We start from the raw sequence: 48,678 nt of genomic DNA on the forward strand, positions 1-48,678 counted from the left end.
TCCGCTGCCTAATCAGACGGGCTTGGACCCTCTACCGCTGGGATACCCGGCCTCGAAGCCCCCGCATCCGATGACCTACTGGCGGACGCCCTAAGCTGACTCACTCGCGCCCACCAGCACTCATGCCATTCTCGTCAGCCCACTGATCCCCGGATCCTGCTCGGCGATGATGATCCGCCTTCAGAAGGTGGGCCAATCTTGGGGACACCTCAGGTGGCGCTGTGGAAGAATCCTGCCATGTCGATCCAGGTACTGCCGGTCACCGCCAGCGACGTCGCTAAGATCCTTCGCCTCGAAGAGAGCCATTTCGCAGACCTGAAGGCCATCGAGATCTCCCCATCCAAGCTCACTAAGGCAATTTCAGCCTTTGCAAACGCCGATGGCGGAGAGCTCTACATTGGAATCGACGAGCTCGACAAGGCCAACAATATTCGAGCATGGCGCGGGTTTTCCGATACCGAGTCGGCGAATCCGCACATTCTAGTCTTCGACGGCCTTTTTCCGCTAGGCCAAGAATTCTCTTACGAATTCCTCCAAGCCCCGCAGGGGAACGCCGGCCTAGTGCTTCACGTATCCATCCAGAAGACCCGCCAGGTAATGAAGGCATCCGACGGGAAGGCGTACGTGCGGCGAGGGGCGCAGAGCATCCCATATACATCCGCAGAGCAACTCATTCGCCTGAGTCGCAACAAAGGAATCACCTCCTTTGAGACCGAGACGGTTGCGGCCCCACTCGATCTGATCACAAATTCTGAAGTAATAATCAGATTCATGCTCGATGTCGTCCCGAGCGCCGAACCGTCCGCCTGGCTCAGAAAGCAGCTTCTCACGCATGAGAATAAGCCGACTGTTGCCGCCTTGCTCCTCTTTGCCGACGAGCCTCAGGTCGCACTCCCCAAGCGCTCGGCAATCAAGCTGTACCGGCACAAGACAACTGACGAGCAGGGCGCCCGCGAGAATCTGGCCTTCGATCCAATTACGATCGAAGGCTGCCTGTATGATCAAATCCATGAGGCGGTAGAGCGAACCGTGGAGATCATCGAACAGGTTCGCATCCTGGGTCCGGACGGCTTGGAGTCAATCTCCTATCCGTTCGAAACCCTGCATGAGATTATCACGAACGCGGTTATTCACAGAGACTACGGAATCGCCGACGATGTCCACGTAAGGGTCTTCGACAATCGTGTGGAAGTCGAAAGTCCCGGGTCGCTTCCGGCCCACATCACCGTTCAAAACATTCTCTCCGAGCGCTTCTCGCGCAACGGAACCATCGTGCGCCTCATTAACAAATTCCCCAACCCGCCGAACAAGGATGTCGGGGAGGGGCTAAACACTGCCTTTGCGGCAATGAAGAAGCTGCAGCTGAAGGACCCGGTCATCAAGCAGACCGACAACTCGGTGCTAGTTGAGATCCGACACCAGAAGCTCGGGACGCCGGAAGAGCTCATCATGGAATTGCTTGATGCTCACGAAGAGATTACGAACAAGCAAGTCCGCGAGATCACTGGAATCGGATCCGAGAACAAGGTAAAGAGCATCTTTTTGAGGCTCGCAGGCGCCCATCAGATCGAGCGCGTCCCGGGCAAGGGCGGCGGGTCAGCCGCATGGCGGAAGTACACAGGAACTGGCGCAGCGGTTCAAGTATCGGATGAGAAGCCCGAGAATCCGGGCCCTCAAGCTCTGTTCTGAGCAATTGTGCTGAGGCGGAGCACCAGCTGGAGCCGCCCGTCACCAGCCACGGCCGGTAGTGGCCTGCACCCACACCTCTGCCGTCGGCCGCCGTGCGTGGCCGGCCGCCGCCGAAGCGGGGCGAAGACAGGAGTGCCAGCGAGCGGCAAGGCCGCGCGCTGGCGCGCTGTGCGCGCCCTTGGACCACCCGTAGAGAAGGCTTTTACGCATGGCTGTCTGCGGCGGCGGTGCCTGCCATTAGGAGTGGTTGCCGTTCGAGCCGCCCCGCGGGGGCGGCAACAACAGGTCACGCTCCGGGTGGCTTTCGCCGGTGACGTTGCCCTGGACACCGAGATCCTGGCGGGCGGCGTCGTGGAACTCGTTGATGGCGCCAAAGACGGCGCGGTTGCGGGTGCGCCACTCGTCAAGAGTGCCGTGGACCTTGCCGCCGGCCTGCCAGTCGACTTCGAGGGCTGCCGCGTTGAGCCGGTGCGCAGCCTCTACGACCTCGTCGCCGCCGAGGAGCATGATGCGCTCGAAGGCTCGGCCGCGCTGCCAGTTGGCCTCCGCCAGCTCCGTGGTGAGCTCGTGCTCGCCCTTGTTGCTCGCGTGGATGCCTTCCTTGTGCTCGTAGAGGTGGACGGCGAGGAAGACGCACGACCTGATCCTGTCGATGTAGCCCTCGTACGCGTGGAGCTTCTTCTCGTCCCACCGGGTCAGCAGCTCGTGTTGTTTCCGCCTCCGTTCCATCGCGTGGTTGGTGAGGTGCGTCGTCAGCGCGCCCACGAGGACGGCTGCGATCGTCACAATCTGCTCGGCCGCGGCCAAGTCGCCCCCCAAGACATGAAGTTCTCTTGATGTCTTGAGGATTCTAGGAGTTGGACGGGACGCATGGCCCTGTCAACGGCTGACTTGCTGCATGTCCGTTGGTGCGCGCTGTAGGTATGCAGGCTGAAACATTGGGGCGCTGTGTCAGCTGGCCTGGGAGTATCCGGGGCGGGTGCGTGACGCTGTGACAGCTGTGACGACCGCGCCTGATGTTTCAGCCGGACCTGAGGCAGAGGCGATCCCGCTGCGTGCGGAAGTCCGCGGCCGCTCAGGGGGTGATGGGTACCTCGTAGACCAGTTCGCAGAGGGTGGCGGGGAGAACGATGTCGGCCGTCTCGACCGCGCGGCCGTCGTCGGCGACGTACGTGCGCCGGATGTGGGTGACGAGGGAGCCGCGCTGTACACCGAGGAGGGAGGCTTCCTCGTCGCTCACCTGCCGGGGCTCGGGCTGTTCGGTGAAGTGGCTGACCGTGATGCCGATTTCTGCCATGCGGCCGACCACGCCGGCGCCGGCGAGCGGGCCGCCCTCGGGCAGGACGATGATCGTGCCCGCGGTGAGGTTGTAGGGCTCCCAACTGGTAGACAGCTGGATCGGCTTGCCGTCGGCGAAGTACTCGTAGGACGTGCGCACGCAGAGGTCGCCTTCTGCGATGCCGAGGCGGGCTGCAATGTCCGCCGGCGCCGGGACCTTGGCGTCGGTGCGGCTCTCCCAGGTTCCCCGCCGGCCGAGGCTGGTCATGTCGGCCTGGAAGGGTGAACCTCCGCGGTCTTCGCGTGCTCGGGAGCGGACCAGCCGAAGTCGCTGGCGCGGCTCGGCGACGAACGTGCCTGAGCCCGCGCGGCCTTCCAAAGCGCCCTGGAGGATGAGGAGTTCCTGCGCGCGGCGCACGACGTTGTCGCCTACGCCGAGCTCGCGCGCGAGCTGAGCGCGCGAGGGCAGGCGGTCGCCCGGTGCCCATTCCCCGCTGGCGACGCGCTCTTGCAGGGCGTCTGCGATGCGCAGGTACGGAGGTTGCTCACGCATATGGAAAATCTAGTCCACTAGGTCTAATCTAGTTAACTAGCTTCGCTGTGAGTGGCCAAGGGGCTACGGAGGGGTGTCCTGTGTCCTCGTGCGATCAGGCACGTGCTGACGGCATCACTGCTGGTCTCCTGGCCCTCGGGCTCGATCCGCAGATGAAGGATCACGGCAATCACGCCTGCATAGAGACGGAGGTGCCGGACTCGACAACGGCCGAGTCGTGGGGAGTTCTCCTGGCGTTGCTGGAGACGGCCGACCAGTTCGGACTTGTCAGCAGCGCCAGCCGCGGCCTGATCGCATGGGCCGCCGTCCGCATGGATGCGCCCGCGACGGACGATGCAGTCGCCGTCGCGGGGCAGTGCCGTCAGCTGTATGGGAGCTGATCAGCGTGTTCGACCTTATCCGCCCCGCCCCGACGTGGGCCAGACGTCAGCTCGTTGCGTATTCGAGCTGTCGTGCCCCGGCCCCGCCCCCGTACCGCAGCTCCACCGATGACAACCGGAGGTGGTGAGCGCGCCATGGCTGTCCGATACACACGCGTGGCCGAGGACCTCCGGCGCCGAATCGGCTCCGGGGCGCTCGCGGCCGGCAGCAAGCTGCCCCCGGAAAGTGAGCTTGCCGCGACCTACGAAGTCGGCTTGCCGACTCTGCGTCGGGCTCTGGACGAGCTCCAGTCCGAGGGGCTGATCGAGAAGTTCCATGGCAATGGGAACTTCGTTCGCCGTCCGGTCCAGCCGATCACTTACGCCGGTGGGTGCCACTCACAGGACGCACCAGCGGCTTACCCGCCTTCGCTGCGGATCGAGGTCACCGTGACCGAGGTCAGGGCAGCGGGCGAGCTCCAGTCGTTGCTCCGGGTCCGCGCCAAGACTCCGGTGGTCGAGCGTGTCTACCTCAGCGCGCAGGCCGGTCGCCCGTGCGGTCTGGCGCGCGTTTACGTGCCGCGTGCGCTGGACGCTCCTCTCCCGGAAGCTCCGTGGTCGCCCTGGGGTGACGACGTCCGCGCGCATCTGATCGCGCGCGGCATCCAGTGTGCGGCGACTGCCGAGCGCGTCACTGCGCGCTTTCCGAGCTCCGAAGAGGCCGATGCGCTTCGCATCGTTGCCCGAAATCCCGTCCTGGCGATCGAGCGTACGTCGGTCGATAGCGCCGGTCGCGTGGTGATGGGCGTGTTGCTGGTGCTCCCCAGTGACCGAGCCGAGGCGGTCTTCTCGACCGGCGGGCCAGAACTGACGGGGGTCGGGAAGTGACGAGGCTCATCGGAACGTCTCAGGCTTGGTTGTCTCGTCATCGGAAGTCCGCTGGTGCCGCTCGGATTCTGCTCCGGGAGTTTCTGGCCGGCGTCGATGGCAGCCAACCGTTCCTGGAAAGCGGCGAGTTGGTCCTATCCGAGCTGGTCAGCAATGCCGTGCAACACGCGCGGGTGCCGGGTCGTCTGATCTTCGTCCGATTCGAGATGGAGCCCGGACTGCTGCGCATCGAGGTTCACGACGCCAGCCAGCGGATTCCGACGATGCGCACGACGGGCGATGAGGACGAGTCCGGCCGCGGGCTGCGGCTGGTTGACCAGCTCGCGAAGGAGTGGGGCGTGCGCCCCCGTGAGGGTGGTGTGGGCAAGTCGGTCTGGGCGTTGGTTGCCCCGGCGGACGGGGGCGCGCTGTGAGCACGGACCAGACCGCGCAGCATCAGCGAGAGGCCGAGGAGGACACGCCAGTGTTCAGCATGAACGACGGAGAGATCAAGGCACTTGGCCCGGTCGTGGCCTCGATCGACGGCATCATGCCCGAGGCGGAGTTCTTCAGGCTCCCCGACGCGCTTGCGGCGCTGCACAGGGAGATCGAGCAGCTGACGGTGTGGGCATGGCACCGGGACTTCATTGAGTGCGGCCTCGGGCGGCCAGGTGCGGCGGAGTTCATCGCGGGTCAGGTGCGGTGCACGGGCAGCTGGACGCTGGCGCTCTACGTCGGCGACCTGTTGGAGCCGGCCGAGCCCCACATGATCAGGATCCGCCCGGCCTGTACGGCGCCGAAGTGAACGCGCAGGCCTCTGCCCAGCCCAGCGCACGCGTCTGACGGATTTCGAGCAGGCAGGGGAAGTGCAGCCGCTCCGGGCCGATCGTGCGCGGAGGCCGGCCAGGCCACCCCATCCCTGAGGTACTGACTACGGATGAGCCCGGACACCTCTCCGTCCTGGAGAGGTGTCCGGGCTCTTGCCGTTCCGGCCGCGAGACGAAATGCTCAGGCCCCGGCGGGGTACTGCCACGCCAGGCCCGCAAGCAGCTCCGCCCTGGCTTCGATGACCGTCATCCGGGCCTCGCGCTCGGCGCTGTCGACGTGGGCGGCCTGGCTGGTCACCTGGCCGGGCCACTTTCGGTAGTGCAGGCCAACCTCCGGGGAGAACCAGCCACGGCTCACCGCGCTGAGTGCGAGGAGAAGACCGGTGTCCTCGGAGGCGGGGAGGGCCATCCAGGCGCCAAGGGCGAGCAGCAGGTCGCGCCGGATGCAGAGCGTCGCTGGGTGGACCTGGGCGCGGTAGTCGTGAGCCTTCCAGTGGTCCAGGACGGCATCGCGCTCGATGGGGCCAGCGGGCGGGTCCTGGTCGAAGCCGACGAACGAGCCGTCTGGGAGCAGGTCAAGGACTCGGGAGGTCGTCCAGCCGATCTCGGGGTTCGAGGTGAGCGCGGCGATATCGCGGGCGAGGGCGCCGGGGGCCAGCATGTCGTCGGCGTCCAGCACCTTGACGTACTCGCCCTCGGCCCGCGCCAGCGCCATGGTCCGGGCCATGCCCGCACCGCCAGGTCGGCCTTGGCGGAAGCTGATCCGGATGTCGTCGGGGACGTAGGGGGTGACCTGGTCGCTCCTGCCGTCTTCCTGGATCAGCCAGAGCCAGTCCCAGCCTTCTGGCAGTTCCTGCTCGCAGAGTGACTTGTAGGCGTCCGGCAGGAAGTGCGCGGCCGGCGGGTGGACGGCGGTGACGATGATGATGCGCCGCTGCACGGCCCTCACCACCTTTCCAGTCGAGTGGTGAAGGTCAGCTCGGTGCGGTCGCCTGGGAGGGTGACGTCAGCGATGTCCACGACGCGCCCCTTGACGTCGAAGGACGTCTTTCGCAGGACCAGGACGGCGGTGCCGGGCGGCAACTCCAGTTCCTCGGTCTCCTCGGCCGTCGGTGGCCGCGCGGTGACGCGCTCGACGATCCGGTCGACCTCGATGCCGACCGTGTGGAGCTGGTTCTGCGTCCCGCCGGGCCAGGGCTCCTTTGTGGCGTCCAGAAGGTCGGGGTTGCCCGCGATCATGTCGTGGACCAGGTACGAACGGGTGAGATTGAAGGGAGCTGTCTCCGTGCGATAGCGCGTATGGAAGACGCGTTCCAGCAGAGTCGTTCCTTCTGTCACTCCGAAGGCGGCCGCCCACGTGGCGTCCGCGGGGATCTGCCGGTACTCGGCAGTGAAGACCAGGTCGTCCAGCTCCAGGCCGGTGTCGCGCTCGGTCGCGCCGGTCTGCTGACGCTCCGCCAGCGAGCTGCGCGCGCGGTCCTTCTCCCACTGGTGTCGGTCGTTGCTGCGCTGTACGAGCTTGCGTGCCTTGCGGACGAAGGTGCCGCGACCGTGCTGCTTCTCGATCAGTCCTTCGGCCTGGAGGAGGGCCAGGGCCTGGCGGACGGTCGGGAGGCTCTTGCCGTACTGCCCGACGAGGCTCGTCTCCGCCGGCAGCCGGTCGCCGGGCTTCAGTTCGCCTGCCCGGATGAGCTGGCGGAGGTCGTCCGCGATGCGCTCATACGCCTTCGCCATGTGATCACCGTCCTGGTCGTCTAGCGGAAACCAGCATACAAGTCCTCAAGAGGACTTGACGAGTTGGGGTGACGTGGCTCATAGTCATTTGCAACTCCTTAAGAGGACCTGAGGACAGGATCTCTTAAGGAGTTGCGGGCGGCCGGGCATGACCGGACCCGCTTCCGAGCCCGAGAGGGGGGCCAATGCAACTCGCAATCGGTGACGTCGTCCGCGACCGGAGCGACATGACGCTGGGCACGGTGGCCGGTGCCGCCGACCAGGCTGACGGCAGCGTCGTGGTGATCCAGCTCTCCGGCGGGGAGCTGCGCCAGGTCCAGCGGTACGACCTGGAGCTGGTGGGCCGCCGGCCCGAGTCGAAGACGGCCGGCGGGAGTGTGGCGTCGTGGGGCGTCCACGGTCTCGCCTTCACTGCGGCGACGCTCGGCGGTGGCGCCGAGCTGGCCTCCGGCGGCGGCTGGCTGCTGGCCTTCCTGGTCGGCCTCGGCTCCTCCTCTGCCGTCATGACGGCCGTTCAGGCTGTGCAGCGGATGGCTGCCCCGCGGCGTATCCACGTCTGAGTAATCCGTCGCCAGCGGTGGCGGTCGACGGGTCAAGGAAGCCCGCCGCCCTGGCTCTCTCCATCCCTTCCAGGAGCAGGAGAAGCATGCGCACTTCGTTACACGGTCGACAGGCCGACAAGGCCGAGGAGTTCGAAGAGCAGGCCGGTCGGGTGTCGGAAGGCGAGCAACTGCCGGAGTTTCTCCGTGATTTGTTCGTCGGCCGGGCGGGCGAATCCGACGTTGAGCGCGTTGTTCGCGTGGACGCTGCCCGGGGCATTCTGGCGGACCTCCGCGAGGACGCGCCTGAGCTGGTCGCGTACGCCGCGGAGCTGCTGCTGGATGTCGCCACGCTCGTGACACGCTCCGCCGACTACCGGTCGTTCCGGCCGGGGACGGCCGCATGAGCCGGCCGACCGTCTACAGTCCGCGGGCCGCACGGCAGTTGGATGCGGTCGCTGTGGAGCTCGCGCGGGCGCAGGCCGGGCGGGAGCGGGCCGAGGCCGATGCCGTGGCGCAGAGCGCGCGCATGGCCGCCGAGCGGGAGCGCCAGGCGGCGTTGGCCGAGTTGCGGGCGGTCGCGGAGGCCGAGCGCGAGCGGCGCAGGGCGCGGCGGCGCTCCGGGCGGGCACGAAGGTGGGCCGACCGCCGGGAAACCCTGGCCGGCCGTGCGGCGCTGCTGGCCACTCTGGCGGTGATCGTGCTGTTCGTGGTGGTGGCGCTGCCGGCACAGATCAGCTTTCTCGCTCAGCGCTGGTCGCTGCCGATGGCGCTGGCTGGCGGAAGCGCGCTGGAGTCCCTGACGTGGGTCTTCGCACTGCAAGGCCGGGTGCGGGACGAGCGCGGCCTGTCCGCGGCGGTGCACCATGCGGGCATCTGGGCCGCGGCCCTGGTCGCCGCGGGCGTCAATCTCACCCACGGCGCGCAGATGTGGGGGATCGGCTTCGCGGTCGTGGCCGCGTGCGGCTCGCTCGCCGCGCCGATCACCTGGCACATGTACTTGCACTCGCAGCGGGAGGGCGTCAGCGACCCGTGCCAGGCACGGCGCGACCGCCGGCGGAGGCGCCATCACCGCAAGGTGGCGCAGACCGCGAGGTGGCTGGCCAGCGCGCTGCCTTCGGAGCTGGCGTCGGACGAGTTGTGGGCGCTGGCCTGGCGCGCGGTGCACGGTGCCGAGCCCGGGGTTACTGCGGACCTGCTCGGCGCGCACGCCAAGGCGTCAGCGGCGGTGGCGAAGTACCTGTGCCCGGGGGACCGGGCCGACGTGGACCTGCTCGCCCAGCCTGCCGCCGGTCGGCCTGCGCTGTGGATGACCGATGCGCGGGCCGCCGTGGAAGCCGGCTTCGCCGCTGCCCGCCCGGTCGCCGAACTCCTGCGGGCCGACGCCAACGGCTCTGCACCGGCAGTGCCGCCAGCGGGGCGTACAACCCCGTACAGCCAGCTCAGGGGCCGTACAAGCGCAAAGCGCACACCCCGTACAACCTCCGTACCGGCCGCGCCGGACGACGCCGCGATGGAAGCGAAGCGCCGTGCGGCACGGGCAGCGATCCGGCGCACGCTCGCCGACGGCCGCGTTCCCTCGCCGACCGAGATCGGGCGGACATACGGCATGTCCCCCGAGTGGGGTGCCAAGCAGATCCGGACCGTCCGGACGGAACGGCAGCCCGCCCCCGTCGGCGCGACCGACAAGTGACCGAGTCATCCCCAACCTGAATGGACTGTGCGATGAACCTCATCGTGACGTACGTGCACGCCTCTCCCGAGATCACGGTCACCGGGAAGCGACAGGCCGACGGTTGCCCCGTTCTGAGGCTGGCGACCGCGACGGGCGAGATCGACATCTTCGGCCCGAGCCCGAAGTTTGACGGTCCCGCCGCGCACCTCGCGTTCGCGGAGGCGCTGGTCAGCGCGGCGCACACGTTCCTGGAGCTGGCCCGGGACTACGCCGCCGGGGCACAGCCGTGGCAGCTGGACAGGCCGGGCGGAGCCGAGCCGGAGAACGTTCCGGACGTCGCCGCAGAAGCCGACACGGCGCGCTCGCTCTGAGACGCCGACGAACTCCCGGGACACGCCCCGCCTGGCAGCACAGCGCGTCCCGGGTCCCCTTCACCACCGACGTGAGGAAGGATCCACAGTGAACCACGACGACGAAAGCGACGACGCGCGCGAGCTGTTCGCGCGCCTCGAAGCCGAGTTGAACGCCGACCGCGACGGCAGCCCGGCCGGCCTCGGCCAGGGCGGGCCCCAGCGTGAGCGGCACAGCACCGAACCTGCCCCGGCCGCCAACCAGGGCAGCCCAGAGACGGACTCGGTATACGAAGGCGCACATGCCGCGCCGGTCGACAAGCCGGCGCCCGCCGGTCCCGGGTGGCTGGAGCGCGTTCAGGCAGAGAAACGCCGACCGGTGGTCCCGGCCTGGCTCCGGAGCAAAGCCGAGTTTCAGGCAGCGGCTCGCTGGACGGTGGGCCACTACGCCCACACGATTGGCTTCCACGCGGCCCGCCTGCCGGCCTATGCGGGCAAGCTCGCGGTGCGCTCGCCCCGCGGTGCGGCCCGTGCGATGCGGGAGTTCCGTCGGTGGACGCGCGACCTCGAAGGCGAGCCGATCCGCGCGTACGCCGTCGCCACCGAGGACGCCGAGCTGTACCTGAAGCTGACCCGTCAACGTGACCGGCGGGTCGCCGCGCGCGGCTGGCTCATCGTCCTGTACGCCCTGACCGCCGCTGCGCTCGTCCCGCTGCTGGTGCTGAGCACTCCCGGTTGGATCCAACTGGCACTCGTCGCCGCCGTTGTGCTCGGCCTCGGCGCAGCAGGGGCACCGGCCGATCAGCCGCTGATCTCCCGCGCGGTGGTTGCGGCGACGGTGCAGCGACTGACCTCCGAGATGGTGGAACGGGCGCTGTCCGTGCTGGCCATCAGCGGTATGACCCAGTACCTCTCCAAGGGCGGCCGGGTGGAGTTCACGGCCCCGATCACCCGCGACGGGCCCGGTTGGCGCGCCGACGTCCAGCTCCCGCCCGGAGTCACGGTCGGCGAGGTGATGGAGAAGCGCGACAAGCTGGCCTCCGGTCTGCGCCGGCCGCTGGGTTGCGTGTGGCCGGAGCCGATGGCGGGCGAGCACCCGGGCATGATGGCGCTCTGGGTTGGCGACCAGGACATGAACAAGACGCGCCAGCCGGAGTGGCCGCTGCTCAAGGCCGGGACCGTGGATCTGTTCAAGGCGGTTGGCTTCGCCACCGACCAGCGCGGACGCTGGGTCGACGTCACCCTGATGTACGTCGCGGGCGTCATCGGCGCCATCCCGCGCATGGGCAAGACCTTCCTGCTGCGCCTGCTCCTGCTGATCGCGGCCCTGGACCCGCGCGCCGAGCTGCACACCTACGACCTCAAGGGCACCGGAGACCTGGACCCGGTCGGGGAGAAGGTCTCGCACCGTCACCGGGCCGGCGAGGACGACGAGGACATCAAGTACGCCCTGGAGGACATGCGCGCGATCCGCGAGGAACTGCGCCGTCGCGCCAAGGTGATCCGCTCCCTTCCACGAGACATCTGCCCCGAGTCCAAGGTCACCAGCGAACTGGCCGACAAGAAGTCGCTGGGGCTGCACCCGATCGTCATCGGCGTGGACGAGTGCCAGAAGTGGTTTGAACACCAGCTCTACGGGCGTGAGTTGGAGGAGATCTGCACGGACCTCGTCAAGCGCGGTCCGGCGACCGGCATCGTTCTCCTGCTCGCCACACAGCGCCCGGACGCCAAGTCGCTGCCGACCGGCATCAGCGCCAACGCCTCCGTCCGGCTGTGCCTCAAGGTCATGGGCCAGCTGGAGAACGACATGGTCCTGGGCACCAGCTCCTACCGCAACGGCATCCGGGCCACCACGTTCGCCTGGGCGGACAAGGGCATCGCCTACTTCGTCGGCGAAGGCGCGGACGCCCGGATCGTGCGGGCCGTCAACATCGACGCCCCCACGGCCGAAGCCATCGCCACCCGTGCCCGAGCGGTGTGCGAGCGGGCCGGCCTGCTCACCGGATACGCCGCCGGCAAGGACAGCACGCCGGCCGACGGGCCGTCCTACGACCTGCTGGCGGACATCCTCGCCGTTGTCCCGGCCGCCGAGGCGAAGGTGTGGTCGGAGACCGTCGTCGCCCGGCTCGCGGAGCTCCGCTCGGAGGTCTACGCCGGGTGGGCGCCCGACCAGCTGACAGCCGCCCTCAAACCGCACGGCATCAGCACTGGCCAGGTCTGGGGCACCGCCGAGGACGGTAAGGGCGCCAACCGGCGCGGCATCACCCGCTCTCACGTCGTCGCCGCTGCTACGAAGCGTGATCAGAAGCGCGATGCGGCCTGACCGCCGTCGGCGCTAGGTCTAGCACCGGCACCCGCTAGACCTAGCGCCCCCGCTAGCACGCTCAAACCGTCCTGAACAGGGATCTATCGCCTAGCGCCCCGCGTCTCGGGGCGCCCGTAAACACCAGGGAGGACGCATGTCCAGCGCCCTGCTGACCGCTAGCCCCGTCCTGCTATTCATCACGCTGGGTTATGCACTGCTCTGTGCGGCCAGCCCGTTCGGCGACTGCCGTAAGTGCCGTGGCTTCGGCTTCCACCTCAAGTACGACCGCCGTGGCCGGCCCTGCCGGGGGAAGCACTGCCGCCGCTGCGACGGCATCGGCAAGCGCATCCGCGTCGGACGCCACCTCTACAACCTCGCACGCCGCCTGTGGGCCGGCGCCCGCTGACGTCCTCACGAAGGGAATCCGGCCGTGGCCGTCACCATCTCCACCGCTCTGATCTTCTTCGCCATCACCGCGGTCCTTGTCTGGGCCAAGCGAGTCAGCATCCTCGCCGCCGCCGCGGTCTGGCTCTCGGGCTTCACCGCCGCCGCGACCGTGGTGGCGAGCCCCATCCACGCCCTGCTCACCGCGCTCACCACGGCTGGCCGCTGAGCCACCAGACGACTCGGCGACAGCCGACGCCCGACTGGCCAGCAGTAATGCCGGTTGTCGACGCGTCAGCCAAACCCGGGGCAGCGGACGACGGATCAGGAAGCCCGCTGCCCCGGCCTCCATCCCATCCAGGAATAAGGAGGTGCTCCAAGGATGCACCACACCACCCCCTCCCCGCTGCTGCGGGCTGCATTCACGGCCATCGAACGCGGTTGGCACGTCTTCCCGCTGGTGCCTGGCGAGAAGCGTCCGGCGGTCAAGTCCTGGGAGTCGCGCGCCACGATCGACCGCCGGCGTGCCGCCCGGTGCTGGACCGCGGGCCGCTACAACGTCGGTGTCGCCACGGGTCCCTCCCGGCTGGTGGTCATCGACCTGGACGTGCCCAAGCACAGCCAGGACCGGCCGCCGGCCGGGACACCGGCCGGAGTGGCTGACGGCCGGGACGCCCTTGCTCACCTCGCCGAGCAAACGGGAGAGCCGTTCCCGGGTGAGACCCACACCGTTCGAACCCGCCGCGGGCTCCACCTCTACTTCGCGGCCCCCGCAGGTGTGGAGCTGCGGAACACCGCCTCGGTTCTCGGGTGGAAGGTCGACACCCGGGCCTGTGGCGGCTACGTGGTCGGCGCCGGCAGCACGGTGGACGGCAGCCGCTACCTGGTGCTCCGCGACGAAGAACCCGCGCCGCTGCCGGACTGGATCCGCGAGCTCCTCGTACCAGCATCTCTGCCGCCGCAGGTGCACGTCACCACCAAGCTGACCGCCAGCGACCGCCACCGCGCCTACCTGGACGCTGCGGAGGGACGTGAGCTGGAGCGCGTCACCAGCGCCCGCCCGGGGCAGCGGAACCGGGCCCTGTACCTCGCCTCCGTGGCGCTGGGGCAGCTCGTGGCCGGTGGCGAGCTGTCCGCCTCCGAGGTCGCCGAGCGGCTCGTCTCGACTGCTCTGGCGAAGGGGCTGGCCGAGCGGGAAGCCCGAGCCACCGTCGCCTCGGGCTTCCGCGCCGGGGCCAAGCGTCCCCGTACGGTCGCGCGGAGGTGGGCGGCGTGAGCGAGTCCTCGTACATCTCGGTAGTCGGCTCGCCGGAACCCCTGCCGTTGCAGCCCACGCAGCAGCGCATCCGTACCGCTTGGACCGCCGACGAGCTGATGGCGGCGCAGTTCCCTGAGCCGCGCTGGGCGGTGCCCGGCATCATCTCGGAGGGGGTCAACCTCCTCGCCGGGCCGCCCAAGGTCGGCAAGTCGTGGCTCTCGCTCGGCCTGGCGCTCTCGGTCGCCGCCGGCGGCCAGGCCCTTGAGCGGGTCCGGGTGGACTCCGGTCCGGTGCTGTACCTGGCGTTGGAGGACACCGCGCGCCGCCTGCAGACCCGGATGCGCAAGATCCTCGGTACCGCTCCGGCGCCGTCCACGCTGACGCTCGCCACCTCCTGCCCCGCGCTGCCGCAGGGCGGAAGCGAGGCCATCGCGCAGTGGGTCGAGCGCCACCCGGACGCCCGGATGGTCATCATCGACGTCTTCGCGAAGATGCGCGGACCGTCCATGCCCGGTGCCTCCGCCTACGACGCGGATTACGCGGCTGTGGGGCACGCCAAGCGGATCGCCGACCACTACGGCATCGCGATCGTGCTCGTCCACCACGTCCGCAAGGCCGGCTCGGACGACTTCCTCGCCGAGGTCTCGGGCACCAACGGCCTGGCCGGTGCCGCCGACGCGACCCTGGTCCTCAAGCGCGCCCGGGGTCAGGCCGACGGGGTCCTTCACGTCACCGGCCGCGACGTGGACGAGACCGAGTACGCGCTCCGCTTCCACCCGGAGGCGGGTGCCTGGCAGCTCCTCGAAGGCACCGCTGCCGACCACACCATCGGGGACACCCGCGCCGCGATCCTGCGCTACGTGCGTGCCAACCCGGGGGCCAGGCCGAAGCAGATCACCGAGGGGACTGGCCTGGAGCCGGCCCTCGTCCGGCAGACCTGCTCGCGCATGGCCAACGACGCTCAGCTCTTGAGGCGGGCCGGCGGTTACGTCGTCCCGGACGAGAACGGGGGACAGGGATGACCAGTCACAGCCGTCACAGTGTCACACCCGTCACGCCCGAAGCGCTGTACCGCCCGGATCAGGTCGCCGCGATGCTCGGGCGCTCGGAGTGGTGGGTCAAGGACCAGGCCAGAAAGACCCTCATCCCGTACTGCCGGGTCGGCAACAGCTACAGGTTCACGGCCGAGCACCTGGCCGAGATCGTCAAGCTTCTCGAAGTGCGCCCGCAGGTGAGCCCGCCCCTGGTCGCCGTCGACCCGCAGCCGGCGCGCTCGGCCTGTCCTGTCGGCCCTGAGCGGGCTGCCGTGCCGCAGACGCGCCTCAAGGCGCGGCCGCCGCGTCGGCGTCTGCGTGAGCTCCAGACGGCCGCGGTTGCGTAGGGGGAGGGAACAGCAATGGGGTTCGGAGAGAAGCGCGGCGACTACTACCGCGGCAGGTACTGGCTGGCGCCGGGCAAGCTCGCCACCGTGGCCGACGAGAACGGTGCCACGATCCGGTTCCGCACCAAGCGGGAGGCGGCCAAAGCAGCCAACGACAAGGAGGCTTTGGTCCGTGCCGGGACGCTGCCGCCGGCGCCCAAGCCCGCGCCGGAACCGCAGTCCGTGCCGACGCTGCTCACCTTCGGCGAGTACGCCAGCTCCTGGTACGGCGAGCAGGACCTGGCCGCCTCGACCATGCAGAACTACAAGCGACACATCGAGCAGCACCTGCTCCCCGAGTTCGAGTCGGTTCCGATCGTGGAGATGACGCGAGCCCGGATCGAGGGGTGGGCCAAGGCGGAGCGGGAGCGCGGCTACGCGGTGAGCAGCATCAAGACCTGGCGCAGCACGCTGCACCTGGTCCTCGGGGATGCGGTGGAGGACGGAATTCGAGACTCGAACCCGGCGGCCAGGCGGCGAGGCCGGGGGAAGCGTGCCGGCCGGTCGCGCAATCGCGGCCCCGAGAAGGTAGTGACCGACGCTCTTGGGAGCCTGCTGATCGGCGAGCGCGCCTCCCTGCTCTCCGGACGGGACGACGAGTTCGTTGCGGTGGTCTCCAAGGGGTTCACCGGCAAGCGGTGGGGCGAGCTGGTTGGACTGGAAACGGAGTACGTCCGGCCCGCGAGCGTGCGGATCGAGTGGCAGCTGTACGAGCTGGACAACGGGGAGCTTCACCGCTGCCCGCCCAAGGACGACTCGTACCGCACGATCGACACCCCGCCTTTCCTCTCGGCCCTGCTGGCCAGGCAGATCGAGCGGAACCAGCCGAAGCCCTGCGCTTGCCACGGGCGAACCTACGTCTTCAGCGGCCACGGAGCCGCCAACGGCGCGGCTCGCCGCAGCGGCGTGAAGCTCGTCGACGTCGCCCGGCGTGCAGGGGTCTCCACCGGCACCGTGTCGAACGTGCTGAACCGGCCCGAGACTGTGCCGGAGGTCAACCGGCTGCGCGTCACCAAGGCCATCGCCGATCTCGGCTACCTCCGCAACGGCGCCGGCGGGGAGAACGCGGCGCACTGGAGGCGGAGCGGCTTCGCACAGTGGCTGTTCCAGCCCGCAGCGACGGGCTGGTACCCGAAGAAGTCCCCTCAGTCGGAGCACCCGGTTTCGGTGCTGGCTGAGCCCTGGCCAGGTGTCCCAGCCCGGGGACGCGGCGCGGCTGCGCGCGCGGAGGTGTGCTGGCTGCCGATCGCCCGAGGACTCACGCCGCACGGCTTGCGCCACTCGCACAAGGTGATGCTGGACTGGCTGAAGACGCCGAAGGTGCTGACCGACGAGCGGATGGGCCACCTCGACGGCTCTGTCGGGGCCCGCTACTCCCACGTCACGCAGGAGATGCGCGACGAACTGATGGAGGGCCTGACTCGGATCTGGGAGGAAGCGCTCGCCGCCCGCCGGCGGCTGTCTCCCCGCTCGCCGGTGGCCGTCCTCGACGCGCTGCTGAGGGACGGCCAGTAGCCCGGCGCCTTCTCAGCCCGCTACGAGCACTGAGATGACCTCGAACACGACCCACGCCAAGAACAGCGCCGGCAGGATCGCGATGCTGAGGAACACATAAGCGGCTCGTTTGGCGACATGCGTGCCGTGCTCCCGCAGCGCAGCAAAGCAGACCAGCGCTACCGCGATCACCGGTACCGACCAGAACACTACGAACGAACCGTCTGGCATCTCCACCCCCTGGCTGTGGGAGCGGGATTCCTTGATCCACTCCCCAGCTCACTCCCCGTCGGGCCTGAAACGCAGTCAGGGCCGGTCTCCCTTGCGGGAGACCGGCCCTGAGCTGGTCTTACTGGGTCGGGGTGGCGGGATTTGAACCCACGGCCTCTTCGTCCCGAACGAAGCGCGCTACCAAGCTGCGCCACACCCCGGTCCTGCGGTTTGTCGCTCTGTCTCCTTCGCGACGAGTAGAACTCTACCGGACGCTCGCCGAGACACGAAATCCGGTTTCGTGCGGGCGTCCGGTGCTGGTCAGCGGGGTGCCGGGGTGAGGGTGAGGAGGGTGGCCTCGGGCGGGCAGGCGAAGCGGATCGGGGTGTAGCGGTTGGTGCCGCAGCCGGCCGAGACGTGGAGGTAGGAGCGGTGGCCGCCGGCCTGGTGGGTGGAGAGTCCCTTGACCCGGCGGGTGTCGAGGTCGCAGTTGGTGACCAGGGCGCCGTAGAAGGGGATGCAGAGCTGGCCGCCGTGGGTGTGGCCGGCCAGGATCAGCGGGTAGCGGTCGGCGGTGAAGGCGTCGAGGACGCGCAGGTAGGGCGCGTGGACGACGGCGAGGGAGAGGTCGGCGTCGGCGGAGGGGCCGCCGGCGACCTCGGAGTAGCGGTCGCGGCGGATGTGCGGGTCGTCGAGGCCGGTGAACTCCAGGTCGAGGCCGGCGACGGCGAGGCGGCCGCGGGTGTTGGTGAGGTCGAGCCAGCCGGCCGCGTCGAAGCCGTCGCGGAGCTTCTCCCAGGGGTTGTGGACGGCGCCGCTGATGCCGCGGTTGGCGGTGCCGTCGGGGTTGTTCATGCCGTGGATGCCGCTGCGCATGGCCTGGAGGTAGCGGGCCGGGTTCTTGCGGGCCGGGCCGTAGTAGTCGTTGGAGCCGAAGACGTAGACGCCGGGGAACTCCATGAGCGGCCCGAGCGCGTCGAGGGTGGCGGGGACGCCGAGCGGGTCGGAGAGGTTGTCGCCGGTGTTGACCACCAGGTCGGGGCGCAGGCCGGCCAGGCTCTTCAGCCAGCGCTGCTTCTTGCCCTGTCCGCTCACCATGTGGATGTCGGACACCTGCAGGATCCGGATGGGCCTGGCACCGCGGGGCAGGACGGGGACCTCGACCCGGCGGAGCCGGAAGGCACGTACCTCGTACCCGACGGAGTAGGCGAGACAGGCGGCGCCGGCGGCGGCGAAGCCGAGCGGAACGGAGTACAGCGGTCGCATCAGCCCATGCTCTCAGACGGTGGATCAGCTGGTGAACGTGCGGTGGCCCGGTGCGGGAACGGGCTCCCGGGAGGGAATCGGGGACGGAACGGGGGGCGGAACCGGGGCGGCGGCCGGGGCCGGTTCCTCGGACTCCCGCCGGGCGCGCAGGGCCCGGACCTTGTTGCGGTTGCCGCACCGCTCCATCGAGCACCAGCGCCGCCGTCCGGGTCGCGAGGTGTCGACGAACAGCAGCCGGCAGTCGTGCGCCCCGCACTCGCGGATCCGTTCCGCGTACGGGCCGGTGAGCAGGGCGATCGCGTCCCGGGCGAGGGTGGAGACCAGCTGCGCCCCGTCGGCGGGCAGCGGGGCCGCCGCGGTGCCGTCCGGGGCGATCTGGGGGACGAGCGACGGGTGGGCCGCGGCCCGGTTGAGGACGGTGTGGTCCTCGGCGGTGCCGTCCTCGCCGTGGGCGCGGGCGGCGGCCAGGCGCCAGAGGGCGTCGCGGAGGGTGCGGGCGGCGGCGAGCTGCTCGGCGGAGATCCGTACGGCGTCGGCGGGCAGTCGCAGCCGGGACTGCGGGAGCCAGTCGGCGAGGTCGGAGGGCCGGTGCAGTACCTCGTACCGGGCGTAGTCGCCGGGGCCGCCGGTGGGGAGCAGTTCGAGGCAGAGGGCGCCGGGGTCGAAGAGGAAGCGGCTGCCGCCGGGGGTGGTGAGGACCAGGCCGGTCGCCGGCTCCCGCTCTCCATGGGTCATGTAACCAGGATAAATGGTTACAGAGCGTGCCGGGACACTGCTCCCGCTCCGCGCCCGGTTAATGGCGAGCGACCGAACGTCGCAGGTGGAAGACTCATGCCCATGACCACGCTCAAGGCGCAGCTGCAGGAGGACCTCACGGCTGCCATCAAGGACCGGGACGAGCTGCGTTCGTCCACCATCCGGCTCACGCTGGCCGCCGTCACCGCCGAGGAGGTGGCGGGCAAGGCGAAGCGAGAGCTGTCCGACGCCGAGGTGCTCAAGGTGATCACCCGCGAGGCGAAGAAGCGCCGGGAGGCGGCCGAGGCCTTCGAGAAGGGCGGTCGGGCCGGCCAGGCCGAGCGCGAGCGCGCCGAGGGCGAGCTGCTGGCCGGGTACCTGCCGAAGCAGCTCTCCGACGAGGAGCTGACCGCGATCGTGGCCGCCGCCGTGGCCGAGAGCGGGGCGAGCGGCCCGCAGGCGATGGGTGCCGTGATGAAGCTGGTCAAGCCGAAGGTGGACGGCCTCGCCGAGGGCGGCCGGGTCGCCGCCGCCGTGAAGGCCGCCCTGGCCTGAGCGCCGTAGGCGCAGGGCCCCGGAACACGCCGTAGGCGCGGAGCCCCGGAACACGCCGTAGCCGCAGGGCCCGGAACACGCCGAAGGGGCGCCCCCCGGAAGAACCGGAGGGCGCCCCTTCGCTGTGCGGTCACGCGGACGGCCCGTCAGCCGTTGCCGCCGCCGTGCTTGCCGCCGTTGCCGTTCCCGTTGCCGCCGCCGATGAGGCCCGGCGGGAGGGTGAACCCTCCCCCTATCACCCCACCGGGGTTGCCGTTGCCCGGAGGCGGCGGCGGGTTCCCGGCCGGCGGCTGCGGCTGGGTGTTCGGGTCGGCCGGCGGGGTGGCGTTCGCCGGGGGCGTGGCCGGCTGCGGGTCCGGGATGTTGGTGGTCTGGATCGGCTCCAGGGGCGTGCCCTTGAGTGCCTGGTTCATCGCCATCTGCCAGATCGGGCCGGGGCCCGTCGCGCCGAACACCTCGTCGAAGTGCTTGCCGCCGATGTTGATGTTCTTCATCTTGACGCCGCCGGCCGGGCCGCCGAGCCAGACCGCGGTGGCCAGCGACGGGGTGTAGCCGTCGAACCAGGCGGCCCTCTTCTCGTCGGTGGTACCGGTCTTACCGGCGATCTTGCGGCCGTCGTCCAGGCCGAGGGCGGCCGCGGTGCCCTTCTCGGTCACGTTGAGCAGGACGGCGTTGAGCGAGTCCGCGGTCTGCTCGGAGAAGGCCTGGCTGCACTGGGACTGCGGGACCTTGAGTTCCTTGCCGTCCACCGTGGTGATCTTGTTGATCGCGACCGGGGTGCAGTACTTGCCGCGGGCGGCGAAGGTCGCGTAGACGTTCGCCATGGTCAGCGGGGAGAGCTCCAGGGTGCCCAGGACCATCGAGGGCACCTCCTGGAACTGGTCGCCCTTGGCGGACTGGGTGATGCCCAGCTTGTTCGCCATCTGCTTCATCGAGCAGAGGCCGACCTGCTGCTCCATCTGCACGAAGTAGGTGTTGACCGAGCGGGCCATGGCCTCCTTGAGCTCGTAGGGGCCGACCTCGCTGTCCTGCTCGTTCTTGACCGTGGCCTTGGGCTTGTCGGTGTTCTTCCAGGTACCCGAGCAGGTGGTCATCTGCGGGTATTCGATCTTGTTCTGGGACGGGAACGCCTGGGTGTTCGACATGCCCGACTCCAGCGCCGCCGCGGCGAGGATCGGCTTGAAGGTCGAACCGGTCTGGAAGCCGTTGCCGCCGCCCATCGAGGCGTCGACGTTCAGGTTGACGACGGTCTGGTTCTTGTTCTGGTCCAGGCCGTACGGGCGGGTCTGGGCCATCGCCAGGATCTTGCCGGTGCCGGGCTCCATCATGGTCGCCGCGGCCGACACCTGGTCCGTCACGTTGACGTTCTTGGTGACGGCGTTCTGGGCGGCGGCCTGCTTGTCCGGGTCCAGCGTGGTGTAGATGTTCAGACCGCCGGTGTCCCAGAGCTTCTTGCGCTCCTCGGCGGACTTGCCGAAGGCCGGGTCCTGCTTGACCACGTGGCGGACGTAGTCGCAGAAGAAGCCCATGCCGGCCTGGGCGGTGATGCAGCCGTTCTGCGGGTCCTTGAACTTCAGGCCCAGGGGGGCGGCCTTCGCCTCCTTCGCCTGGTCGGCGGTGATGTGCTTGTTCTCCAGCATCTTGTCGATGACGACGTTGCGACGCTTGACCGTGTTGTCGGGGTAGCGCACCGGGTCGTAGGACGACGGGTTCTGCACTATCCCGGCGAGGGTGGCGGCCTCGGCGACGGTCAGGTCCTTGTTGCTCTTGCTGAAGTAGCGCTGGGACGCGGCCTCGACCCCGTAGGCCTGGTGGCCGTAGAAGGTGATGTTGAGGTAGTTGGTGAGGATCTGATCCTTGGTCAGGTCCTCCTCCAGCTTGATCGCGACCTTGAGCTCCTGGATCTTGCGACCCAGGGTCTTGCGCTGGGCCTCCAGGACGGCCGCCTGGTCGTCGCCGGCCTTCTCCACGTTGACGTTCTTCACGTACTGCTGGGTCAGCGTGGAGGCGCCCTGGGAGGCGGTGCCGCTCTCCGCGTTCTTGCCGACCGCGCGCAGGACGCCCTTGAGGTCGACGGCGCCGTGCTCGTAGAAGCGGGCGTCCTCGATGTCGACCTGGGCGTGCCGCATGAGGGGTGACATCTGATCGGCGGTCAGGACGGTGCGGTCGCGCTCGTAGACCTTGGCGATCAGACCGCCCTTGGCGTCGAAGATCTGGGTCGCCTGAGTGAGCGGCGGGGTCTTGAAGTCGTCGGGGATGTTGTCGAAGCTCTCCGCCGTGTCCTTGGCGGTCAGCCCGATGGCGCCGACGGCGGGCAGGGTGAGGCCTGCCAGCAGGACTCCGGAGAGCACGCTGACGCCCAGGAACTTCACGCCGTTGCCGACGTGGTCCAACGGTGATCCGCTGCTCTTACGGCGCGGAGCTCCGGTGTTGCCTGGGGGCTGGGGTGCCTGTGGGCGCTTCGGTGCCATGGGGAGAACCCTACGTCCCCGAATCCCGCACATAGGGGCAGGTGTTCGCCTAGGCTTGTCACAAGCTTGCGACAGCTGCGGTGCGTCAACATCATTCACTCTTGTGAGTGGGAAGACTTGCCCGAATTGCCCGTTCTCGTCCGGGTTCTGGGGCGGCTGTGGCCTGCTGTGTTCGAGTGAACGGTAGCGCTCCGTGACTACGTCTGTGGCGAGAGTGGGGGCGCTGAACTTGGCAAGGCTTGCGACCTGCGATCACTCCAACGAGTGAGCTGGCCGATACCCATAGTCCAATCGGGTCATTCGAGATTGAGCCCGACGGGGCTGTTGCAAGCTGCCGTTCTTCCGTAACGTCCTCAACTGGCAACGGTGAATATGCCGTTGCCGCCGTGGGGGAGCCTCGAATACGGGAGAGGACGGCGCCGGCATGGGCTGGGTTGACGACTGGAGTGCGCAGGCCGCCTGCCGCACGAGTGATCCGGACGAACTGTTCGTCCAGGGGGCGGCACAGAACCGCGCGAAGGCGGTGTGCAGCGGTTGCCCCGTCCGCACGGAATGTCTTGCGGACGCTCTGGACAACCGGGTGGAGTTCGGTGTGTGGGGCGGGATGACGGAGCGCGAGCGGCGGGCGCTGCTGCGCCGTCGCCCGACGGTCATCTCGTGGCGGAAGCTGCTGGAGACGGCCCGCACCGAGTACGAGGAGTCCCTCGCGACCGGCGTGATACTGACGGACTACGCCCAGGCGGGCTGAGTCCGGCCGAAGCCGGACGGACCGCACCGAGTCGGACCGCACCGAGCCGGACCGCGCCGGGCGCCCCCGGGGTGGCTACGCCGCGCCGCTCAGCCGGTCCCCGATGGTCCGCAGCCCGTCCAGGTCGTGCACGTCGCCCGGCAGCGCCGGGACCTCGACGATCGGCACGTCCGGGTACACCGACACGAAGCGGTCGCGGGTGCGGCGCTCCCGCCCCATGATCTGCATCCGCTCGGCGTGCAGCCGCAGCAATCCGGCCGCGAGCAGCTCCGCCTCCGGTGAGGAGTGCTCCGAGCCGTTCTCCTCCAGGGCCTCGGCAGCCGCCAGCGCCCGCTCCGCGGTGAGCTGCGGTGCGCCCGTGCTGTGCACCCGGTTGAGCACCAGCCCGGCCAACGGCATCCGGTCCGCGGCGAGCCGGTCCACGAAGTACGCCGCCTCGCGCAGCGCGTCCCGCTCCGGTGCGGCCACCACCAGGAACGCCGTGCCCGGCGCCTTGAGCAACTGGTAGGTGCGGTCGGCGCGCTCGCGGAAGCCGCCGAACATCGAGTCCATCGCGCTGACGAAGGTCTGCACGTCGGTGAGCAGCTGGGCGCCGAAGATCTTGCCCAGGGTCCCGGTGAGCAGGCCCATTCCGGCGTTGAGGAACCTCATCGCGCTGCGGCCGCCGACCTTGGCCGGCGCGGTCAGGATCCGGATCACCCGGCCGTCCAGGAAGGACCCGAGCCGGTTGGGCGCGTCCAGGAAGTCCAGCGCCGAGCGGGACGGCGGGGTGTCCACGACGATCAGGTCCCACTCCTCGGCGGCGCGCAGCTGCCCGAGCTTCTCCATCGCCATGTACTCCTGCGTGCCCGCGAAGCCGGCCGACAGGGACTGGTAGAACGGGTTCTCCATGATCGTCCGGGCCCGCTCGGGCTCGGCGTGGGCCAGCACGACCTCGTCGAAGGTCCGCTTCATGTCGAGCATCATGGCCTGGAGTTCTCCGTCGCCGGTGACGCCCTTGACCACCCGGGGGGTGTTGTCGAGTTCGGTCAGGCCCATCGACTGGGCCAGTCGCCGGGCCGGGTCGATGGTCAGCACCACGACCTTGCGGCCGCGCTCGGCGGCCCGCAGGCCGATCGCCGCGGCGGTGGTGGTCTTGCCGACGCCGCCGGAGCCGCAGCAGACGATGATCCTGGTCTTCGGGTCGTCGATCAGCTCGTCCACCGCGAGCCGCCTTCCGGTGCCTTGTACCCCGTTGCCGTTCATGCCGCCCCCTGCCGCCTCAGTTCGCCCGCCAGCCGGTACAGCCCGCCGAGGTCCACGCCCTCGCCGAGCAGCGGGAGTTCGTACGTCGGGAGCCGTAGCTGCTGCAGGTCGGCGCGCTGCTCGCGTTCCAGCTCGACCCGCTCGGCGTGCTCCCGGGCCTGCTCCAGCAGCGGGTCGAGCAACGGGTCCACCGCGGCGCGGACCGTCTCCGGCTTGCGCGAGCGGCCGCCCAGCCCGGCCTCGCCGAGGGCCAGCGCCACCTCCTCGCGGTGGTTCCCGCCCACCGCGGCCACCGCCGCCGCGTCCAGCACCGGCGGCCGGACCATGTTGACCATCACGCCGCCCACCGGGAGCTTCGCCTCGCGCAGCTCCGCGATGCCGTCGACCGTCTCCTGCACCGGCATCTCCTCCAGCAGGGTGACCAGGTGCACCGCGGTCTCCGGCGACTTCAGCACCCGCATCACGGCCTGCGCCTGGGTGTGTATGGGGCCGATCCGGGCCAGCCCGGCGACCTCGGAGTTCACGTTCAGGAAGCGGGTGATCCGCCCGGTCGGCGGGGCGTCCATGACCACCGCGTCGTACCGGCGCCGCCCGTCCGGGCCCTTGCGGCGGGCCGCCTCGCAGGCCTTGCCGGTAAGCAGCACGTCCCGCACGCCGGGGGCGATGGTGGTGGCGAAATCGACGAAGCCGATCTTCTGCAGCGCCTTGCCGGCCCGGCCGAGCTTGTAGAACATCTCCAGGTACTCGAGCAGCGCCTGCTCGGTGTCGATCGCCAGCGCGAAGACCTCGCCGGGCGCGCCCTCCCCGGCGGGCAGCCCGAGCTGGGGACGGGCGACCGAGGCGATCCGGCGTTCCTCGTACGGCAGTGCGGCGATGCCGAACAGTTCGGCGATGCCCTGCCGCCCCTCGACCTCGATCAGCAGCACCCGTCCGCCGTCGGCGGCCAGCGCCAGTGCCAGCGCGGCGGCCAGCGTGGTCTTCCCGGTGCCGCCCTTGCCGCTGACCACGTGCAGCCGGACACCCTCCCAGTCGGGGTCGCGCCGGGCCGCCTGGCCGGGGGTGCGTGCCACGCTCCGTCTCCGTCCGTCTCCGTCCTACGGGCCTCCTCTCCGACGAGGATGCCCCTGTGACGAGGGTGCCCCTACCGACGGAGGTGCCCCTCATGAGGGTGCCCTCTCGCGAGGGTAACCAGGGTCCACGCCCGATGCCCGGAGCACCTGGGGTACAGGGACTGAATCATGCCCCCTTTGTGCCCCACCTCACACGCCGCCCGATAGGACCTGTCCCGCGAGCGGGCCCGGGCTCGCGCCGCCGGGGCCGCGACCTGATCCGACCCGGCCCGCCGGACAGGCCCGGTGCGGCGGCGATCGCCGGGACGGCTCGTCTAGAGTCTGGCCATGACCAAGTGGGAATACATGACGGCACCCCTGCTCGTGCACGCCACCAAGCAGATCCTGGACAACTTCGGCGAGGACGGCTGGGAGCTCGTCCAGGTCGTGCCCGGCCCCAACCCGGAGCAGCTGGTGGCCTACTTCAAGCGGGAGAAGAACGCATGAGCGCGGTCGAGTCGAAGCTCGCTGAGCTGGGTCTGACCCTGCCGCCGGTGGCCGCCCCGGTCGCCGCGTACGTGCCGGCCGTGCAGTCCGGTGAGTTCGTGTTCACCTCCGGCCAGCTGCCGGTCGTCGGCGGCAAGCTGCTGAACACCGGCAAGGTCGGCGCCGAGGTGTCCGCGGAGGAGGCCAAGGAGCTCGCGCAGACCTGCGCGCTGAACGCCCTGGCCGCCGTGAAGTCGGTGATCGGCGACCTGGACCGGGTCGAGCAGGTCGTGAAGGTGGTCGGCTTCGTCGCCTCCGCCCCCGACTTCACCGGCCAGCCCGCCGTGATCAACGGTGCCAGCGAGCTGCTCGGCCGGGTGCTGGGCGAGGCCGGTGTGCACGCCCGCAGCGCGGTCGGCGTCGCGGTGCTGCCGCTGGACGCCCCGGTCGAGGTCGAGATCCAGGTGCGCGTCAAGAGCGCCTGAGTCTGATCGCGAAGGCGGGGTCGGGCCTGTCCAACCCCGCCTTCGTGCGCTTAGCATCCGGGCATGGACCATCGAGCAACGACGCTCCCGATGCCGCCCGGCTGGCCCGCCCGGATCCGGGCGTTCGGCTCCGGCGCGCTCACCCCGGCGGTGCCCCGGCCCGCCGCGACCGTCGTGCTGCTGCGCGACTCCGCCGCCGGGCCGGAGGCCTACCTGCTGCGCCGCCGCACCTCGATGCCCTTCGCGGCCGGGATGTACGCCTACCCGGGCGGCGGGGTGGACCCGCGGGACGCCGAGGTCGAGACGGGCTGGGCCGGTCCGACGCCCGAGGAGTGGGCGCACCGGCTCGGGGTGGACGTCCGGACGGCGCGGGCGGTGGTGTGCGCGGCCGTGCGCGAGACCTTCGAGGAGGCCGGCGTGCTGCTGGCCGGCCCGGACGCCGACAGCGTCGCCGAGCCGCGCGACTGGTCCGCTGAGCGGGCCGCGCTGGAGGCGCACGAGCTGTCCTTCGCCGAGTTCCTCCGCGACCACGGGCTGGTGCTGCGCAGCGACCTGCTGGCCGGCTGGGCCCGCTGGATCACCCCGGAGTTCGAGGAGCGGCGCTACGACACCTGGTTCTTCGTGGCGGCCCTGCCGGCCGGCCAGCGCGCGGCCCTGGAGGTCGGCGAGGCCGACCGGGTCGCCTGGCTGACGCCGGCCGAGGCGGTCAAGGGCTACCAGGAGGGCCGGTTCGGCATGCTGCCGCCGACCGTGACGGTGCTGCGCGAGCTGTCGCCGGTCCTCACCGCCGCCGAGGCGGTGGCCGCGGCCACCGACCGGGCGCTGGCGCCGGTGCTGGGCTGGGCCGAGGTCCGCGGTGACCGGATGACGGTCCGCTGGCCCGGGTATGACGAGCTGACCATCGACGGGGAGTTCCCGGAGGAGGCCTGACCTGAGGACCCCCGACCTGAGGACCCCGCCCCGAGGACTTCCTGACCTGAGGGTTTTCCCGACCGCACCAACGATCCGAAGATGCCGAATCAGAAAGGACCGACACCCGATGAACCACAACGACGTGGCTCGCCGGACGGCCCCGGAGCTGCCCGCCCGCCGACTGACCCCCCGTTCCACCGGCTGCGACAGCCAGGTCCCCTTCGTCCGGGTCGCCCAGCGCGCCCTCGTCCGGGCCCTGCCGCTGAGGGTCCTGCATCGCGACGGCGAGGGCGGCCGGTGAGCGGACTCCTGCCGGGTGACCCCGCCGCCGCGATCGGCGGCGAGGCCACCCCCCGGGCGCTGTGCGTGCTGGCGCCGAACCCGTCGCCGATGACGTTGGACGGCACCAACACCTGGCTGCTCTCCGAGCCCGGCTCGGACCTCGCGGTGGTGATTGACCCGGGCCCGCTGCACGAGGGCCACCTGCGCCGGGTGGTCGAGCTCGCCGAGGAGCGGGGCAAGCGGATCGCGCTCACCCTGCTCACCCACGGCCACGCCGACCACTCCGAGGGCGCGGCCCGCTTCGCCGAGCTGACCGGCACCGAGGTACGGGCCCTGGACCCGGCGCACCGGCTGGGCTCCGAGGGCCTGGTGGGCGGTCAGCGCCTGGACGTCGGCGGCCTCGACCTGCGGGTGGTCGCCACCCCCGGCCACACCTCGGACTCGCTGACCTTCCACCTGCCGGACGACGGCGCGATCCTCACCGGCGACACCGTGCTCGGCCGCGGCACCACGATGGTCGCCCACCCCGACGGCCGGCTCGGCGACTATCTGGACTCGCTGCGCCACCTGCACACGATGGCCTCCCACCACGGCGTACGGACCGTGCTGCCCGGCCACGGCCCGGTGCTCGCGGACGCGCTCGGGGCCGTCGACTACTACCTGGCCCACCGGGCCACCCGGCTCGCCCAGGTGGAGACCGCGGTCGAGACGGGCTGCCGGACGGCCGCCGACGTGGTCGCCCGGGTCTACGCCGACGTGGACCGGGCGCTCTGGCCGGCCGCCGAGCTCTCGGTGCGGGCCCAGCTGGAGTACCTGGAGGAGCACGGGCTCATCCCGGACCAGGGCTGATCCGCGAACGCCGAAGGGCCCGTCCGGCCGGACGGGCCCTTCGCGGTGCTCGGAGCGTCAGCGCGAGCGGCGCGACAGCCGCTCGACGTCCAGCAGGACCACCGCGCGCGCCTCCAGCTTCAGCCAGCCGCGGCCGGCGAAGTCGGCGAGCGCCTTGTTGACCGTCTCACGGGAGGCGCCCACCAGCTGGGCCAGCTCCTCCTGGGTGAGGTCGTGGGCGACGTGGATGCCCTCCTCGGACTGCACGCCGAAGCGGCGGGAGAGGTCCAGCAGGGCCTTGGCGACGCGGCCGGGCACGTCGGAGAAGACCAGGTCGGACATCACGTCGTTGGTCCGGCGCAGTCGGCGGGCGATGGCCCGCAGCAGCGCGATGGAGACCTCGGGGCGGGCGTGCAGCCAGGGCTGCAGGTCGCCGTGGCCGAGGCCGAGCAGCTTGACCTCGGTCAGCGCGCTGGCGGTGGCGGTGCGCGGGCCCGGGTCGAACAGCGACAGCTCGCCGATCATCTCGCTGGGGCCGAGCACGGCCAGCATGTTCTCGCGGCCGTCCGGCGAGGCGCGGTGCAGCTTGACCTTGCCCTCGGCGACGACGTACAGCCGGTCGCCCGGGTCGCCCTCGTGGAACAGCGACTCCCCACGGGCGAGGGTGACCTCCGTCATGGAAGCGCGCAGCTCGCCGGCCTGTTCGTCGTCGAGTGCCGCGAAGAGTGCGGCGCGCCGCAGAACGTCGTCCACGTGCTTCCTCCTTCTCGGCCGTCCGGCGGTTGGGCCGTCCGGCGCAAGTTCCGTTCAGTGTTCTGCATCACCAAGCATGGCGCATGTCGCTCCGATCATATGAGGAGGGGGTGTGTCCGGGGGTGCCGTGCGGGGCCATTCGTACCGGCGGGTCATCGGCCGGGGTGCCTGGCGGCCGTCGGCGTGTCGAACGTTTGGTCGTTCCGGTCGAACAGGGAGTCGCCCACCGCCGTACGGGCGGAGAGGACGGTGTGCCCGGCCCGGTGCGCGCTGGTCAGGCCGGCCGCGCGCAGGGCGGTGAGGTGTTGGGAGACGGCGGCCGCGGACAGTCCGGTGCGGCGGGCCAGCTCGGTGGTCGAGGCGGGGGAGTCCAGCTCGGCCAACAGCCGGGCGCGGGAGCGGCCGAGGACGGCGGCCAGCGCGTCGGTGCGCGCCGCGGTGCCCGGGCGGTCCTCCCACAGGGTGGCCGTGCCGCGCGCCGGGTAGATCAGCTGCGGCGGATCCGGTGGCAGCACCCGGGTGAGTACCCGGGGCCAGGCGAAGGCCGACGGCAGGAGCAGCAGCCCGGCGCCGGCGTTCAGCCGGGTGACGGCGCAGTGCCGGCGCTCCAGCCGCAGCGCGGTGCCGTCCCAGCGGACCGTCTCGTCCAGCTCGTCCAGCATCCGGGCGGTGCCGTGCTCGGCGGCCTGCCGGGAGCGGTGGAAGACGTCCGCCGCCAGCAGTGCGCGGATCCGGGCCCAGTACGGGGCGAGCGCCAGCTCCCAGTACGCCTCGATCTCGGCGGCCAGCCGGGGCAGCTGGGCCGCCGGGTCGCGGTGCAGCGATTCCAGGGCGGCCGGCAGTCGGCCGCCCGCCTCGGCGGCCAGGATGTCGAGGTCGGCCCGGACCTGTGCCGCGCCGGTCGCGGTGATCGCGGCCAGTTCCTCGGCGAGCGTGGGGGAGAAGACGGCCGGGGCGGGGTTGAGGAAGTCGGGCAGATGGCCGTCGGGCGGGACCATCGCGGCCAGCCGGCCCCGGTCCAGCCCGGCGTCGGCCAGCCGCTCGCGCACCTGCCCGGCCCAGCGGCGGTGCAGTGCGGGGGCGGGGGCGTGCGCGAGGGCGCGCAGACTGGTCACCACCTCCTGCATCGGGCTGACGGCGAACCGGGTCAGCGCCAAGTCCTGTGCGGAGAAGTGGAGTTCCGTCCGCATCTGCGGCCCCCTTCGGAAGATTCGGCCCCAGCTTAAACACTGGTGGCCCGCTCGGCCGGGGCGCAGGATGCCTCCGTCCCCACCGATCCGCATGAAAGCCGGTACACCCATGTCCGACACCGGGCGTCCGTCCCCCACCACCGAGGCCCGCGAGCGGGCGCTGCGACTGCGCGAGCTCCTCGCGGAGGGTGTGCTCGTCCTGCCCAACGCCTGGGACGCGGGCAGCGCCGCGGTGATCGCCTCGGCCGGCGCGCAGGCGATCGCCACCACCAGCGGCGGCGTCTCCTGGTCGCTCGGCCGCGGCGACGGCCAGCGGCTGGACCGGGCGGCGGCGGTCGAGGCGGCCCGCCGGGTCGTCGCGGCGGTGGACCTGCCGGTCACCGTCGACGCCGAGGGCGGGTACGGGCCGCTGCCCGCCGATGTGGCCGCGACCGTCGCCGAACTGGTGGGCGTGGGCGCGGTCGGGGTCAACCTGGAGGACTCGACGGCCGTCGGCGGACCGCTGTTCCCGGTGACCGGGCAGGCCGAACGGCTGCGCGCGGCCCGGACGGCGGCCGCCGCCGCCGGACTGCCCGAGCTGGTGGTCAACGCCCGCACCGACGTGTTCCTGTTCGGGCTGGGCGGGCTGGACGACGTGCTGGTCCGGGCCGAGGCCTACGCCGAGGCGGGCGCGGACGGCCTGTTCGTCCCCGGGCTGCTGGACCTCGACGCCCTCACCGAGCTGTGCAAGCGCTCGCCGCTGCCGGTGAACGCGATGGCCGTCGCGGGCGGGCCGACCGTCGCCGAGCTCGCCGCCACGGGGGTGCGGCGGATCAGCGTCGGTACCGGCCTCGCCCAGCTCGCGTACACCGCGGCCCGCCGCGCCGCCGTCGAACTGCTCGGCGCCGGAACGCTGACGGAGTTCGACGGGGCGCTCGGCTTCGGTGAGCTGAACGGGCTGTACTGACCCCGGGGGACGGGCCTCGGTGGCTGACCCCCCGGGGGCTGACCGCGGGAACCGGGCCTCGGGGTCAGCCGGTGAAGCCCAGCTCGGCGAGGCTGCGGTCGATCCGGGCGCGGTGGGCGGCCTCCCAGTCGTCCAGGGTCTCGGCGGCCTCCTTGGCCAGCTTCGCCCGGGCCGCCTCCAGGGCCTTCGACCGCTCGGCGGCGGGCACCACCACGACGCCCTCCTCGTCGGCCACCACGATGTCGCCGGGCGCCACCGGTACCCCGCCGCAACGCACCGGGGCGCCGTGGGTGCCCAGCTGCTTCTTCGAGCCGGGGATCGGGATGATGCCTCGGGCGATGACCGGGAAGCCCAGCTCCCGCACCTCGCCGAGGTCCCGGATCAGGCCGTCGGCCACGAAGGCGGCGACGCCCCGGCGCTGCGCCACGGCGCAGACGTTGCCGCCGGCCAGCGCGTAGTCCAGGTCGCCGGACTCCACCACGATCACCGAGCCGGGCTCGGCCCGGTAGATCGCCGCGTGCAGCATCAGGTTGTCGCCGGGCGGGCACTGCACCGTGAAGGCCGGTCCGGCCACCCGGGGCATGCCCGCCCAGAGCGGGCGCAGGCCGGTGTCCATGACCTGGGCGCGGCCCAGGACGTCGGCCAGGGTGGTGGTGGGGATGTCCCGGAAGTCCGTGAAGTCCTGGTCCATGCTTTCTCGTTGCTCCCTCGTTCGTTCTCTGATGATCAGATTGCGAGCAGACTAGGACGCGGATGTGAACGCGGGTTCACGCACTCCCCGGCCGCGGGTTCCCGGCGGCAAGGCTCCCGGACTCCAAGGGCTCCCCGACTCCAAGGGCTCCCCGGTGCCAAGGCGCCAGGGCTCCCCGGCTCCCGGCCTCAGGCGTAGAACTTCACCAGCTCGGGCACCAGCGCCTCGGCCGCCACCTCGTGGGTCTGGTCGGCCAGCGTTCGGTACTCGGCGCCCGGCACGGCCTCCGCCACCGCGCGGGAGGGTGCCCGCAGCAGCTCCGGGCTGGCGCCGCCGTCCAGCACCAGGGTCGGCACGGTGATCCCGGCCAGCAGGTCGACCGGGACGGTCGCGCCGGTCCGCGCACCGAGCGCCGCCGCGTCGTACGCCAGGGTCGGCGCGACCGCCTCGAACACCGGCCACACCGGGGTGGAGCGCATCTCGTCCACCATCTCCCCGGGCATCCCGGCGAAGGTCATGAAGATCGCGACGGCGTCCCCACGACGGTCCTCGGCGAGTGCCGCCTCCAGCTCGGTGACGTACCCGACGGAGCGCTCGCTCCGTCCCTCCTCGGTGCTGAACGGCGGCTCGTAGACGGCGAGTCGGGTCATGCCGACGCCCGCGGCGGCGGCCCGCAGCGCCAGCGCGGCGCCCGAGGAGATGCCGAAGACGCAGGCCGAGCCGCCCGCGGCCGCGATGACGGCGGCCAGGTCCTCGATCTCGCGCTCCACGGCGAAGGGCGCGGTGTCCCCACTGCCGCCGCGGCCGCGCCGGTCGTAGGCCCACACGGTGTGGTGGGCCGAGAGCTGCTCGGCGACCGCGACGCCCGGGTCGAAGCCGCGGTGGCCGATCGCCCCGTCCACCAGGACGACGGCCGGGCCGGAGCCGGTGACGGTGCAGGCGAGGGTGGTGCCGTCGGTGGAGACCACGGTGCTCATGGGGTGTTCCTTCTGTCGTTCGAGTCGGTCATGGGGGTAGACCGGGACTCGTCGCAGAACTCATCGCTCCTGGCGGGAAATTCTTCGACCAGTTGTGAACCGGGGAGCGCGCGCCGTCTCGGACGCGCATATGTTTCACGGGTAAATTACCTGCTAATCTTTTTTCCATGGCCACAACCGCCCAGTTCCGGCAGGCGCTCCGGGTCGGACCGCCCGGCGACATCTGGCACAAGCCCGCGCTCAGCGCCGTGGTGACCCTCGGCGCCCTCAACCTCACCCTGCTCGCCCTCGGCCGACTGGACCTCGCGCTCTACACCTCGGCCGGCGGCCTCGGCGCGCTGTACGGGCACGGTCTGCCCTACCGCGCCCGGGCCCGGACGCTGGCCGGCGTGCTGCTCGGTACGGTCCTCAGCACCGGTGCCGCCCTCACCGTCGCCGCGCTGACCCGTGACGCCGTGCTGCTGGTCGCGGTGGCGGCCGCGCTCGCCGCGCTGCACAAGCTGTTCTGTGATGCCGCCCGGATCGGCCCGCCCGGCAGTCTGATCATCACCTTCACCACCGCCAGCTGCGCCTTCGTCCCCCAGCGGCTCCCCGACCTCGCGCCTCACCTGGCACTCACCGTGCTCGGCGCCGCCCTGGCCTGGCTGGTGTGCATGGCCCCGGCGCTGCCACGCCCGTACGGCCCGGAACGGATCGCCACCGCCCGCGCGCTGGAGGCCGCCGCCCGACTGCTGCGCACCGCGCCGGGCGCGCCGGATGACGCCTCCCGGACCGCCCTGGTCGGCGCGGTCGACGCGGCCCGGCACAGCCTCGCCCTCTCCTCCCCGGCGCGGCGGCGCGCCCTCGGCGACGCGCCCGAGCGGCTGCTCGTCCACGCCGAGGCGGCCCTCGCCGGGCCCGCCGACCCGGCGGCCGCCGAACGGTACGCCGCCTGGGCCCGCGACCTGCGGCGGGGCCGCCCGCTGCCGCTGCTCGACCTCACCGACGCGGAGGCCGCCGAACTGCGCGCCCACCGGCCCGACCCCCGGCCCCCGCTGCGCGCCGCACTGCGGCCCGGCTCGGCGCTGCTGCCGATCGGCCTGCGGGTCGCGGTCGGCTGCGCCGCCGCCGGCTGGCTCTCGCTGGCGCTCGGCGTCGGCCGCCCGTACTGGGCGGTGGTCACCGCGGCCTCGGTGTTCCAGGCGAACAGCACGCTCTCCTGGCAGCGCGCGCTGCAGCGGGTGCTGGGCAATCTGCTCGGCCTGACGCTGTTCACCGCCGCGCTGCCCCTCGCCCACTCCGGCCCGGTGGCGCTGATCGGGCTCGGGCTGCTCTGCCAGTTCGGCGCGGAGGCCGCCATCGCCCGCAGCTACTGGCTGGCCACCGTCTTCGTCACCCCGATGGCACTGCTGATGACCGAGTTCGCGGGCCTGCAACCCGCCCGGACCCTGGTCGCCGACCGCTGGCTGGACACCTGCGTCGGCGCGCTCACCGGCCTCGCCGCGTGCCTGCTGGTCACCAACCGCCGGACCGCCGCCCGGCTGTCCCGCGCCCTGGCCGGGGCCGAGACCGCCACCCATGAGGCCCGGGCGGCCGTCGCGTCCGCCGGCGCCGAGGCCGCGGCCGTCCGGACCCGGCTGGCCGCCGCCCTGCTGGAACTGCGCGAGGCCGCCGACACCGCGACCGGCGAGTGGCGCCGCCCGGCCCTCCCGCACCAGCGCGCCGCCGACACCGAACGGCACGCCCACCACCTGCTGACGGCCCTGCTGGAGCGCCGGGGCGCCGGGATGCGCGCCGTCCGGGGCTCGGCAGACAGGCCCTAGGATCGAACGAACGGGTCGGTCGCGGAACGGGAGCAGCGCACGTGGAGGACGTCGTCGCAGGTGTGCTGCGCCAGTGGGAGCGTGCGTACCCCGGCCTGGACACCGGCCCGATCGCCGTCCTCGGCCGGATCAACCGCTGCGCCGCGCTGCTCCAGCAGACCCCCGACCCGCTCACCCGGGCCGGCCTCACCCGCGCCGAGTTCGACATCCTCGGAGCCCTGCGCCGGGTCGACCGCGAGCTGACCCCCACCCAGCTGGCCCGCGAGAGCTTCGCCTCCGGCGCCGCCGTGACCAAGCGCCTGCGGCTGCTGGAGGAACGCGGCCTGGTCAGTCGCCGCACCGACGAGCGCGACCGCCGGGTCGCCCACCTCTCCCTCACCGACGCCGGACGGGAGTCGGTCGACGGCCTGATCCAGGAACTCGTCGCGTACGACCGCGCGTTGCTCTCCGGCCTCACCCCCGACGAGCAGGAGCGCCTCGCCGAGGCACTGGCCGGGCTGCTCAACACCCTTGAGGGCACCATCGGCCGCACCCTCCGGTGAACACCCGCGGGAGCGTCGAGCCGGGCCGGGCCCGTGGGGCCCGCGGCGAGGGCCCGGCCGACCCGATGGCCCGACTCGCCCGGGGGATCGTCCTGCTGGTGGCCGTCGGCTTCTTCACCGCCTCGGTGGTGGCCACCGTCCGCAACCGGGACGGCCTGCCCTACCAACTGGCCGCCGTGGCCCTGCTGTCGGTCCTGCTCGGCTTCCAGATCCTGCACGCCGGCCCCTGGCGCGCCCCGCGCCGCTGGTGGCCGTGGAGCCTGCCCGCCCACGGGGTGCTCACGTACCTGCCCTTCCCGGTCTTCGACGGATCGTGGGTGGGCATCCCCGGCTCGTTCGCCGCCTCGGTGCTGCTGACGGTCGGATCGTCGCGCCGCTGGCTGCTGTTCGGCGCGCTGGTGGCCGGGCAGTACCCGCTCTGCGCGGCCCTCGGCGGCAAGCCCGGCCAGTGCGTCAACGCGAGCGTCTCCACCGCCGTGGGCGGCATCGTGGTGTACGGCGTGGCCCGACTCGCCGAGCTGACCGCCGAGTTGCGGGCGGCGCGGACGGAACTGGCGGAACTCGCGGTGGACCGGGAGCGGCTGCGCTTCGCCCGGGACGTGCACGACCTGCTCGGCTACAGCCTGTCGGTGGCGGCGCTGAAGTGCCAACTCGCCGAGCGGCTGGCCCTGGAGGACCCGAAGGCCGCGCGCGCGGAGATGGCCGAGGCGCTGGTGATGGTGCGGCAGGCGATGTCCGACAGCCGACGCCTGTCGAGCGGCGACGTGCGGATGTCGCTGGCCCGTGAGTGCCGCTCGGCCGCCTCGGTGCTGCGGGCGGCCGGGATCGGCGTCGAGGTCGCCCTGGACTGCGGCGCCCTGCGGCCGGAACCCGACGCGGCGCTGGCGACCGTGGTGCGGGAGGCGGTCACCAACCTGCTGCGGCACAGCATGCCCCGGCACTGCGAGATCCGGGCGGGCCGGGACGACGACGGCACCGTGCGCCTGGTGGTCGCCAACGACGGCGCCCCGGCCGAGGCCGCGTCGAGGGGGCCGGAGGGCGGCCGCGGAGTCCCCAACCTGACCGGGCGAATACGTGCGCTGGGCGGGGAGTTGACGGTCGAGCGGGACGGATCCGGCTGGTTCCGCCTCACCGCCGTCGTCCCCGGTCAGTCCCGTGAAGTCCCGTGAAGTCCCGTGCAGTCCTGCCTCAGTCCCGCCTCAGTCCCGCAGGCCGATCGCCTCGACCGGCCTGCGCCGCAGCGCCAGCCGGGCGGTCAGCAGCACCGTTCCCACCCCCAGCAGCGCCGCCCCGCCCAGCACCGCGCCCACCCAGGAAACCGGCAGGGACGGCCAGGCCGTACCGGTGAGCGCCAGGTTGACCGGCACCAGGACGGCGGCCGTGACCGAGGCCCCGAGCAGCAGCCCCACCCCGACCGTGATCCCGCCCTCCCAGGCCGTCATCCGCAGCACCTGGCCGCGCGTGGTGCCCACCAGCCGCAGCAGGGCGAACTCCCGCAGTCGTTCGCCGGTGGCCATCACCAGGGTGTTCACCACGGCGACGGCGGTGAACAGGCTGATCATGCCGAGCAGCAGCCGCCCGACCGCGGTGGCCGACTGCTGCCGGAGCCGGCGCGCCTCGTCGTAGTCCGCCCGGTCGCTCACCCGGGCCATCGGATAGGTCGCGGCCAGGTCCCGCAACTCCCGGCCGACCAGGCGGGGATCGGCGCCGGGGGCGGAACGGACCAACACCGTCGGCGCCAGCCGGTCCGGTGTGTGGCCGGCGGCGAACTCGGCGGGCAGCAGCGCGTCGGCGAACCGCGCGTCCCGCTCGTACACGGCGACCACCGTGGCGGTGCCGGTGCTGCCGTCCGTCCAGCCGATCCGCACCGTTCCCCCGACCCGGGTGCCGAGCGCGGCGGCCGCCCGCTGCCCCAACGCGATGCCCGTCCCGCGCAGTTCGGACAGCGAGCCGCTGGTCACCCCCGGGTCGACCAGCTCCGTCAGCCCCTGTGGATCGACGATCCCGGCCTCGCCCGTGTACGAGGAGGTCCCGGCGGAGAACGCGGTCGTGGCCGGCACCACCGCGCCCGCCGCCCCGACCCCCGGCAACCGTCGTACGGCCGCCGGGAATTGCGGCGGCAGGCCGATGCCGCCGGCCTCGATCACCTGGTCCGCCAGCAGCCGCCGCCCGTCCTCGGCCACGGCGGCCCGGGCCTTGACCACCGGGACGAACAGCGCCGTCCCGGCGAAGGCCACCGCCAGCACCAGCGGGGTGACGGCGGCCGCGAAGCGGCGCGGCTGGGCGCGTAGTTCGGCGACGGCCAGGTGCCCGGCCACCGGGGAGAGCCGCCGTACCGGCCAGCCGACCAGCAACCCCGTCACCCGGCCGATCAGCGGCCCGAGCAGCGCCACCGCCAGCAGCAGCACCAGCACCATGCTCTCCGCCGTCCCGGCCCCGCGGCGGCTGCCCGTGGACCCGGCCAGCACCGCGCCGCACACCGCGAGCGTCGCCACCCCGAGCAGCGTCCGGACCCGGCCGACCCCCGGCGGCGGCGCCGCGGACTCGCGCAGCGCCCGGGTCGGCTCCACCCGGGAGGCCCGGCGCGCCGCGGCCCACACTGCCAGCTGCGCGGTGACCGCCGTCCCGGCGAGGACGATCAGGGGAGCGGTCGGCCCGACGTACAGCCGTACGTCCGGGCCGACCACCCCGCGGTCGACCAGCTCGCCCCGCAGCAAGGCGGCGAGGCCGACCCCCACCGGCCCCCCGACCGCCGCCGCCGCGGCGGTCAGGACCAGCGTCTCCAGTGCGATCATCCGCCGCACCTGCCCCGACGTGGCGCCCACCGCCCGCAGCAGCGCCATCTCCCGCAGCCGCTGCCGGACGTTCAGCGCGAGGGCCCCGGCCACCACGGACGCGGCGACGAACAACGACAGCACCCCGACCGTCCCGGCGAGCGAGGACAGGCCGTCCCCGGGCCCGGGCGCGCCCGCGAACTCCTGCTCGCCGCGCCGTTCGCCGGTGCTCACCCGGGGTCGGGACCAGGGCGCGGATCCGTCCGTCGGGAAGGCCTCGGCGACGGCCTGCCCGGCCAGCGCGGCCAACGTCCGCGGGTCGGCCCCGTCGCTCGCGGTGAGGCCGATCGCGTCCGCGCCGGTACGTGTGCCCGCGAGCCGGGCGGCCTGCTCGGGGCCGAAGAACAGCACCGACTGCCGAGCCGGGGCCGCCACCAGCCCGGTCACCGTGTACGGACGCGGGGCCTCGACGGTCGCCAGCCGTACGGTCGCGCCGACCGCGACCCCGGCGCGGGCGGCGGTCGCGTCGTCCAGCACCACCTCGTCCGGCCCGGCCGGGGCCCGACCGGCGATCAGCCGGAACGGGGCGAGCACCGCGCTGGACCAGGAGTGCCCGAGCGAGGGGCCGCCCTGCGGCCCGGTGAGGACCTGCCCGGAGGCGGTGACCACGGCGGCCGGGAAGGACAGCTCCGGGACGACGGCCGCAGCGCCGGGCAGTCGGGAGAGCCCGTCGACCAGCGGTCCGGCGTCGGGGATCCGGGTCCAGCCGCCGATCACCACCGGGGCGGCGGCGTAGCGCTCGGTCGGTGTGCCGGCGCGCAGCGCGGACTCCAGCAGCACGCCGCAGGCGACGGTCAGGACCAGGGACAGGCAGAGTGCGACGAAGCCCCCGGCGAAGCCCGCCTTCCGCCCGCGCACCGTCTTCCAGGCCAGCTTCAACACGCTGCTCAGCCCCCCGGTGAGTCGCCCTCGATGTCATCGCGAGCCTAGCCGCGGGATCGGCGGCCGGGATTCCGTGCGTAGGCGAAGAAAGGCCTGGTCGAGCCTTTCCATGGGCCGTCCATGGTCGAATCCATGCGAAACGCACGGGCGGCTACGGCAGGGGGAGCCAGCCCATCTCCCCGGCGATCCGGATGGCGTCCACCCGGCTGCGCCCACCGGTCTTGGCCACCGCGGCCGCCAGGTGGTTGCGGGCGGTGCCGGTCGAGATGAACAGTCGGGCGGCGATCTCCGTGACGGTCGCGCCCTCCGCCGCCAGCCGCAGGATGTCCAGCTCCCGGGGCGTCAACGGGTTCTCCCGCACCTCCAGCGCGGCGACGGCGAGTTCCGGGTCGACGACGCGCTCCCCGGCCGCCACCCTCCGGATCGCCGCCGCCAGCACCTCGGCCGGGGCGTCCTTCCCGAGGAAGCCGAGCGCCCCGGCGGCCAGCGCCCGGCGCAGGTCGGCGGGCCGTACCAATCCGGTGAGGATCAGCGTGCGGCATTCCGGGAGCCGCCCGCGCAGCTCGGCCGCCGCGCGCAACCCGTCCAGGCCCGGCAGGTCGATGTCGATCACCGCGACGTCCGGCCGGACCCGCAGCGCGGTCGGCACCACTTCGTCCCCGCGCTCGACGTCGGCGACGACCGCCAGGTCCCCCTCGTACGAGAGGAGGGCGATCAGCCCCTGCCGCACGATGGTCATGTCCTCCGCCAGCAGGACCCTGATCATTCGTTCTCCCTCCGGTCGAACCGTTCTCCTTGCACAACGGCGGTCCCGGCAGGGCCGTTTCCGTCGCTTGATCGGCCCCAAGGGGTGCGTCGCTCGGCGTAGCCTTCGTGCATGGCAGAGAGCAAGGCCCGGAAGACCGCGACCAAGGCCTCGAGCAAGGCGGCGGATCAGAAGCCGACCGCGAAGAGGGCAGCCGTGAAGCCGGGCGTGAAGCCGGCCGTGAAGCCGGCCGTGAGGCCGAGGAAACCGGAGTCGCACCTGGCGATGGTGCGGCGGGCCCGGCGGATCAACCGTGAGCTGGCGGAGCTGTACCCGTACGCGCATCCGGAGCTGGACTTCGAGAACCCGTTCCAACTGCTGGTGGCCACCGTGCTGTCCGCGCAGACCACCGACCTCCGGGTGAACCAGACCACCCCGGCGCTGTTCGCCGCGTACCCGACGCCCGAGGACATGGCGGCGGCGAACCCGGAGGAGCTGGAGGAGATCATCCGCCCGACCGGCTTCTTCCGGAACAAGGCGAAGTCGCTGATCGGCCTCTCGATCGCGCTGCGCGACGAGTTCGGCGGCGAGGTCCCGGGCCGGCTGGCCGACCTGGTGACCCTGCCCGGTGTCGGCCGCAAGACCGCCAATGTGGTCCTCGGCAACGCCTTCGGGGTCCCCGGCATCACCGTGGACACCCACTTCGGGCGGCTGGCCCGGCGGTTCGGCTGGACCACCGAGGAGGACCCGGTGAAGGTCGAGCTGGCCGTCGCCGAGATCTTCCCGAAGTCGGAGTGGACGATGCTCTCGCACCGGGTGGTCTTCCACGGCCGCCGGATCTGTCACTCCCAGAAGCCCGCCTGCGGGGCTTGCCCGATCGCGCCGCTCTGCCCCGCGTACGGGGAGGGCGAGACCGACCCGGAGAAGGCCCGCAAGCTGCTCAAGTACGAGATGGGCGGCCAGCCCGGCCAACGCCTGAAGCCGCCGTCGGACTTCCCCGGCGAGGCCGCCGCCCGGGCCGACGCCGCCGCCCACCAGGGGCAGGTCGCGGACCTGGCGGTGGGCGCATGATCAAGGGAGTCATCGAAAGGAACGGCCTGCCGGGCTGGCTGGAGCCGGTCCGGGACGCGGCCGAGCGGGTGCTGCCGGAGCAGCTGAGCCGCTTCCTGCCGCCGCGCGAGGGCGGTCGGGCGGCGGCGGTGCTGATGCTGTTCGGCGAGGGGCCGGACGGTCCGGACCTGCTGCTGATCGAGCGGGCCCGTTCGCTGCGCTCGCACGCCGGCCAGCCGTCCTTCCCGGGCGGCGCGCTGGACCCGGAGGACGGCGACCCGGACGGTCCCGGCCCGATCGCGGCGGCGCTGCGCGAGGCCTGGGAGGAGACCGGCCTGGACCCGGCCGGGGTGCAGGTCTTCGCGGAGCTGCCCCGGCTGTACATCCCGGTGAGCAGCTTCGTGGTGACCCCGGTGCTGGGCTGGTGGCGCGAGGAGTCGCCGGTGCGCCCGGTGGACCAGGGCGAGACCGGCGCGGTGTTCCGGGTGACGATCGCCGACCTGGCCGACCCGGCGAACCGGGTCCGGCTGCGGCACCCGTCCGGGCACATCGCGCCGGCCTTCGCGGTCGCCGGGCGGTTGGTCTGGGGGTTCACGGCCGGGGTGATCGACCGGGTGCTGCACCACAGCGGCCTGGAACTGCCCTGGGACCCGTCCCGGGTCGTCGACCTCTCGGACGAGGCACTCGCGCTGGTCCAGGGTGACCTCGAACACTCCCGCGCCCTGCCGGGCGGCGCCGCCGGAACCTCGTGACGGGCCGTCGGCGCGGCCGGTCCGCGAAGCGTGGGAGGGTGTCAGGGTGAACGTCCTGGATGTGCTGCTGATCCTCGCCGCCGTCGGATTCGCCATTTCGGGCTACCGGCAGGGCTTCGTGGTGGGCGTCCTGTCGCTCGTCGGCTTCCTCGGCGGCGGTCTGCTGGCCGTCCAGCTGCTGCCGTTGCTGCTCGACCACCTCAGCCCCGGCACCACGGCCTCGGTGGTGGCCGTCGTGGTGGTGATCACCCTCGCCGCGATCGGCCAGGCGATCACCGCGCACTTCGGCTGGAAGCTGCGCGGACACATCGACCGCCGCCCGGCCCGGGTGCTGGACGCCTCCGGCGGCGCGGTGGTCAACGTGATCTCCATGCTGCTGGTGGCCTGGCTGATCGGTTCCGCGCTGGCCGGCACGTCCCTGCCCACGGTCTCCAAGCAGGTCCGCTCCTCGGCGATCCTCGGCGGCGTCCAGAACGCGCTGCCCGGCGACGCGCCGAACTGGTTCTCCGACTTCTCCAAGGTGCTCGCCCGCAACGGCTTCCCGCAGGTCTTCAACCCCTTCGAGCACGAGCCGATCACCCAGGTCGACACCCCCGATCCGGCGCTGGCCGGCAGCGCGGCGGTGGCCAAGGCCCGGCAGAGCCTGGTCAAGGTGGTCGGCACCGCGACCTCCTGCGGAAAGACCTTGGAAGGCAGCGGCTTCGTCTTCGCCCCGCACCGGGTGATGACCAACGCCCACGTGGTCGGCGGCGTCGACGAGCCGACCGTGCAGATCGGCGGTGTCGGCCAGCTGTACGACGCGACGGTGGTCCGCTACGACTGGCAGCGCGACATCGCCGTCCTGGACGTGCCCAAGCTGAACGCGACCCCGCTGACCTTCGCCGGCGAGGCCAAGACCAACGACAGCGCGATCGTCGCAGGCTTCCCGGAGAACGGCGCCTTCAACGTCCAGCCGGCCCGCATCCGTGGCCGCATCCAGGCCAACGGCCCGGACATCTACCACCGAGGCCAGGTGGTGCGCGACGTCTACTCGGTGCGCTCGCTGGTCCGCCAGGGCAACAGCGGCGGCCCGCTGCTCACCCCGGACGGCCAGGTGTTCGGCGTGGTGTTCGCCAAGTCCCTGGACAGCGCCGACACCGGGTACGTGCTGACCGCGGCCGAGGTGCGCGAGGACGCGCAGGCGGGCAGCGCCGCGAACACCCGGGTGGACACCCAGGGCTGCGCGCTCTGACACCGGTCGTTTCGTTCTGACGCTGATCTTTTCGTCGGCGCGGGATCCGTCGCACCGTCAGTCCGCTCTGGTAGTTTCGGCCGCGCTCACCCGTTCGGCTCAACCGGGCGCCGTCCCGGAGTGAGCTCAACGGGAGGTCGTGGCAGTCCGATGATGGGTCATTCGCACGCGGTGAGCGGGGCGATGCTGTACGCGGCGTCCGCTCCGTTCCTGCCCCCGCTGCTGCTGCACACCAAGCTGGAGCCCGCGGACATACTGATGGGCACGGTGCTGTGCGCTGGGGCGGCCCTGCTGCCGGACCTCGACCACCACGACGGCTCGATCGCCAACTTCCTCGGCCCGGTCTCCAAGGCGCTCTGCCGCTTCGTCGCCTGGGCCTCCGGCGGTCACCGGCACGCCACCCACTCGCTGCTGTTCGTCGCGCTGATGGGCGGCGGCACCTGGGCCGGCGTCACGTTCCTGGGCCGCTACTTCACCCTCGGGCTGACGTTCTTCCTGCTGGCGCTCGCGATCCGGGCCCTGCGGCTCTGCCCGCCGAGCAACGGCCCGGAGGCGTGGATCACCGTCATCGGCCTGTCCGCGCTCGGCACCTTCGGGATGAACGCCTGGATGCCCAATTCGCCCGGCTGGCTGCCGTACGCGGTCGGGCTGGGCACGCTGGCGCACCTGCTGGGCGACTGCCTGACCAAGAAGGGCGCACCGCTGCTGTGGCCGCACAAGGAGCGCTACGAGATCGTGCTGATCAAGCGCAGCGGCAACAACGTCGAGACCAAGGTGCTGGTGCCGATCATGTCGGTGGCGACCTTCGTCCTGCTCTGGTTCACCGCGCTGTCGCCGATCACCAATTGACCGGCTGTTGATCGACTGCGTTGAGCGGCGCGAGGCCTCAGGTCTCGCGCCGCAGTCGTGCGCCCACCCACCGGGCGCGCCGGCCGAGGATGCGCGGGATGCCGAGCTGCCGCTGCGCACCCCGCTGGCGGCCGTCGAGGCCGTCGAAGCCGAGGTCCTCCGCCCAGTCCGGGCGGTGCGCGGAGCGCTGGGGGCTGTTGTGGCGTCGGCCGCGCGGGGCGCCGCCGCGATCGGGCATCCAGGTCATACCGGAATGGATGCCCCTGGGCCGGTGGGGGTAACCGTGCCGGGTCCGTCGAAATTGGCCTATGCGCTTGTCATATGAGCGTCATGGCGGAGGAGTTGGTGCCAACGGCCCTCCCGCGAGCCCGACCGACCCTTGCCCGGTCACTCCTTGTGGCGGCCCACCCAGTCGAGCAGCTCGGCGGTGAACTCCTCCGGCGCCTCCTCGTGCGGGAAGTGCCCGACCCCCGGCAGCAGCCGCCAGCGGTACGGCGCAGCCACGTACTCGCCGCCGCCGAGCGCGGTGTGCGACAGCAGCACCGGGTCCGCCGCGCCCTGGACGTGCAGGGTGGGTGCGGTGATCGGCTTCTTCATCCGCCGGGCGAACTGGATGCCGTCCGGCCGGGCCATCGAGCGCAGCAGCCAGCGGTACGGCTCGATCGAGCAGTGCGCGGTGCTGGGGATCTGGATCGCCTGCCGGTACGCGTGCACGGCCGCCTCGTCCAGCTTGGTCGGCCCGGTCCACTCGTCCAGGTAACGCCCGACCAGCGCGGCGTCATCGGCCACCAGACGGCGTTCCGGTATCCACGGCCGCTGGAAGCCCAGCACGTGGTCGAAGGCGGCCATCTGCTTGCGGTCGGTCAGCAGCGCCCGGCGCAGGTCCCTGGGGTGCGCGGCGGAGACCACGGTGAGGCTCTGGATCACCGACGGGCGCATCACCGCCGCCACCCAGGCCAGGGTCCCGCCGGAGGCGTGCCCGACCAGGTGCGCCCGGCGCTCGCCGAGCGAGCGGATCACACCGGTGATGTCCAGGGCGAGGTTGCCCGGGTCGTAGCCGCGCGGGGTGCGGTCGCTGCCGCCGATGCCGCGCAGGTCGAGCGCCACCGCGCGGTAGCCGGCCGCGGCGAGCGCGGTCAGCTGGTGGCGCCAGGCCCACCAGTACTCGGGCCAGCCGTGCACCAGCAGCACCAGCGGGCCGGAGCCCAGCTCGGCGATGTGGAAGCGGGCGCCGTTGGCCGCGAGGTCGCGGTGCGTCCACGGACCGGACTGCCGGATGCCCCGGGCCTCCGCAGCGGCCCCGCCGCCGTGCCGGCCGCCGCCCGGGGCGTCATCGGCGGACCCCTGGCCGGGTTGCTGTCCGACGGTCTCCGGTCCAGCGGTCTCCGGCCCGGCAACCTCCGGCCCGGCAACCTCCGGCCCGGCAACCTCCGGCCCGGCAACCTCCGGTCCGGGCTCCTGCCCCGGGGCCAGCTCGGAGTCGGGGCCGGAGCCGGAGTCGGGGCCGGAGTCGGCGGACGGCTGCGCGGGCACGGGCTTCTGGTCAAGCGGCATACCGAGAGCGTGTCACATCCGCGCACCGGACACGTGCCCGGCACTCGCTGTCGGTGGGCCCGAGTACGTGCCCTGCGGGGTCCTGCGGGGTCCCGCAGGGTCCTGCGGATCAGGGGCCGTTACGGGATGCGGCCCAGGCCCCGGTCGATCTCCTCCTGGGTGGCCGGGCGCGGCCGGACGTTCTTCAGCACCTCGGCGGTCTTCTGGACGCCCTCGATGGTGCGCTCCGGCTTCTGCATCTTCTTGAAGATGCGCACGGCCACGAACGCGACCAGCGCGGCGATGAGCACGTGGAAGAGGGCCGAGAGGGCGAACGCCCCGCCCAGCGGCACGCCCAGCCAGTGGATGAAGTAGGCGAGCGCGATGCTCGCCATCGGAATGGCGGCCAGGCCGATCACCCCGGCGACGGCGAAGAAGATGCTGCCGGTGGCGCCGCGCTTGACGTCCGCTTTGATCTCGGCCTTGGCGAGCGCGATCTCGTCGTGGACGAGCGAGGTGAGGTCGGCGGTGGCCGCCGCGAACAGCTGCCCCACCGAACGCTCGCCCTCGTAGGGCGCCCGGCCGTTGCTGGACGGGTCTGCGGCTCCTGCGGGCATCAGCGGTTCTCCTCTGCGGCTGCTGCGGCGTGACGCCGTCGCGGGTGCGGTTCCGGTGCCGGTGGGGGTTCCGGAGGCGTCAGTGGGTTGTCGACAGCTCAGAATCATGCCCCTACCGGTCAGTCGGACACCACTCCGGGGCCCGCCGGGAGGACGTGTCCCAGTTGCGGAGAGCGTCCGGAGCCCCTTGGGGCGGCCTTCGGGAGGGCTTCCGGGGGCGGCCTTCGAGACGGTCCGGGGAGGCCCCCGAGGGGCTCAGCGGCCCGGTTCGGGGCGCTCGTCGGGCAGGTCCTCGGCGGGCTCGGAGGCCCGCGCCCGCCAGGCCGGGTCGTCCTCCTGGTAGATGTCCGGGATGCCGTCGCCGTCCGTGTCCCGGCCTTCCTCCTCGCACAGCGCGCGGTAGTGCCGGTTGCGCAGCTTGAGCAGCACGGTGGCGACCAGCGCGCAGAGCAGCGAGCCGACCAGGACGGCGGTCTTGGAGCGGTCGGTCAGCGTCGGGTTGTCCCGGAAGGCCAGTTCGCCGATCAGCAGGGAGACGGTGAAGCCGATGCCGGCGAGCACCGAAACGGCGAACAGGTCGGCCCACTTGAGCTGCGGGTTCAGCTCGGCCCGGGTGAACCGGGCGGCCAACCGGGTGCCGCCGAATATGCCCACCGTCTTGCCGACCAGCAGGCCGATCACGATGCCGAGCGGGGTGGCCTGGGTGAACACCTCGCGCAGCGTCGGGCCCGAGATCGTCACCCCGGCCGAGAACAGCGCGAACAGCGGGACGGCCAGCCCGGCGGAGATCGGGCGGACCAGGTGCTCGATGTGCTCGCCGGGGGAGTGCTCCTCGTCGCCCTCCCGGTGGCAGCGCAGCATCAGGCCCATCGCGACGCCCGCCACCGTGGCGTGGATGCCGCTCTCGTGCATCAGCGCCCAGACCACCACGGCCAGCGGTACGAACAGGTACCAGCCCTTCACCCCGCGCCGGTGCAGGAACCAGAACAGCACCAGGCCTGCGAAGGCCAGGCCGAGCGCCCAGAACTTGATGCCGGAGCTGTAGAAGATCGCGATGATCAGGATCGCGATCAGGTCGTCGACCACCGCCAGGGTGAGCAGGAACGCGCGCAGCGCCGACGGCAGGTGACTGCCGACCACGGCCAGCACACCGAGTGCGAAGGCGATGTCGGTGGCGGTCGGGATGGCCCAGCCGCCGGGGTGGCCGCCGCTGCCGGAGTTGACCAGGACGAACAGGATCGCGGGCAGCGCGACGCCGCAGACGGCGGCGATCACCGGCAGCAGCGCGGCACTCGGGGTGCGCAGCTCGCCCGCGACGAACTCGCGCTTGAGCTCGATGCCGGCCACGAAGAAGAAGATCGTCAGCAGGCCGTCCTTGGCCCAGTTGGCCAGGGTGAGGTCGAGGTGGAGCGGGGTGGACGGTCCGATGGTGTAGCCGAGCACGCTCTCGTACGAGTGCGGCCAGACGTTGGCCCAGATCAGCGCGACCCCGGTGGCGGCCAGCAGCAGCATGCCGCCGACCGTCTCGGTGCGCAGGGCGTCGGTGATGAAGGTGCGCTCGGGCAGTGACAGCCGGCCGAGAAGCTGCCGGCGGCGGGTCGTCGGCTTGTGGGCGGGCGGCTGGTCGGTCACGCGGGACCTCCTGAGGGGCTGGGAGCGGCAACGGTTGCACGGGTGGTGCAGTTGCCGACCAGACTTCCCGGCGCGCCCTGTGACGCCCGGATTCCTACTCAAGGATCTTGATGCGTCCTTAACAGTCTAGCGGGGCGTTCAGATGGCTTCCGGATCGTCCTATCCAAGGACTTAAGCCCTGCGGGTCGGTTCTGCACTCCTGAGGAGCAGCGGCCCGGTACCCGAACGGCCTCAGCCGCGTGCAGTCGGGTGAGCGCCTCCGTATCGCCGGTCGCGGGGGCCGCCCGGTTCCGGGACGGCGCGACTCCCCCGTCTTCTTGCCGGAGGCATGAGCATGCCCGGTCGCGGCATCACCGTGCCCGAAGCGCCGCTCTTACCTGGTGATCTCGTTCTCGGCCATCCCGGTCTCGGCCATCCCGTTCCCGGTGATCCCGACCGTGGTGATCCCGACCCTGGTGATCCGGTTCCGGGCGATCCCGTTTCGGTGATCGCATCTTGGGTGATCGCGTCTTGGTGTGCTCGCCGGGCCGGACGGCTTGTTCGGCGAGCCCGTTCGCGACGCGCTCGCCGATTCTGACGGCCCGGTGGTCCCGGTCGGGAGAATGCCGCCAGGTACCGGCGCGGCCGCCGGGCGCCGTCCCTCCGGCCGCCTGCCCTGCCGGGCGCGGCCGCGCTGCGCTCGACCGCCGACGACATGTTCCGCTACCCGCACGCGCACCTGTAGCGGGACACCGTTCAGCCGTTCAGCCGTTCAGCCGTTCAGCCGTCCCGCTGCCCGAGCGGGCCGACGCGGCGGCGCTACGGACGGCGCTCGGCGAGATCCGCCGGCCCAGGGTCGGGCGGCGCCGGGGCGGGGCCACCCGGATCTGCCTGGGGTGGAACCAGTGGCTGCCGACCGACGGGGAAGGCGGCGATGGGGCCGGCGGGGAGGTCGGTGGGGAGGTCGGAGCTTCCGCGGGGTTGGTGTTCCATACCGGGGCGACTCGGGGATTCGCCGCCTTCGTCGGGTTCAGCCCGCGGGCCGAGGTGGGGCTGGCGGTGCTGGCCGGGGCCCGGGCGACGCGCGGCCCGGGCTTCGTCCGCAGCGCGCACGGGACGCTGCGCACCTCGGTCGTCCGGCGCGAGGCCGCGATCGCCGCCGCGAGGCCCTGATCGCCCGTCGGGGGCGTGACGACAGGGCCCCGGGCGGTGGTGTCCGCCCGGGGCCCCGGTCACTGCGTCAGCGTGTTCAGCCGTCGCTCAGCGCGTGCACATGTTGCTCAGTGCGTGCAGCCGTTGCTCAACGTGTTCAGCCGTTGCTGCCGGAGGGCGGGAGCTGGGCCTGGATCTGGCTCATCACGGTGCTGTCGGCGAGGGTGGTGGTGTCACCGACCTCGCGGCCCTCGGCGATGTCGCGCAGCAGGCGGCGCATGATCTTGCCGGAGCGGGTCTTCGGTAGCTCGCCGACGACCTTGATCTGCTTCGGCTTGGCGATCGGGCCGAGCGTGCGGCCGACGTGCGCGCGCAGCTCCTCGACCAGCTCCGGGGTCTCGGTGACGCCGCCGCGCAGGATCACGAAGGCGACGATGGCCTGGCCGGTGGTGGCGTCGGTGGCGCCGACGACCGCGGCCTCGGCGACGGCCGGGTGCCCGACCAGGGCCGACTCGAC

52 protein-coding genes, 1 tRNA gene and 1 pseudogene are annotated in these 48,678 nt (G+C 71.8%); 32 read left to right on the forward strand and 22 right to left on the reverse strand.

Annotation, left to right across the window (positions count from 1 at the left end):
- Positions 1-237: 237 nt before the first annotated feature.
- Positions 238-1,689, forward strand: coding sequence for an ATP-binding protein (locus ACH4E7_RS39265; RefSeq protein ID WP_396253995.1), 1,452 nt, complete (start codon positions 238-240; stop codon positions 1,687-1,689).
- 237 nt (positions 1,690-1,926) lie between these two features.
- Here the strand turns inward: ACH4E7_RS39265 and ACH4E7_RS39270 are convergent, their stop codons facing one another.
- Positions 1,927-2,475, reverse strand: a complete 549-nt coding sequence (locus tag ACH4E7_RS39270) for a hypothetical protein (RefSeq protein ID WP_396253996.1) — start codon at positions 2,473-2,475, stop codon at positions 1,927-1,929.
- A gap of 289 nt (positions 2,476-2,764) precedes the next feature.
- Complete coding sequence (locus ACH4E7_RS39275; protein ID WP_396253997.1) at positions 2,765-3,520, reverse strand: GntR family transcriptional regulator; 756 nt, start codon at positions 3,518-3,520, stop codon at positions 2,765-2,767.
- 80 nt (positions 3,521-3,600) lie between these two features.
- Here ACH4E7_RS39275 and ACH4E7_RS39280 point away from each other — a divergent pair, with 80 nt between their 5' ends.
- The 4 genes from ACH4E7_RS39280 (at position 3,601) to ACH4E7_RS39295 (ending at position 5,551) form a co-directional block, all read left to right on the forward strand.
- Positions 3,601-3,900: a hypothetical protein gene (locus ACH4E7_RS39280; RefSeq protein WP_396253998.1), complete on the forward strand. Its 300-nt coding sequence runs from the start codon at positions 3,601-3,603 to the stop codon at positions 3,898-3,900.
- Between the two features lie 156 nt (positions 3,901-4,056).
- Positions 4,057-4,767 carry a GntR family transcriptional regulator gene (locus tag ACH4E7_RS39285; RefSeq protein WP_396253999.1) on the forward strand — a complete coding sequence of 237 codons (711 nt, stop codon included), beginning with the start codon at positions 4,057-4,059 and terminating at the stop codon, positions 4,765-4,767.
- Positions 4,764-5,180 carry an ATP-binding protein gene (locus tag ACH4E7_RS39290; protein WP_396254000.1) on the forward strand — a complete coding sequence of 139 codons (417 nt, stop codon included), beginning with the start codon at positions 4,764-4,766 and terminating at the stop codon, positions 5,178-5,180. Before ACH4E7_RS39285 ends, ACH4E7_RS39290 begins: the two co-directional genes overlap by 4 nt.
- Positions 5,177-5,551 (forward strand): hypothetical protein, encoded by a 375-nt coding sequence (locus tag ACH4E7_RS39295; RefSeq protein ID WP_396254001.1) that lies wholly within the window; start codon positions 5,177-5,179, stop codon positions 5,549-5,551. Before ACH4E7_RS39290 ends, ACH4E7_RS39295 begins: the two co-directional genes overlap by 4 nt.
- 203 nt (positions 5,552-5,754) lie before the next feature.
- Here the strand turns inward: ACH4E7_RS39295 and ACH4E7_RS39300 are convergent, their stop codons facing one another.
- Positions 5,755-6,513, reverse strand: a complete 759-nt coding sequence (locus tag ACH4E7_RS39300; protein WP_396254002.1) for a glycosyltransferase family 2 protein — start codon at positions 6,511-6,513, stop codon at positions 5,755-5,757.
- Between the two features lie 5 nt (positions 6,514-6,518).
- Positions 6,519-7,307: a GntR family transcriptional regulator gene (locus ACH4E7_RS39305; RefSeq protein WP_396254003.1), complete on the reverse strand. Its 789-nt coding sequence runs from the start codon at positions 7,305-7,307 to the stop codon at positions 6,519-6,521.
- 185 nt (positions 7,308-7,492) lie between these two features.
- Here ACH4E7_RS39305 and ACH4E7_RS39310 point away from each other — a divergent pair, with 185 nt between their 5' ends.
- The 11 genes from ACH4E7_RS39310 to ACH4E7_RS39360 all read left to right on the forward strand — a co-directional run bounded on the left by ACH4E7_RS39310 (position 7,493) and on the right by ACH4E7_RS39360 (position 16,753).
- Entirely contained in the window at positions 7,493-7,867 is a 375-nt protein-coding gene (locus ACH4E7_RS39310; protein WP_396254004.1) for a hypothetical protein, read from the forward strand.
- Between the two features lie 86 nt (positions 7,868-7,953).
- On the forward strand, positions 7,954-8,253 hold the full coding sequence (locus ACH4E7_RS39315) for a hypothetical protein (protein WP_396254005.1): 300 nt from the start codon (positions 7,954-7,956) through the stop codon (positions 8,251-8,253).
- Positions 8,250-9,539, forward strand: coding sequence for a hypothetical protein (locus ACH4E7_RS39320; protein WP_396254006.1), 1,290 nt, complete (start codon positions 8,250-8,252; stop codon positions 9,537-9,539). The genes ACH4E7_RS39315 and ACH4E7_RS39320 overlap by 4 nt, the downstream gene beginning before the upstream one ends.
- A 32-nt stretch (positions 9,540-9,571) precedes the next feature.
- The gene (locus tag ACH4E7_RS39325; protein ID WP_396254007.1) at positions 9,572-9,892 is read left to right on the forward strand and encodes a hypothetical protein; all 321 of its coding nucleotides are present in this window, start codon (positions 9,572-9,574) and stop codon (positions 9,890-9,892) included.
- An 88-nt stretch (positions 9,893-9,980) separates the two neighbouring features.
- The gene (locus tag ACH4E7_RS39330) at positions 9,981-12,194 is read left to right on the forward strand and encodes a cell division protein FtsK (RefSeq protein WP_396254008.1); all 2,214 of its coding nucleotides are present in this window, start codon (positions 9,981-9,983) and stop codon (positions 12,192-12,194) included.
- Positions 12,195-12,330: 136 nt separating this feature from the next.
- Positions 12,331-12,582 carry a hypothetical protein gene (locus ACH4E7_RS39335; RefSeq protein ID WP_396254009.1) on the forward strand — a complete coding sequence of 84 codons (252 nt, stop codon included), beginning with the start codon at positions 12,331-12,333 and terminating at the stop codon, positions 12,580-12,582.
- 24 nt (positions 12,583-12,606) lie between these two features.
- Entirely contained in the window at positions 12,607-12,789 is a 183-nt protein-coding gene (locus tag ACH4E7_RS39340) for a hypothetical protein (protein WP_396254010.1), read from the forward strand.
- A gap of 153 nt (positions 12,790-12,942) precedes the next feature.
- Complete coding sequence (locus ACH4E7_RS39345) at positions 12,943-13,836, forward strand: bifunctional DNA primase/polymerase (RefSeq protein ID WP_396254011.1); 894 nt, start codon at positions 12,943-12,945, stop codon at positions 13,834-13,836.
- Positions 13,833-14,840 (forward strand): AAA family ATPase, encoded by a 1,008-nt coding sequence (locus ACH4E7_RS39350; protein WP_396254012.1) that lies wholly within the window; start codon positions 13,833-13,835, stop codon positions 14,838-14,840. Before ACH4E7_RS39345 ends, ACH4E7_RS39350 begins: the two co-directional genes overlap by 4 nt.
- On the forward strand, positions 14,837-15,199 hold the full coding sequence (locus ACH4E7_RS39355; RefSeq protein ID WP_396254013.1) for a helix-turn-helix domain-containing protein: 363 nt from the start codon (positions 14,837-14,839) through the stop codon (positions 15,197-15,199). The genes ACH4E7_RS39350 and ACH4E7_RS39355 overlap by 4 nt, the downstream gene beginning before the upstream one ends.
- A 15-nt stretch (positions 15,200-15,214) precedes the next feature.
- Positions 15,215-16,753 (forward strand): LacI family DNA-binding transcriptional regulator, encoded by a 1,539-nt coding sequence (locus ACH4E7_RS39360; protein ID WP_396254014.1) that lies wholly within the window; start codon positions 15,215-15,217, stop codon positions 16,751-16,753.
- A gap of 12 nt (positions 16,754-16,765) precedes the next feature.
- Here the strand turns inward: ACH4E7_RS39360 and ACH4E7_RS39365 are convergent, their stop codons facing one another.
- The 4 genes from ACH4E7_RS39365 to ACH4E7_RS39380 form a co-directional block, all read right to left on the reverse strand.
- A complete protein-coding gene (locus ACH4E7_RS39365) occupies positions 16,766-16,969 on the reverse strand; it encodes a hypothetical protein (protein ID WP_396254015.1) in 204 nt (67 codons plus the stop codon).
- A 120-nt stretch (positions 16,970-17,089) separates the two neighbouring features.
- Positions 17,090-17,163, reverse strand: a tRNA-Pro gene (locus tag ACH4E7_RS39370).
- Positions 17,164-17,263: 100 nt separating this feature from the next.
- Positions 17,264-18,208 carry a metallophosphoesterase gene (locus ACH4E7_RS39375; protein ID WP_396254016.1) on the reverse strand — a complete coding sequence of 315 codons (945 nt, stop codon included), beginning with the start codon at positions 18,206-18,208 and terminating at the stop codon, positions 17,264-17,266.
- A 24-nt stretch (positions 18,209-18,232) separates the two neighbouring features.
- Entirely contained in the window at positions 18,233-18,943 is a 711-nt protein-coding gene (locus ACH4E7_RS39380) for a CGNR zinc finger domain-containing protein (RefSeq protein WP_396254017.1), read from the reverse strand.
- A 102-nt stretch (positions 18,944-19,045) separates the two neighbouring features.
- Between ACH4E7_RS39380 and ACH4E7_RS39385 the strand changes: the two genes are divergently transcribed.
- The gene (locus ACH4E7_RS39385) at positions 19,046-19,498 is read left to right on the forward strand and encodes a GatB/YqeY domain-containing protein (RefSeq protein ID WP_396254018.1); all 453 of its coding nucleotides are present in this window, start codon (positions 19,046-19,048) and stop codon (positions 19,496-19,498) included.
- Between the two features lie 146 nt (positions 19,499-19,644).
- Here the strand turns inward: ACH4E7_RS39385 and ACH4E7_RS39390 are convergent, their stop codons facing one another.
- Positions 19,645-21,969, reverse strand: coding sequence for a transglycosylase domain-containing protein (locus tag ACH4E7_RS39390; RefSeq protein WP_396254019.1), 2,325 nt, complete (start codon positions 21,967-21,969; stop codon positions 19,645-19,647).
- A gap of 424 nt (positions 21,970-22,393) precedes the next feature.
- On the opposite strand from ACH4E7_RS39390, the gene ACH4E7_RS39395 reads away from it, so the two are divergent.
- A complete protein-coding gene (locus tag ACH4E7_RS39395) occupies positions 22,394-22,717 on the forward strand; it encodes a WhiB family transcriptional regulator (RefSeq protein ID WP_195911063.1) in 324 nt (107 codons plus the stop codon).
- Positions 22,718-22,792: 75 nt separating this feature from the next.
- Here ACH4E7_RS39395 and ACH4E7_RS39400 read toward each other — a convergent pair whose 3' ends face one another.
- Both ACH4E7_RS39400 and ACH4E7_RS39405 read right to left on the reverse strand, forming a co-directional pair.
- On the reverse strand, positions 22,793-23,962 hold the full coding sequence (locus tag ACH4E7_RS39400; protein WP_396254020.1) for an ArsA family ATPase: 1,170 nt from the start codon (positions 23,960-23,962) through the stop codon (positions 22,793-22,795).
- On the reverse strand, positions 23,959-25,032 hold the full coding sequence (locus ACH4E7_RS39405) for an ArsA-related P-loop ATPase (protein ID WP_396254021.1): 1,074 nt from the start codon (positions 25,030-25,032) through the stop codon (positions 23,959-23,961). Before ACH4E7_RS39405 ends, ACH4E7_RS39400 begins: the two co-directional genes overlap by 4 nt.
- A gap of 327 nt (positions 25,033-25,359) precedes the next feature.
- On the opposite strand from ACH4E7_RS39405, the gene ACH4E7_RS39410 reads away from it, so the two are divergent.
- The 5 genes from ACH4E7_RS39410 to ACH4E7_RS39430 all read left to right on the forward strand — a co-directional run bounded on the left by ACH4E7_RS39410 (position 25,360) and on the right by ACH4E7_RS39430 (position 28,025).
- On the forward strand, positions 25,360-25,518 hold the full coding sequence (locus tag ACH4E7_RS39410) for a DUF4177 domain-containing protein (RefSeq protein WP_094743074.1): 159 nt from the start codon (positions 25,360-25,362) through the stop codon (positions 25,516-25,518).
- Positions 25,515-25,982: a RidA family protein gene (locus tag ACH4E7_RS39415; protein WP_396254022.1), complete on the forward strand. Its 468-nt coding sequence runs from the start codon at positions 25,515-25,517 to the stop codon at positions 25,980-25,982. Before ACH4E7_RS39410 ends, ACH4E7_RS39415 begins: the two co-directional genes overlap by 4 nt.
- A 63-nt stretch (positions 25,983-26,045) precedes the next feature.
- Entirely contained in the window at positions 26,046-26,912 is an 867-nt protein-coding gene (locus tag ACH4E7_RS39420) for an NUDIX hydrolase (RefSeq protein ID WP_396254023.1), read from the forward strand.
- A 109-nt stretch (positions 26,913-27,021) separates the two neighbouring features.
- Positions 27,022-27,195 carry a hypothetical protein gene (locus ACH4E7_RS39425; RefSeq protein WP_396254024.1) on the forward strand — a complete coding sequence of 58 codons (174 nt, stop codon included), beginning with the start codon at positions 27,022-27,024 and terminating at the stop codon, positions 27,193-27,195.
- Positions 27,192-28,025, forward strand: a complete 834-nt coding sequence (locus ACH4E7_RS39430; RefSeq protein WP_396254025.1) for an MBL fold metallo-hydrolase — start codon at positions 27,192-27,194, stop codon at positions 28,023-28,025. The genes ACH4E7_RS39425 and ACH4E7_RS39430 overlap by 4 nt, the downstream gene beginning before the upstream one ends.
- Before the next feature lie 57 nt (positions 28,026-28,082).
- On the opposite strand, the gene ACH4E7_RS39435 is transcribed toward ACH4E7_RS39430, so the two are convergent.
- Positions 28,083-28,757, reverse strand: a complete 675-nt coding sequence (locus ACH4E7_RS39435) for a Crp/Fnr family transcriptional regulator (protein WP_030288117.1) — start codon at positions 28,755-28,757, stop codon at positions 28,083-28,085.
- Between the two features lie 152 nt (positions 28,758-28,909).
- Positions 28,910-29,947, reverse strand: coding sequence for an ArsR/SmtB family transcription factor (locus tag ACH4E7_RS39440; RefSeq protein ID WP_396254026.1), 1,038 nt, complete (start codon positions 29,945-29,947; stop codon positions 28,910-28,912).
- Positions 29,948-30,056: 109 nt separating this feature from the next.
- Between ACH4E7_RS39440 and ACH4E7_RS39445 the strand changes: the two genes are divergently transcribed.
- Positions 30,057-30,893, forward strand: a complete 837-nt coding sequence (locus tag ACH4E7_RS39445) for an isocitrate lyase/phosphoenolpyruvate mutase family protein (RefSeq protein WP_396254027.1) — start codon at positions 30,057-30,059, stop codon at positions 30,891-30,893.
- A 64-nt stretch (positions 30,894-30,957) separates the two neighbouring features.
- Here the strand turns inward: ACH4E7_RS39445 and ACH4E7_RS39450 are convergent, their stop codons facing one another.
- Positions 30,958-31,584 (reverse strand): RraA family protein, encoded by a 627-nt coding sequence (locus ACH4E7_RS39450; RefSeq protein WP_396254028.1) that lies wholly within the window; start codon positions 31,582-31,584, stop codon positions 30,958-30,960.
- A 188-nt stretch (positions 31,585-31,772) separates the two neighbouring features.
- On the reverse strand, positions 31,773-32,561 hold the full coding sequence (locus tag ACH4E7_RS39455; RefSeq protein ID WP_396254029.1) for an alpha/beta fold hydrolase: 789 nt from the start codon (positions 32,559-32,561) through the stop codon (positions 31,773-31,775).
- A 167-nt stretch (positions 32,562-32,728) separates the two neighbouring features.
- On the opposite strand from ACH4E7_RS39455, the gene ACH4E7_RS39460 reads away from it, so the two are divergent.
- Genes ACH4E7_RS39460 through ACH4E7_RS39470 form a run of 3 tightly spaced genes read left to right on the forward strand, consistent with a single transcriptional unit; the run spans position 32,729 to position 36,074 of the window.
- A complete protein-coding gene (locus ACH4E7_RS39460) occupies positions 32,729-34,363 on the forward strand; it encodes an FUSC family protein (RefSeq protein WP_396254030.1) in 1,635 nt (544 codons plus the stop codon).
- Between the two features lie 41 nt (positions 34,364-34,404).
- Entirely contained in the window at positions 34,405-34,905 is a 501-nt protein-coding gene (locus tag ACH4E7_RS39465; protein WP_396254031.1) for a MarR family winged helix-turn-helix transcriptional regulator, read from the forward strand.
- Positions 34,902-36,074: a sensor histidine kinase gene (locus ACH4E7_RS39470; protein WP_396254032.1), complete on the forward strand. Its 1,173-nt coding sequence runs from the start codon at positions 34,902-34,904 to the stop codon at positions 36,072-36,074. The genes ACH4E7_RS39465 and ACH4E7_RS39470 overlap by 4 nt, the downstream gene beginning before the upstream one ends.
- A gap of 30 nt (positions 36,075-36,104) precedes the next feature.
- On the opposite strand, the gene ACH4E7_RS39475 is transcribed toward ACH4E7_RS39470, so the two are convergent.
- Both ACH4E7_RS39475 and ACH4E7_RS39480 read right to left on the reverse strand, forming a co-directional pair.
- Positions 36,105-38,621, reverse strand: coding sequence for an FtsX-like permease family protein (locus tag ACH4E7_RS39475; protein WP_396254033.1), 2,517 nt, complete (start codon positions 38,619-38,621; stop codon positions 36,105-36,107).
- 151 nt (positions 38,622-38,772) lie between these two features.
- Positions 38,773-39,387: a DNA-binding response regulator gene (locus ACH4E7_RS39480; RefSeq protein WP_396254034.1), complete on the reverse strand. Its 615-nt coding sequence runs from the start codon at positions 39,385-39,387 to the stop codon at positions 38,773-38,775.
- A 111-nt stretch (positions 39,388-39,498) separates the two neighbouring features.
- Here ACH4E7_RS39480 and nth point away from each other — a divergent pair, with 111 nt between their 5' ends.
- The 4 genes from nth to ACH4E7_RS39500 all read left to right on the forward strand — a co-directional run bounded on the left by nth (position 39,499) and on the right by ACH4E7_RS39500 (position 43,248).
- Positions 39,499-40,437 (forward strand): endonuclease III, encoded by a 939-nt coding sequence (gene nth / locus ACH4E7_RS39485; RefSeq protein ID WP_396254035.1) that lies wholly within the window; start codon positions 39,499-39,501, stop codon positions 40,435-40,437.
- Positions 40,434-41,168 (forward strand): NUDIX hydrolase, encoded by a 735-nt coding sequence (locus ACH4E7_RS39490; protein WP_396254036.1) that lies wholly within the window; start codon positions 40,434-40,436, stop codon positions 41,166-41,168. The genes nth and ACH4E7_RS39490 overlap by 4 nt, the downstream gene beginning before the upstream one ends.
- Before the next feature lie 46 nt (positions 41,169-41,214).
- On the forward strand, positions 41,215-42,399 hold the full coding sequence (locus ACH4E7_RS39495) for a MarP family serine protease (protein ID WP_396254037.1): 1,185 nt from the start codon (positions 41,215-41,217) through the stop codon (positions 42,397-42,399).
- A gap of 150 nt (positions 42,400-42,549) precedes the next feature.
- Positions 42,550-43,248 (forward strand): metal-dependent hydrolase, encoded by a 699-nt coding sequence (locus ACH4E7_RS39500; RefSeq protein ID WP_396254038.1) that lies wholly within the window; start codon positions 42,550-42,552, stop codon positions 43,246-43,248.
- A gap of 37 nt (positions 43,249-43,285) precedes the next feature.
- Here ACH4E7_RS39500 and ACH4E7_RS39505 read toward each other — a convergent pair whose 3' ends face one another.
- The 4 genes from ACH4E7_RS39505 to nhaA all read right to left on the reverse strand — a co-directional run bounded on the left by ACH4E7_RS39505 (position 43,286) and on the right by nhaA (position 47,030).
- On the reverse strand, positions 43,286-43,495 hold the full coding sequence (locus tag ACH4E7_RS39505; RefSeq protein WP_396254039.1) for a hypothetical protein: 210 nt from the start codon (positions 43,493-43,495) through the stop codon (positions 43,286-43,288).
- 140 nt (positions 43,496-43,635) lie between these two features.
- Positions 43,636-44,526 (reverse strand): alpha/beta fold hydrolase, encoded by an 891-nt coding sequence (locus ACH4E7_RS39510; RefSeq protein ID WP_396254043.1) that lies wholly within the window; start codon positions 44,524-44,526, stop codon positions 43,636-43,638.
- A gap of 395 nt (positions 44,527-44,921) precedes the next feature.
- On the reverse strand, positions 44,922-45,398 hold the full coding sequence (locus tag ACH4E7_RS39515) for a phage holin family protein (protein WP_396254040.1): 477 nt from the start codon (positions 45,396-45,398) through the stop codon (positions 44,922-44,924).
- A 255-nt stretch (positions 45,399-45,653) separates the two neighbouring features.
- A complete protein-coding gene (nhaA, locus tag ACH4E7_RS39520; protein WP_396254041.1) occupies positions 45,654-47,030 on the reverse strand; it encodes a Na+/H+ antiporter NhaA in 1,377 nt (458 codons plus the stop codon).
- 960 nt (positions 47,031-47,990) lie between these two features.
- On the opposite strand from nhaA, the gene ACH4E7_RS39525 reads away from it, so the two are divergent.
- Complete coding sequence (locus ACH4E7_RS39525; protein ID WP_396254042.1) at positions 47,991-48,182, forward strand: hypothetical protein; 192 nt, start codon at positions 47,991-47,993, stop codon at positions 48,180-48,182.
- A 136-nt stretch (positions 48,183-48,318) separates the two neighbouring features.
- On the opposite strand, the pseudogene ACH4E7_RS39530 reads toward ACH4E7_RS39525, so the two are convergent.
- Positions 48,319-48,678 (reverse strand): annotated as a pseudogene (locus tag ACH4E7_RS39530) (acetyl-coenzyme A synthetase); the annotation flags it as partial.

Source organism: Kitasatospora sp. NPDC018058, assembly GCF_044327205.1.
Lineage (GTDB): Bacteria > Actinomycetota > Actinomycetes > Streptomycetales > Streptomycetaceae > Kitasatospora.

Coding starts and splice junctions, on each gene's coding strand:
- ACH4E7_RS39425 (WP_396254024.1), top strand. CDS start 27,022: ATGAACCACAACGACGTGGCTCGCCGGACGGCCCCGGAGCTGCCCGCC.
- ACH4E7_RS39440 (WP_396254026.1), bottom strand. CDS start 29,947: ATGCGGACGGAACTCCACTTCTCCGCACAGGACTTGGCGCTGACCCGG.
- ACH4E7_RS39390 (WP_396254019.1), bottom strand. CDS start 21,969: ATGGCACCGAAGCGCCCACAGGCACCCCAGCCCCCAGGCAACACCGGA.
- ACH4E7_RS39310 (WP_396254004.1), top strand. CDS start 7,493: ATGCAACTCGCAATCGGTGACGTCGTCCGCGACCGGAGCGACATGACG.
- ACH4E7_RS39415 (WP_396254022.1), top strand. CDS start 25,515: ATGAGCGCGGTCGAGTCGAAGCTCGCTGAGCTGGGTCTGACCCTGCCG.
- ACH4E7_RS39515 (WP_396254040.1), bottom strand. CDS start 45,398: ATGCCCGCAGGAGCCGCAGACCCGTCCAGCAACGGCCGGGCGCCCTAC.
- ACH4E7_RS39380 (WP_396254017.1), bottom strand. CDS start 18,943: ATGACCCATGGAGAGCGGGAGCCGGCGACCGGCCTGGTCCTCACCACC.
- ACH4E7_RS39315 (WP_396254005.1), top strand. CDS start 7,954: ATGCGCACTTCGTTACACGGTCGACAGGCCGACAAGGCCGAGGAGTTC.
- ACH4E7_RS39490 (WP_396254036.1), top strand. CDS start 40,434: ATGATCAAGGGAGTCATCGAAAGGAACGGCCTGCCGGGCTGGCTGGAG.
- ACH4E7_RS39335 (WP_396254009.1), top strand. CDS start 12,331: ATGTCCAGCGCCCTGCTGACCGCTAGCCCCGTCCTGCTATTCATCACG.
- ACH4E7_RS39455 (WP_396254029.1), bottom strand. CDS start 32,561: ATGAGCACCGTGGTCTCCACCGACGGCACCACCCTCGCCTGCACCGTC.
- ACH4E7_RS39460 (WP_396254030.1), top strand. CDS start 32,729: ATGGCCACAACCGCCCAGTTCCGGCAGGCGCTCCGGGTCGGACCGCCC.
- ACH4E7_RS39445 (WP_396254027.1), top strand. CDS start 30,057: ATGTCCGACACCGGGCGTCCGTCCCCCACCACCGAGGCCCGCGAGCGG.
- ACH4E7_RS39505 (WP_396254039.1), bottom strand. CDS start 43,495: ATGACCTGGATGCCCGATCGCGGCGGCGCCCCGCGCGGCCGACGCCAC.
- ACH4E7_RS39500 (WP_396254038.1), top strand. CDS start 42,550: ATGATGGGTCATTCGCACGCGGTGAGCGGGGCGATGCTGTACGCGGCG.
- ACH4E7_RS39345 (WP_396254011.1), top strand. CDS start 12,943: ATGCACCACACCACCCCCTCCCCGCTGCTGCGGGCTGCATTCACGGCC.
- ACH4E7_RS39360 (WP_396254014.1), top strand. CDS start 15,215: ATGGGGTTCGGAGAGAAGCGCGGCGACTACTACCGCGGCAGGTACTGG.
- ACH4E7_RS39275 (WP_396253997.1), bottom strand. CDS start 3,520: ATGCGTGAGCAACCTCCGTACCTGCGCATCGCAGACGCCCTGCAAGAG.
- ACH4E7_RS39355 (WP_396254013.1), top strand. CDS start 14,837: ATGACCAGTCACAGCCGTCACAGTGTCACACCCGTCACGCCCGAAGCG.
- ACH4E7_RS39395 (WP_195911063.1), top strand. CDS start 22,394: ATGGGCTGGGTTGACGACTGGAGTGCGCAGGCCGCCTGCCGCACGAGT.
- ACH4E7_RS39480 (WP_396254034.1), bottom strand. CDS start 39,387: ATGATCAGGGTCCTGCTGGCGGAGGACATGACCATCGTGCGGCAGGGG.
- ACH4E7_RS39320 (WP_396254006.1), top strand. CDS start 8,250: ATGAGCCGGCCGACCGTCTACAGTCCGCGGGCCGCACGGCAGTTGGAT.
- ACH4E7_RS39385 (WP_396254018.1), top strand. CDS start 19,046: ATGACCACGCTCAAGGCGCAGCTGCAGGAGGACCTCACGGCTGCCATC.
- ACH4E7_RS39375 (WP_396254016.1), bottom strand. CDS start 18,208: ATGCGACCGCTGTACTCCGTTCCGCTCGGCTTCGCCGCCGCCGGCGCC.
- ACH4E7_RS39305 (WP_396254003.1), bottom strand. CDS start 7,307: ATGGCGAAGGCGTATGAGCGCATCGCGGACGACCTCCGCCAGCTCATC.
- ACH4E7_RS39325 (WP_396254007.1), top strand. CDS start 9,572: ATGAACCTCATCGTGACGTACGTGCACGCCTCTCCCGAGATCACGGTC.
- ACH4E7_RS39265 (WP_396253995.1), top strand. CDS start 238: ATGTCGATCCAGGTACTGCCGGTCACCGCCAGCGACGTCGCTAAGATC.
- ACH4E7_RS39410 (WP_094743074.1), top strand. CDS start 25,360: ATGACCAAGTGGGAATACATGACGGCACCCCTGCTCGTGCACGCCACC.
- ACH4E7_RS39450 (WP_396254028.1), bottom strand. CDS start 31,584: ATGGACCAGGACTTCACGGACTTCCGGGACATCCCCACCACCACCCTG.
- ACH4E7_RS39400 (WP_396254020.1), bottom strand. CDS start 23,962: ATGAACGGCAACGGGGTACAAGGCACCGGAAGGCGGCTCGCGGTGGAC.
- nth (WP_396254035.1), top strand. CDS start 39,499: ATGGCAGAGAGCAAGGCCCGGAAGACCGCGACCAAGGCCTCGAGCAAG.
- ACH4E7_RS39420 (WP_396254023.1), top strand. CDS start 26,046: ATGGACCATCGAGCAACGACGCTCCCGATGCCGCCCGGCTGGCCCGCC.